This window comes from Nitrosomonas europaea (assembly GCF_900167395.1).
In the GTDB taxonomy this organism is placed as follows: Bacteria; Pseudomonadota; Gammaproteobacteria; order Burkholderiales; family Nitrosomonadaceae; genus Nitrosomonas; species Nitrosomonas europaea.
Map to the genome: position 1 here is coordinate 1 of NZ_FUWK01000019.1, position 46,796 is coordinate 46,796.

Genomic DNA, 46,796 nt, shown 5'->3' on the forward strand with positions numbered 1-46,796 from the left:
CATCACCTTACAGGCACGGGATACATTGCCAAGCTCAGCTGCCAGATTAAGCAAGCCAATCTTGTGTTTAATGATTTTATGATGAACACTGCTCATGGGATTACTCCTTTACGCTTTCGCGTTTGGTTGATAAAGATTCGCACCTCTATCAAACCGGGTAATCCCACCTCTTGGCAAGACCTGCTGTCAGATCAAATCTGAACTACTACACTTCAGGTACACAGAAGATTGCACTGAAAATACTCTCCTCCTGATGAAGGATATTGCGGGCGGTAGGGTGATCCTGATTAAGGTTGTAATGCTTCTGCCACATTTTCCTGTTGGACACTGCGTGCAGGGAGTTTCTCTCGAATTCTTGCAGCCTTACCGGATCTGTCTCTCAGATAATAAAGTTTTGCTCTGCGTACTGCACCGCGCCGTTTGACTTCCATACTTGCGATGAGGGGTGAATAAGTCTGGAACGTACGCTCGACTGCCTCGCCGCTGGATATTTTTCTTACGATAAATGAAGAATTGAGTCCGCGATTGCGTTTGGCGATAACGACTCCTTCAAAAGCCTGGACACGTTTACGGTCACCTTCTACTACATTTACGTTAACCACGAGTGTATCGCCTGGTGAAAAATCAGGGATGGTTTTTCCCAGTCTTTCAATTTCTTCCCGTTCTAGTTGTTCGATCAAGTTCATTTCATTGCTCCTGTTCTTTAGTGTTATCCATCAATTGGTTGGCAACCACTCTATATCGTAATTGCTTGAATTCTTCCAGTAATTCCTTTTCCCTGTCAGGGAGCCCTTCCGGGTATTTTTCTGCTAACAAATCCGGCCTTTTCAACCAGGTTCTGCCAATGGATTGTTGCAGGCGCCAGCGTTCTATTTTTGCGTGATCACCGGATAGCAGTATCCGGGGGACCGGTTTTTCCTTATGCACTTCGGGCCGGGTATAGTGTGGATACTCCAGCAAATGATCCGTGTGAGAGTCCTGTCCGGCTGATCGTGTATCGCCCAACGCTCCCGGTAATTGCCTTACCACCGCATCGATTAAAACCATTGCTGCCAGTTCCCCACCGGAAATGACATAATCTCCGATTGAAATTTCTTCGTCTACCTGATCCTCTATCAGTCTTTCGTCAATTCCTTCGTAGCGACCACAGAGCAGCACAACCCCATCCAACTGAGAAATCTGCAAAACTTTTTTATGGTCCAGTCGCTTACCTTGTGGTGAAAGGTAAATGACACGGGTTTTGCTGACTCCGTCTTCACCCTGTCTGGCTTTTGCATCCGTAATCGCCTTATCCAGTGGTTCGGCCATCATGACCATACCCGGACCCCCGCCATAGGGCGAATCATCTACCGTCCGGTAATGGTTCATAGCATAATTACGAGGGTTCCAGGTATGCAGACGATATAAATTACTTTTGTGCGCTCTGCCTGTTACACCGTGTTGCGTGACGGCATCAAACATATCAGGCAACAGTGTGATGACGTCAAACTCGAACGGCATGATATGAAATTCAATAACCCAGTTCCCAGTCTACTGTGATTTGTCGTGATTCCAGATCCACCTGTCTGATAACCTGATCGACAAAAGGAATCAATTCATCTTTACTGCTTCCGGACAGCCGGACTCGTAATACATCATTTGCCCCGGTTTCAAACAAGCCGGCTACTGTGCCGAGTGGTTCGCCCTGCATATTGACCACACTGATCCCGATCAGATCCGTCCAGTAGTAACCGTCCTCTCCATCTTTTGACAGCGGGGGCAACTGACTGCGCGGCACTGCAACCAGCAATCCCTTCAGTTCAGATGCACTCGTCCGGTCGCTATACCCGGTGAGAGTGACGATCAGCAGATTATCGTGAATGAAAAAGGTAGCTGGACGCACGATTTGCCAGTTTTTCTCATCTCTGCTGAGACACCACACAGGGTACTCCATCAACCCATCAACATACTCGGTGAAGGGAATGACTTTAATCTGACCTCGAATGCCGTGTGGCCCGGCGATCCGACCCAGCACAACCATAGGCTCCTCTGGTAGAGGGAGCCCTGTTTCACTCCTGTGGTTGTGCAGCCTTTTGCTGTCTGCCAAACTGCTTGACGAGTCGTGAAACGGTATCGGACAGCTGGGCTCCCTTGGATTGCCAGTAGGTCAGGCGATCCATCTGGATACGCAAACTTTCTTCGCCGCCAGTAGCACGCGGATTATAAAACCCGACACGTTCTATGAACTTGCCATCCCGCCGGTTACGGGAATCAGCCACTACCATGCTGTAAAAAGGACGCTTCTTGGCACCACCGCGTGCCAGTCTCACTACTACCATGTTGCCCCTTGTAAAAGTGGTTGTTTGTTAACTAAAACCGCCAATTTTATGGCAGTTTCTGCCCGCATGGCAAGCAGTAAATTAAATGGGGATTGACTATGTATTCAAAAAAGATCGTGGCAGAATCAGAATGATCGACCGTAATTATTCGACCCGGAATATATCCAAATCATACAATGATTCGATTTTGCTGGAACAGCTGGCTTGAAGACTATGAAAAATACTGATCGAAATGATTCGTCAGTCGAAAAGCTGTTGACTGAAGCCAATCGCTGCGTGGCGTGCGGACTGTGTCTGCCCCATTGCCCGACTTATCATCTGACGCATTCTGAAGCAGACTCACCACGCGGGAGGATTGCGTTGATGAGTGGAGTCGCCAGCGGGCGTATTCCTTTGAATGAGAGATTTATTCAGCACATGGATCGGTGTCTGACTTGCCGTGCCTGCGAACAGGTTTGTCCGAATAATGTTGCTTATGGGCAGTTGATCGATGGTGCACGTGTCATGATTCATGAGTATTCATCCGTGCAGAGAGAAAGTCAGCATAAAAAGGGCCGGTTAAGAGACTTTCTGGAACGGGAATTGATTGCCAAACCTGGTCGATTCGACAGGTTGCGGCCAGTGTTGCGTTTGCTGGCCGGTAGTGGCTTGTTGTCGTTATTGCTGCGGCTGGAGACTCTGAAAAGAAGCGATTTGATCCAGTCTCTACTATTTCTGGCAACTCGCAATTTGCCAGGCCAGCTGTGGCGTCGTTCATATCCGGCCAGGGGGGTGCTGCGCGGTGAAGTGGGGTTGTTTTTGGGATGTGTGGCAAGGTTGATCGATACTGAAACACTGCTTTCATCCATATTTGTGCTGAACCGGATGGGCTATACGGTGCGTGTGCCAGATACGCAAACCTGTTGCGGAGCACTGCATCAGCACAGCGGCCGGATCGATGCGGCCAGATCGCTGGCACAACAAAATCTCCATGCTTTTGAAGGCTTGAATATTCAGGCCATCATCAATACCGCTTCCGGCTGTGGTGTCCAACTGACGGAATACTCATCGCGATTGGATACCGGATTTTCTGTGCCAGTAATGGATATCAGCCAGTTTCTCGATGAACAGGAGTGGGACGAGGTCGGTTTTGCACCTTTGTCACGTAGAGTTGCTGTGCATGAGCCGTGTACGCTGCGTAACACTTTACGTACTTCAAAGCACATGTACCCTTTGCTCCGGCGTATTCCGGGAATTGAAGTAGTGGAGCTTCCTGGTAACGAACAGTGTTGTGGTGCGGCTGGCACTTATTTTCTCGATCAACCCGAATTTGCAAAATCCTTGCTCGATGCGAAATTACAGGCCTTTGAGAGCACCGGTGCGGATTGTCTGGTGACGGGGAATATTGGTTGTGCCTTGCATATTGCCAACGGATTGGCGAAGAAAGGAACAAATATAGAGGTTTTGCATCCGGTAACATTGCTCGCACGGCAAATGCGTATAAAATGAAAGCTTGGGTTGGTTTGGCGTAAAACACAAAATCAACCAAAGCAGGCAATGGAGAGTTTTATGTTGAATATCGATAAATTGATCATAGGTTTTGATAGCGCCTTACGGACATTACTGGCTCCTGCCAATACCCTGCGCCCGGTACCGGGGAAGGATCTGCCTGAAAATGAGCTGAGCGAGATCGAGAAACGTGAATCTGCAGCACTGATGCGCATCAATCATGTTGGTGAAGTTTGTGCTCAGGCACTTTATCAGGGGCAGGCACTGACAGCGCGTAATGACCGGGTGCGACAGGCGCTGGATCAGGCGGCACGTGAAGAAACCGAGCATCTTGCGTGGACAGAGCGCCGCATTGCGGAGCTGGGCGGGCGTAAAAGTTTTCTGAATCCGCTGTGGTATGGCGGATCGTTTACTCTGGGGCTGGTGGCCGGTGTGCTCGGCGATAAATGGAATCTTGGTTTCCTGGCCGAAACCGAGCGCCAGGTTGAGGCACATCTGGCAGATCATCTGCAGCGATTGCCTCATCAGGATGTTCGCAGCAGAGCCATCGTGACACAAATGAAAGTGGATGAAGCGTGTCACGCTACCATGGCGGTTTCACATGGGGGAGGGCAGTTGCCTGCTCCAGTCAAAGTTGCCATGAAGTTCAGCTCCAGGATCATGACGCGCACCGCCTATTGGGTGTGAAACCGGAAGCAAATTCTTATCTGTTCCAGGATGGTGTAATCGTTATGCAAAGCATCAACCTTACCGATCATTTTCTGATTGCCATGCCGGGGCTGGAAGATTCTTTCTTCGCAAGGACACTGACCTATATCTGTGAGCATAGCGAACGTGGTGCACTGGGTCTCGTGGTCAATCGCCCGACGGATTTATCCGTGGAAAACTTGTTGCTGCAACTGGGGATGTTTCCCAAAGGTACAGCTTCTTCCAATCTGCCGGTATTGCTGGGTGGTCCGGTGCAGATCGATAGTGGATTCGTATTGCACGAACCGGTCGGATCGTGGAAATTTACGCTGTCTTCCAATGAGTCGATCGGTTTGACTTCATCCGCCGACATTCTGCAGGCAGTTGCCGATTGCGAGGGCCCGAAGAGAATGCTGATAGCGCTGGGTTATTCAGGATGGGCAGCAGGGCAGCTCGAGCAGGAGCTGGCACAAAATGCCTGGCTGACGGTACCCGCCGAATCGCAGATACTGTTTGAGTTGTCTTCTGAAGAACGGCTGCCTGCCGCCATGAAGTTGCTGGGAATCGATTTTTGTAATTTGTCCAGTGAAGTCGGTCATGCCTGATATGACCAGTGCTTCGTCTGGCACGGTACTGGCTTTTGATTTCGGTAAACGGCGCATCGGTGTGGCGATTGGTGAACATGAATTGCGAATGGCTCATCCTCTGACGACGATCGATCAGTCGATGACGAGGCCCCGTTTTGAAAAGATTGCGGAGCTGATCGAGGCATGGCAGCCGGTTCTGCTGGTGGTGGGGCTGTCAGTTCATGCTGATGGTACTGAGCATGAAATAACCCGGTTGTGTCGTCGTTTTGCCAGGCGGCTGGAAGGGCGATTCAGGATTCCAGTGGCACTGGCGGATGAGCGCTACACGACTGTGATTGCCCGTTCAGTGCTGGAAGAAGTAGGTGTGACTGGCAAAAAACAGCGGCCGATGCTCGATCAGATCGCAGCACAACATATTCTTCAGACTTATTTTGATTTATCTCATGCAGCTTCCTGACGCCGAGCAATTACTGACACAACTCATTGAAAAAATACGGCCGGATATAGCCGGAAATACCGCTATCGTGGGCATTCATACCGGAGGTGCCTGGTTGGCCAGGCGTATTCACCAAGCATTGGAGATTGCGTTGCCGGTGGGGGTGCTGGATATTTCCTTTTATCGTGATGACTACAGTAAAATCGGCCTGCATCCACAAGTCAGACCTTCTCAGCTTCCTTTCGATGCCGAGAACAGTCACATCATTCTGGTGGATGATGTGCTTTATACCGGCAGAACAGTCCGTGCAGCAGTGAACGAACTGTTCGACTATGGTCGTCCGGCCAGTATCGATCTGGCTGTGCTGGTGGATCGCGGAGGACGGGAATTGCCGATTGCCGCCCGGTATACGGGGGAGGTGCTCACATTGCCGGAAAACAGCATGCTGGAACTGAGACAGTCGGATGACGGTAAATTGAGTCTGGATTTACGCAGCCTGACGACAGGTTGATGGCTATCCGGAATTTGATTGCTGCCTTCCTGTTTGGCTGGTGTTATCCAGCCGGCTTTGGTTGTTATGTATGGGTTCTCTTCACTGATATTTAAAACCTATGTGTTGTCGTAATTCCTGCGGGATCTCTGCGTAATGGGCGTACACCCCCAGCTGAACAAAAATGGTGAGCTGCAGCATCTGTTGACGACGGAAGGGCTGCCTGCTGTGATTTTGCGCCATATTCTCGATACTGCAGAATCATTCACCGGTGTAACAGAGCGTGATGTCAAGAAAATTCCCCTGCTCCGGGGTAAATCGGTATTCAATCTGTTTTTTGAGCCGAGTACCCGCACCCGCACAACTTTCGAAATTGCAGCAAAACGCCTTTCGGCGGATGTGATCAATCTCAATATGGCAGTTTCATCTCAGACCAAGGGAGAAACGTTGCTGGATACGGTGGATAATTTGTCTGCCATGCATGCGGATATGTTTATCGTGCGTCATAACCAAAGTGGGGCAGCGCATCTGATTGCCCGTCATGTCAGGCCGGAAATTCATGTCATCAATGCGGGTGACGGATGGCATGCACACCCCACACAAGCATTGCTGGATATGTTTACCATTCGCCGCTATAAGCAGGATTTCCATGCGTTGCGTGTAGCGATTATCGGGGATATTCTGCATTCCCGCGTGGCGCGTTCGCAGATTCACGCACTGACGACGTTGGGTGTGCCTGAGATTCGTGTCATTGCTCCCAAGACACTGTTGCCGGCCAAAGTCGAGCGACTTGGCGTGCATGTCTATCATAATATGGTACAGGGTCTGCAAGATGTGGATGTACTGATGATGTTGCGATTGCAGCATGAGCGTATGGAGTCAGCACATTTGCCCAGCACCGAAGAGTATTTCAAATATTATGGACTGACACCGGAGAAGCTTGCGCTTGCCCGGTCCGATGCAATCGTGATGCATCCCGGCCCGATGAATCGGGGGGTGGAAATTGATTCAGAGGTGGCGGATGGTACCCAATCCGTCATTCTTCCCCAGGTAAATTTTGGTATTGCCGTCCGCATGGCGGTGATGTCGATCCTTGCCGGAAATTGATATGCACATTCATATCCGAAATGGTCGTCTGATCGATCCCGGCAGTGGAATGGATCGTACTGATGATCTGTATCTGGCTGAAGGCAAAATCGTGTCGATCGGTTCCCGGCCGGATGGTTTTCATGATGATCGTGAGATCGAGGCCGGTGGAATGATCGTATGTCCCGGTCTGGTTGATTTGTCAGCACGCTTGCGTGAGCCGGGACTTGAATATATGGCTACGCTGGAATCAGAGCTGGAAGCTGCGGTAGCAGGAGGGGTGACCAGCCTGGCCTGTCCTCCTGATACAGATCCGCCATTGGATGAGCCGGGCCTGGTGGAGATGTTGAAGCATCGTGCCCGTAATCTCGATCAGGCGCGAGTGTATCCGGTGGGCGCGCTAACCCAGGGACTCAAGGGAGCGCGTTTGACTGAAATGGTCGAACTGCACGATGCCGGTTGTGTCGCATTTAGTCAGGTCGATGCGCCCATTGCCAATCTGCATGTGCTGATGCGAGCCATGCAGTACGCCGCCACGTTTGGTTTCAAGGTTTGGCTGCGTCCTCAGGATATACATCTGGCCAATCACGGTGTGGCCCATGAAGGTGAGATTGCCACCCGTCTTGGCTTACCGGCAATTCCGGTGTGTGCAGAGACGATTGCACTGGCCAGTATTCTGTCACTGATGAAGGAAACGGGTGCCAGCGTACATCTCTGCCGTATTTCCAGTGCAGAGGGAACCGCGCTGGTGCGGGCAGCCAAACGACAGGGACTGCCGCTGACCTGTGATGTTTCCATCAACCATGTGCATCTGACCGATATGGATATTGGTTTCTTTGATGCAAATTGCCATCTCATGCCGCCACTCAGAAGCCTGGCAGACCGGGATGCGTTGTGCGTCGGATTGATGGACGGAACGATCGACGCAATCTGTTCGGATCATGCGCCTGTAGATGAAGATGCCAAGTCGTTGCCATTTGCTCAGGCTGAAAGCGGTGCCACCGGGCTGGAGTTGCTGCTGCCTCTCACGCTGAAATGGGCGGTGGAAAACAGGTTGTCATTACCTGAAGCGCTGGCGAGAATTACATTCCATCCTGCACGGATTCTGGGAATCGAGACCGGGCAGCTGGCAATAGGTGCTGTGGCTGATTTATGTATCTTTGATCCTGATGCAAACTGGGTCGTCAGTCACACCGAATTGAGAAGCCAGGGTAAAAATACGCCATTTCTCGGAATGGAATTATACGGGCGTACCCGATTCACCCTGATTGGTGGACGTATCGTGTATGGTTGATAACAATTCCCGGGAAGCACTGGTTTCGTCAAGACCATATTAAAATCCCGGGTTATTCGGCAGACCGGGTATTCTGAATATTCATCGATAACAAAAACTTTTTTTGAATTATTACTGATATGAAAAACCCGCTGTTAGATTTTTCCACGCTTCCTCGCTATGAGGAAATTCGGAACGAACACATCACGCCTGCTATGGACGAGTTGTTGCGCGACTGCCGTGCGGTAGTGAATAGAGTTAAAAATGCGACAGAATCTCCTGACTGGCAGGATTTTGTGCAACCGGTGGTGGATGCGAATGAGCGTTTGTCGCGTGCGTGGGGGCAGATAGCGCATTTGAATGCGGTCATGAATAACCCGGAGCTGCGCGAAATCTATAACGCCAATCTGCCGCGTATTACGCAGTACTATGCCGAGTTGTCGCAGGATCCAGTATTGTTTGAGAAATTCCGGCAGTTGCGGGCAGATCCGGCATTCAATGATTTAAGTCAGGCACGCAGGAAAATTGTGGACAATCAGTTACGTGATTTTCACTTGGGAGGTGCCGAACTGCCGCTGGAAGATAAAGCCCGGTTCATGCAGATTCAGGAAGAACTGTCGGCGTTGAGCTCAAAATTCAACGATAACCTGTTGGATGCAACCAACGCGTTTTCTTTGTTTATAGAAAACCGGGATGAACTTGCCGGAATTCCGGAGGATGTATTGCAGGCGGCGCGTGAAGCGGCAACCAAAGATACTTCGATTACTGTGCCGGGCTGGAAATTTACTCTGCATGCACCTTCCTATCTGCCGGTCATGCAGTATGCGGATAACCGCAGTTTACGTGAACGGATGTATCGGGCATATGTGACACGGGCGAGTGAGCTTGAAGCTGTTCCGGAGCAGACTGTGAATCGTGACAACATGCCTTTGATCGAAAAGATGCTACGTTTGCGCCAGGAGGAAGCAAGGCTGCTGAGTTACGATTGTTACGCACAGGTGTCACTGACTCCCAAGATGGCGGAAACGCCGCAGCAGGTGCTGGATTTTCTGAATGAGCTGGCAGCCAAAGCGAGACCTTACGCAGAAAGAGATCTGGCAGAGCTGCAGCAGTTTGCCGCTGATAAGCTGAAACTGGATCGACTCGAAATGTGGGATATTGCCTACGCCAGCGAAAAGCTGCGTATCGAGCGTTATGCTTTTTCTGAGCAGGAGGTCAAGCAATATTTCCCGGAGAACAAGGTATTGCCTGGCATGTTCCGACTGGTGGAGACTCTGTACGGCATACGTATCAGCGAAGCAGAGCCGGCACGTAACATTCAGTGCTGGCATCCGGATGTGAAATTTTTCGATATTGCTGACGCGAATGGTAATTTGCTGGGGCAGTTTTATCTGGATCTTTATGCCCGCCCCGGTAAGCGTGGCGGGGCTTGGATGGATGACGCGATCACCCGGCGGAAGATTGAGGTACCTGAAATCGGCCGTTCCGAAATCCAGGCGCCAGTTGCCTACCTTACTTGCAATTTTTCGGCACCCGTGACGATCGACGGCCAGTTGCGCCCGGCATTGTTCACGCATGATGAGGTAATTACGCTGTTTCATGAATTTGGTCATGGATTGCATCATTTGCTGACCCGGATGGATGAGCTGGGTGTTTCCGGTATCAACGGGGTCGAGTGGGATGCGGTTGAACTGCCCAGCCAGTTCATGGAAAACTTCTGCTGGGAGTGGGAAGTATTGCGTGGTATGACTGCGCATGTGGAAACCGGCAATCCGCTACCGCGCGCGTTATTCGATAAGATGCTCGCAGCCAAGAACTTCCAGAGTGGCCTTCAGACTTTGCGTCAGATTGAGTTTGCCTTGTTTGATATGCATTTGCACACGGATTTTGACCCGCAGGGCAGTGAAACCGTGTTACAGCGTCTGGATAAAATCCGCCAGCGGGTTGCCGTCATCATTCCACCCGCGTTCAACCGGTTTCCGGACAGCTTCGGACATATATTTGCTGGAGGTTATGCTGCCGGTTATTACAGTTATAAATGGGCGGAAGTATTGTCTGCCGATGCTTACAGCCTGTTCGAAGAGAATGGTGCCGGCCAGGTGGTCAGTGCAAAAACTGGAGAGCGTTTCTGGCATGAAATTCTTGCCGTAGGTGGTAGCCGCCCGGCACTTGAATCATTCATTGCATTTCGCGGACGCGAGCCAAAAATTGATGCGTTGCTGCGGCATCATGGTATGGCAGCCTGAGCAATGTATTTCTTGTCATCATCTGTTGAAGATCGTTAGTCTGCGGGATAGAGGATTGTTTACAGGCGATGAAAAAATATTCTGTCCTGATGATGGAAAATGGCACTTTCTCCACACGAACAGCGAGTGGTAATGAGGCGGTTCAGAGGAGTATTTTACCTTTACCGGGCGCAGAAGCCGGAACCGTTTCTGGAAAAGCTTTTGTATCTCGCGTATAATTGATTTTAGCGGTGCAGGGTCAATCTTGAGCCGCTTTTTTCTGTCCGTCTGCATCGTATTAAAAATTATTGGGGAGTTCTGTGTCTAACCGTCCGCGTGCTGTACTTGTTCTGGCTGATGGTACTGTTTTTCACGGAGATTCGATTGGTGCAGAAGGTATTACTATCGGTGAAGTGGCTTTCAATACGGCCATGACCGGTTACCAGGAAATTCTCACTGACCCTTCTTATTGCCGCCAGATCGTTACGCTGACTTATCCGCATATCGGTAATACCGGTGTGAATGACGAGGACATTGAATCAACTACGGCTTCCAGGATCATTCATGCGGCAGGGCTGGTGGTTCGTGATCTGTCACTCGTCACCAGCAGCTGGCGCAGTCGTCATACGTTACCGGATTTTCTCAAACAGCATGGTGTGCCGGCGATTGCCGGGGTCGATACACGCAAACTTACGCGTATTCTGAGAACGAAGGGCGCACAGGCAGGCTGTATCATGACCGGTCATATCGATGAAACCGAAGCATTGCGACAGGCGCAGGCATTTCCCGGTCTGACGGGAATGGATCTGGCGCGAGTGGTCAGTTGCAGTCAGCCATGGGAATTCAGTGAAGGCGCATGGTCACCAGAAACAGGCTATCAAGCTGCGGGCGAGAGCCGCTGCCGGGTTGCTGTGCTGGATTTTGGTGTCAAGCGTGCGATTCTGCGCAAGTTGGTCGAGCATGGTTGTCATGTTACCGTTTATCCCGCGCAGACACGGATTGATGAAATTCTTGCCGCCCGGCCTGATGGTGTGCTGCTTTCCAATGGTCCTGGAGATCCGGAAGCCTGTGATTATGCAATCGATATGGCACGTGCATTACTGGCAAGCAAAATCCCTGTGTTCGGTATCTGCCTGGGTCATCAGATAATTGCACTGGCGATTGGTGCCAGGACGATCAAGATGAAATTCGGGCACCATGGTGCCAATCATCCGGTATTGGATGTCGATAGTGGCCGGGTGATGATCACCAGCCAGAATCATGGATTTGCAGTGGATGTCGATACACTGCCTGCCAATGTGCGCGTCACCCATCATTCATTGTTTGATGGAAGTCTTCAGGGATTTGAATTGACGGATCATCCTGTTCTATGTTTTCAAGGACATCCTGAAGCCAGCCCGGGCCCGCAAGACGTTAATTATTTATTCAGTCGTTTCATCAGTCGGATAGTGAAAAACAAGCAGTCAGCCTGAGTCATCAGAACAACCTTCGTCATCATGCCAAAGCGTACCGACCTGAAATCTATCCTCATCATTGGCGCCGGGCCGATTGTCATCGGCCAGGCATGTGAATTCGATTATTCTGGTGTGCAGGCTTGCCGGGCACTGCGGGAGGAAGGTTATCGCGTCATTCTGATCAATTCCAATCCGGCGACGATCATGACCGACCCGGAGCTGACGGATGCCACCTATATAGAACCGATTACCTGGCAGGCAGTTGAAAAAATAATCGAGATCGAACGGCCGGATGCATTGCTGCCGACCATGGGTGGACAAACTGCACTCAATTGTGCCCTGGATCTGGTTCGGCATGGCGTACTGGAGAAATACGGTGTAGTGCTGATCGGCGCTTCCCGTGAGGCTATCGACAAGGCTGAGGACCGCGAGAAGTTCAAGCAGGCAATGACACGTATCGGCCTGCAATCAGCGCGTTCCGCCATGGCACACAGTATGGAAGAAGCAATGCAGGCTCAGGCAATGATCGGCTACCCGGCCATTATCCGGCCTTCTTTCACGCTCGGAGGCAGCGGAGGCGGGATTGCCTATAACCGGGAAGAGTTCATCGAGATCTGTGAGCGAGGCCTGGAAGCCTCACCTACCCGGGAGTTGTTGATCGAGGAATCGGTCATTGGCTGGAAAGAGTATGAGATGGAGGTTATCCGCGACAAACAGGATAATTGCATCATTGTCTGTGCCATCGAAAACGTCGACCCCATGGGAGTTCATACGGGAGATTCGATTACGGTTGCGCCTGCCCAGACGCTGACGGACAAGGAGTACCAGCGTATGCGTGATGCGTCGATCGCGGTACTGCGGGAAATCGGGGTGGAAACAGGCGGCTCCAACGTACAGTTTGCTATTAATCCCGAGAACGGGAACATGCTCGTGATCGAAATGAATCCACGGGTGTCACGTTCTTCTGCACTGGCTTCGAAAGCAACAGGCTTCCCGATTGCCAAGGTTGCTGCCAAACTGGCAATCGGTTATACGCTCAATGAACTGGGCAACGATATTGCGGGTGGTATCATCCCGGCTTCGTTTGAGCCGACTATCGACTACGTCGTAACCAAAGTACCTCGCTTCGCATTCGAGAAATTCCCTCAGGCAAACGATCGTTTGACTACACAGATGAAATCAGTAGGCGAGGTCATGGCGATTGGACGCACCTTCCAGGAATCGCTGCAAAAGGCATTGCGCGGGCTGGAAAGCGGCGTGGATGGTCTGGACGAAAAGACCACGGATATCGAAATCATCAAGGCCGAGTTGGGTCATCCCGGGCCTGAGCGTTTGTGGTATATCGCTGATGCATTCCGTTGCAATATCCCTTTTGATGAAATTCACGCGCTTACTCGGATTGATTCATGGTTTCTGGTTCAGATTGAAGATCTGATCAGGCAGGAGCAAGCTCTTTCAGAGAGACGGCTGGAAATACTGGATCGGCGTGAGTTATACCATTTGAAACGTTGTGGTTTTTCAGATCAGCGTTTGGCTGCACTGCTTGGTACCAGTCAGGATAAGGTGCGCGCCAGACGGCATGAGCAGGGGGTGCGCCCGGTTTATAAGCGGGTGGATACCTGTGCAGCTGAATTTGATACGCATACGGCGTATATGTACTCGACTTATGAGGAAGAATGCGAGTCGCGTCCGACTGATAACAAGAAGATCATGGTGCTGGGAGGCGGGCCTAATCGCATCGGCCAGGGGATCGAATTCGATTACTGTTGTGTACATGCTGCTCTGGCGCTGCGTGAAGACGGGTATGAGACGATCATGGTCAACTGTAATCCTGAAACAGTCTCGACTGATTACGATGTTTCTGATCGATTGTACTTTGAGCCCCTTACGCTCGAAGATGTTCTGGAAATTGCAGCCGTAGAGAAACCGGCTGGTGTTATCGTACAATACGGCGGGCAGACTCCGCTAAAGCTGGCGCGTGCGCTGGAGACCAATGGTGTGCCCATCATTGGCACCAGTCCGGATATGATCGATTGTGCCGAGGATCGTGAACGTTTTCAGGCCATGCTGCAGGGGTTGGGCCTTAAACAACCTTCCAATTTTACGGCACGTACTGCAGAAACAGCGTTGGCTGCAGCCGATAAAATCGGTTACCCGCTTGTCGTCAGACCAAGTTATGTGCTGGGTGGCCGTGCCATGGAAATTGTACATGAGGCGCGTGATCTGGAGCGCTATATCCAGGAAGCCGTGAAGGTGTCCAATGATTCTCCCGTGCTGCTGGATCATTACCTGAATAATGCGATCGAAGTGGACGTTGATGCCATTTCTGACGGGAAAGCCGTACTGATCGGTGGAATCATGGAGCATATCGAGCAGGCCGGGGTTCACTCCGGTGATTCCGCTTGTTCATTGCCTCCTTTTAGTCTTTCCGCTTCCTTGCAGGAGGAATTGCGTCGGCAGACCGAGGCCATGGCGTATGCGCTGAATGTTAACGGTTTGATGAATATTCAGTTCGCCATTCAGGATGACACTGTCTATGTACTGGAGGTTAATCCCAGAGCATCGCGTACTGCCCCTTTCGTTTCCAAAGCAACCGGTTTGCAACTGGCTAAAATCGCAGCTCGCTGCATGGTAGGCCGGACACTGGCTGATCAAGGTGTCACCAAAGAAGTTTATCCTTCTCATTTTTCGGTAAAAGAGGCTGTTTTCCCGTTTGCTAAGTTCTCCGGTGTGGATACCATCCTTGGGCCGGAGATGAAATCAACCGGTGAGGTGATGGGAGTGGGTAAAAATTTCGCTGAAGCATTTGTCAAATCACAGCTTGCAGCAGGCGTTCAATTGCCGGTATCGGGTAATGTACTGATCAGTGTAAGAGACAGTGATAAACTGGAAGCCGTTTCAATCGCTATCAAGCTGGTTGAACTGGGGTTTTCACTTTATGCTACGCGTGGTACGGCTCGAACTCTGCAGCAGGCTGGATTGCCGGTTATTGCTGTAAATAAGGTGGCTGAAGGCCGGCCGCATATCGTGGATATGATCAAGAATGGAGAGATTGTCTTGATCATCAATACAGTTGCCAATAAACGTAGTGCTGTGCGTGATTCTTATTCGATCCGGCGTGTGGCTTTGCAGGCCAGGATAACTTATTACACAACAATTGCCGGTGCGCGTGCTGCCTGTGCCGGTATGGCCAGTCGCCAGGAATTGCAGGTTTACCGTTTGCAAAATCTTGCCATCTAGGCAACAATAATCTTCCCTCCCAAGCTTGATGAACTTCCAATCTGGAGAGATTGGTATTTGTTTACGAGCTCTTTTTAGCCAGACAGTCAACTATCGTGCATCATTCGAATGATGCGTTGAGTGTCTGTTGTTTGATGAATATTGTTTTATTGTTTTTCCATGGAAAGAGAAATCAAGTTATGAATGCCATTCCCATTACCCAAGCTGGTGCAGAGAAATTGCGCGCAGAGTTGCATGAGATGAAAACGGTCCATCGCCCTGCTGTCATTGCCGCCATTGCGGAAGCACGTTCCCACGGTGACCTGTCTGAGAATGCCGAATATGATGCTGCAAAAGAAAGGCAAGGGTTCATAGAGGGACGTATTGCAGAATTGGAGAGTAAACTGTCCAACGCACAGATTATCAATCCCGCAACGCTGAATGCAGATGGTGCGTGCGTATTCGGTGCCACTATCGATCTGATGGATCTGGGCAATAATACAACCGTGACTTATCAGATCGTAGGGGATGATGAAGCCGACATCAAACAGGGTAAAATTTCTATCAGTTCACCCATTGCCCGGGCATTGATTGGCAAATATGCGGGGGATATAGCTGAAGTTCAGGCACCTGGTGGTGTTCGAGAATACGAAATTCTGGATGTTAAATATATCTGAGAGCTAATTTTCCAGATTCTCCGAAATCAGGGTCGGAATGCCATTTCTGGCCCGAATTGCCGATTCCAGTGCTTCAGGGCTGATTCTGGTATTCCTTGTCATTCTTCCATCAGGATCTTTGGCTGTTTTTTCAAGGAATTCTGCAATTGCACTATGAACTTTTTGCTCATAGTCATAGGGTGTGGTGTCATCTTCTTCCAGTGGCGGGTGAAGTTCGATGAATAAAAGGTTTTCCTGCCACCCCAGCTTGACAGGCTGGTTGACGATTTGTACTGGTGTACCTGTAGGTACAAGATTGAACAGTTCTTCGATATCTTCAGGGTACAGACGCATGCAGCCGTGCGTGACACGCATGCCTACACCAAATGGCTTATTGGTACTGTGGATGAGATAGCCAGGCAGACCGAGATACAGCGCATATCGTCCAAGAGGGTTATCCGGGCCAGGCGGAACGACATCCGACAGTGGAGGTTTACCCTCTGCTATTGCCTCAGCTTTGAGAGATTGGGGCGGTGTCCACGTCGGGTCTTTTTGTTTTCTGACAATGGTAGTTCTGCCTAGTGGTGTATTCCAATCCATTCTGCCGATACTGACAGGATGAGTAATGATCTCCGGCTTTTGTCCCTTTGCTGGTTTGGGAAAATAATAGAGCCGCATTTCCGGCAGATTGATGACAAGGCCGATTCGTTCAGCCTGCGGGATTATAAAACGCAGTGGCAATACAACCTCGGCTCCATCTTCAGGCAGCCAGCGGTTTGTATTGGGGTTGGCCAGCACCATTTCATCCTGGCCGATACCATAGTGGCGTGCCACATCAAGTAGCGTTTCTTCGCGGCTGGCGGTTACTGTTTGCATCTGGCCGAAGATATCAATGTCATCGGGCGGACGTACCCAACTCCCGGCATAAACATGGACCACTGCTGGTAATGTCGTAAACAGCAGTAATAAACTGATTCCAAGCTTTTGCTTATCTTTATGCCTCATTTCATATCGTGTTGTGAACAATTTATAATGCCGATGATTTTATCCGGCATGAAATTCAAAAGCTAATGATTTTAGCTTTTTACAGACGAAGTAGCGGTATTGTTGCGAGCAAGAATCATTATCGAAGGCTAATTGTGTTTGGTGTTTTTTTATGATTGTTGCTATAAAACAACAGAAAGTAATGTTTTCTTGACAGTTAAGGGGCCCTCCTATAAGCTCGCAGCCCATATATACCATGGAATAGAGACTACGCATTTGTCGGAAGCGTAAGGTTCTCAGACTGTGAATTATTGGTTGATTGGTTGCTGCTTATAAACAGGTTGAGTGATCACAGTATCCGTTCAGTCCATTCAGTAAATTGGCCAGAAAATATTTCTAGGGGAAGATTTTGAGTTCGACAATAGCCAAGTTGGGCGTTCCGCCAGTACAAAAAAGTAATTCCCTGTCTTCCAGAATAGATGTCGTTGTGCCAACGCCTACAGTTAATTCATCGCCTCAGAAAAGAGCGGATTTTACAACTTTGGTGGAGTCGCTCGAGTATGCTGCACAAGGGGAAACTGGGTACAATTTCTACGATTCGAGAGGTAATCTAAAATCTGTACTTGCATACAAAGACTTGTGTGCCAACTCGAAAATAATCGCAAGACGGTTATCCGGTCTTGGATTGGCGCGTAACAGTCGGGTTGCTCTGATTGCCGATACTACTCCGGAGTTCATCGAGCTGTTTTTTGCATGCCGGTTTGCAGGCCTTGTTCCATTTGCGATGCCGGTACCTGTAAATCTTGGCAGTCGTGCAATCTATGTACAGCAACTGAGAGGTATGCTTGAGAGCAGTAAGGCAAGCGTTGCAGTCGCCAATCTTGATTTCGTTGAATTTCTCAATGAGGCGGTTGGCAGTCTGGTAAGTAGCGAACTTAAATGGAGCGGTACACCTGAACAGCTTGATTTGCTGCCGGAAGCTGACGTAGTGTTTTCCCCCAATACACCAGATGAAACCGCCTATCTGCAATTTACTTCCGGCAGCACTCGTTTGCCAAGAGGGGTGGTCATTACCGAGCGAGCTTTGATGACCAACTTGCGCGGTATCGTTTGCAATGGTCTTGATGTTCGGCTGGGTGACCGATGCGCTTCATGGCTTCCTTTTTATCATGATATGGGCTTGGTTGGTCTGGTATTGGCCCCTTTGGCGGCCCAATTATCTGTAGATTATCTGGCAACCCGGGATTTTGCAGTCCGCCCCCTGCAGTGGCTTAAGTTAATCAGTCGTAATCGCTGCACTATTGCTTTCAGCCAACCATTTGGTCTCAAGTTATGTACGCTGCGTGCCCGTGAATCAGATTTGGCTGATCTGGATTTGAGCTGCTGGCGAGCGGCCGGTGTCGGTGCTGAGATGATCCGAATGGATACATTGAAAAGCTTTGCAGCTAAATTTGCTGCTGCGGGTTTCGATGAGCGTGCTTTTCTACCATGCTACGGGTTGGCTGAATCGACCCTTGCCGTCTCTTTCCCTGATATCAGCCGGGGAGCAAGGAGTTTGCGTGTGGATGCCAGAACCCTGATCGAGAAAAAGATTGCGGTGAGAGTCCAGGCAGAGGGTAGAAAATATAATGAATTCGTGAATTGTGGTCGCCCATTACCAGGCCATGAGGTCAGAATAGTCGATGACACGGATCATGAGGTCCCTCACATGACGGTGGGAAGTATTCTAGTCAGGGGGGGGAGTGTAATGAACGGGTATTTCAACAACGCAGAAGAGACCGCGAGAGCGATCAGACCGGATGGTTGGTTGGATACGGGTGATATTGGCTTTCTGTTCGAGGATGATTTATATATTACAGGCCGGCGAACGGATGTCATTATCGTCAATGGTAGAAATATACGAGCTCAGGATGTGGAAGAGCTGGCTGAACAACAGCCGGAAGTAAGGGCACGTGAAGCTTCTGCATTTGGAATCAGTAATGAGGATGGTTCGACATCGGTTGTGCTGGTTGTTGAATGCAGACTCGCATCGGCAGTAGACCGGCAATCGCTTATCAATAGACTTCAGCAGATGGTATATATGGCATTCGGGGTAAGCTGTCTGGTTGAGTTAGTACCGCCGCATACATTGCCCCGGACATCTTCAGGAAAGTTGTCACGCTTTGCAGCACGTCAGGGATTCCTGCGGCGCGCAAATCTGGAACAGCCCACTGCAGCAACGACTATTCATACCGCTGGCTGATAACATAGTTTCCATCGGTAAGGCCAGATCTTCGCACGAGAAGGAGATGGAAGTTCCTTCTCATGTTCAGTACGCTTCATGTTTAGAACTGTCGCATTAACGGGCGCCACAGGGTTTATCGGCCGAGTTCTTATCGCCAAGCTGGCAGCGTCCGGATGGAAGGTTCGTGCGTTGGCCAGGCGAGTACCTTTCAGACAGGATCTTCCACTCGTAGAATGGATTTGTGGAGATATGAATTGTGACAGTGTATTGTGTGACCTCGTTTCTGGTACCGAAGCGGTTATACACTGTGCAGGAGCAATCAGAGGAAAATCCTGGGATGATTTTTCCCGAACCAACGTGACTGGAACAAGAAATATATTAAGAGCTGCTTCCGGAGCACCTTCCTGTTCAAGATTCCTATTTATTTCTTCACTGGCTGCGCGTGAACCCCATCTCTCCTGGTATGCACGGAGTAAATTCGAGGCTGAGCAGCTGATCCCGGGATTCTCCGGACTGGCATCGACTGTATTCAGGCCGGCAGCGGTTTACGGTCTGGGTGACAAAGCGATGCAGCCATTTTTTCAGGCGATGCGCTATGGTATTCTCCTCGTGCCGGGAGATCCTGGTAACCGTTTCGGCCTGATACATGTGGACGATATGGTTGCTGCCATTCATAACTGGCTCGAGGCCGGGCAGCCTGTGAAGGGTACTTATGAAATAGATGATGGAACATCAGGCGGATATGACTATACGTCCATCGCTGCGCTTGCTGAACAAGTTCTGAGCAGGCCGGTGCATTGTCTCCAGATACCTTTGGGCGGTATACGTATGCTAGCCCGTTTTAATTTATGGCTGGCGCATCTCCTGAATTATGCTCCGATACTGACACCGGGCAAAGTGATGGAATTTCAGCATCCAGACTGGACGTGCGATATTTCTTCTCTGAAGAGAGAACTGGCTGGCTGGTCTCCGGTAACTAAACTGGAAACGGTGTTGCCCCTGCTTGTCAGAATGTAACGGATATTTATTCTTGAAGCATTCCAAATGTTCGTCGACAATATATTGCTTTCGCGGGTATCACTTCTGTTTTGATACCGGGTATTTTCATATTCCCTGATCCGGGAATGATTTGTCGATATGAACTGTTCAGGGATTGATCTCATGTCTGAAGTAACTCAAGAGCAAATTACAGCACTGCTTTGCCAGCGCCTGGCAAATTTTACGGAGATTGAAACGGAAGTATCTCCGGAAACGAACCTCATCACGCATTTAGCGATTGATTCGGTCAAACTGTTGAATCTAGTGATGGAAATCGAGGATCAGTTTGATATATCCGTTCCACTGAACACACTCGTAGATGTTCTGACGGTACAGGACCTCGCCAATCTGATCTACAAAATAAAATCATTATCACAATGAGTCTGCTGGAAAAACTTGATGCAGCCGCAGCGGCAAGGAAAGCACAATTACCCGAAGGTATTGGGGCTTTTGGCATTCCTATAGAAGAATCCTACTCGGCAACCGAAGCAAGAATCGGCAAACGTCGTGTATTGATGCTGGGAACCAACAATTACCTCGGGCTCAGTTTCGCACCAGAATGCAGAGAAGCCGCTCATCAGGCCATTGATCAGGAAGGTACCGGTACCACCGGTTCGCGCATGGCCAATGGCAATTACTATGGTCATCGAGCACTGGAGCGTGAGTTTGCAGAATTTTATAAATATCGTGAATGTATTGTTTTTACAACAGGTTATCAGGCTAATTTAGGAACGATTTCTGGATTGGTAGGGGCGGGTGATATCGTGCTGATCGACGGGGATGCCCATGCCAGTATTTATGATGGCTGTATTTTGAGTGGGGCGGATATCATTCGCTTCCGGCATAACGATCCGGCTGATCTTGAAAAACGGCTTCGTCGGTTGGGTGATCGCAGTCGAAATACACTGATCATTATCGAGGGTATTTACAGCATGCTAGGAGATCAGGCTCCTTTGGCTGAGATTGTGCAAATAAAAAATACCTATCAGAGCACTTTACTGCTTGATGAAGCTCATTCACTCGGTGTTCTGGGAGAAACCGGTCAGGGGTTAGTGGAGAAAACCGGGATGAATGATGAGATCGACTTCATAACTGGAACTTTCAGTAAGAGTTTATGTGGTATCGGTGGTTTTTGTGTCAGCAATCACCCTCAGCTTGACCAGCTCCGGTATGTAAGCCATCCCTATATATTCACTGCTTCTCCTTCACCGGCAACTATTGCTTCCACACGTGCTGCTTTGAAACTGTTGCAAGAGGGGCGTTTATTACGTGAACGTTTGTGGCAGAATGCTCATCGGCTTTATTCCAGCCTTGAAAAGAGCGGATATCGTCTCGGTCCGCAACCCGGCCCCATCGTGGCCATCTTGCTTGATAATCCCAGGCAGGCACTTACACTGTGGAATGGACTGATGGAGCATGATATTTATGTGAATCTGGTATTGCCCCCTGCTGCACCGGAAGGAAAGTCACTGGTGCGTTGTAGCATCAATGCAGCCCATACGACTGAACAGATTGATCAGGTGTGTGATGTTTTTTCTAAACTGCATCCTATCGTAGCGTAAGTGAGCAGATGTGGTTACCACTAGGCTTACGCTCATAAGAGTCGCTGGATGATAAAGGTTCTTACCTGTGATTGACTGGATTGTGCCAGATTGGCCTGCTCCTGCGAATGTTGACGCCATATTTACTACCCGGAATATTGGGGCTGCTGAGAACAGGGGAATTTATGCCGGTCTGAATTTGGCAAGCCATGTCGATGATGATCCGCTGATTGTTCAACAAAACCGTAACCAACTGCGTCAATATCTGCCTGACCATCCTCGCTGGCTGACACAGGTCCATGGTTCACAGCCAGTCTGGGTGGATTCCAGTAATGAAACACTTGAACTTGAAGCCGATGCCGCGATGAGCCGTCGCCCTGGTGTGGTGTGTGCGGTTCTGGTGGCAGATTGTTTGCCGGTTTTATTGTGTGATATGGCTGGCAGTGTCGTGGGTGTTGCCCACGCGGGCTGGCGCGGACTGGCCGGAGGTGTTATCGAAAATACGGTCAGAGAGTTACGCAGGTTCAGTAGTAGCGATCGGATAATTGCATGGCTGGGCCCGGCAATCAGCTCACGGCACTTTGAAGTCGGAGACGAAGTGCGAGAGGTGTTTACTCAGTACGATCACCGGGCAGCATGTGCGTTCTTGCCTGGCAAGGAGGCTGGAAAATGGTATGCAAATCTCTTTGATCTGGCGCGTCAGAGGCTATCTCATGCCGGGGTAAATCAGGTTTATGGTGGTGATTTATGTACGTTCAGCAATCCTGAACAATTTTATTCCTATCGCCGTGATGGAAAAACAGGAAGAATGGCTGGTTTGTTATGGATGACGCAGCCTGCGGGTATGCAGTGACTGCGCCGTTAATGTCTGCCGGCTGAGTACGATAAATAATACTCCCTTCCCCATTGCCTTCCTTGATGTAATTCAGTTCAGCTGGAAATCGTTATTAACCTCTTATCTTATCCTTTCCTGTTTGTACTGCGATCCGTAAGTAATCATGTGTGTAATTTCTGTCTGTTTCTGATTATCCTGGGTACGTAACTTATGCCAGTATTAGCCTGGATCATTTTTGCCAGCCTAGCCAGTGGTTTACTGAGTATTGGACTGGCAGCACTATTTGCCCTGAATGTCCACAGTAATAAGTGGATTTCTGTATTAATTTCCTACGCGATCGGCGCACTTCTTGGTGCAGCATTTCTGAATGCATTGCCTGAGGCACTTGAGCTCACAGAGTCTCCCAAGCAACTGACGTTGATCCTGCTGCTTGGTATTCTTATTTTCTTTATTCTGGAAAAGCTTTTGTTATGGCGCCATTGTCATTTATCGGAATGTGAGGCGCATGAACCCGCTATACAGATAAAGTCATCAGATGTCCACGATCATGGTCGCAGTGGCATGATGATCGTGTTGGGTGACACCTTTCATAATTTTGTAGATGGTATCCTGATTGCAACGGCTTTTATGGCGGATATTCAACTCGGAATCGTTACGGCCATTGCCATTACTGCACACGAAATTCCGCAGGAGGCAGGAGATTTCATCATTTTGCTCAATTCGGGTTTTACCCGGGCGCGTGCCCTCTGGCTCAATCTGTTATCAGGTGCGGCGACACTGTTTGGCGGGTTGCTGGGTTATTTCATGCTATACCAGCTGGATCACATGATAGCGCCCATACTCGCTATTGCTGCGGCAAGCATGATATACGTAGCGATGTCCGATCTGATCCCCAGTCTGCATAAACGGCCGGAAATCAGAGCGACCATTCAGCAGGTCACACTCATCATCTTGGGAATCAGTACGATATGGCTGATAGGGTTGTTCTTTGGTCATAACCATTGAACCTGACAATCTCAGGTGAATATTGCCTGGTTCTTGCATCGGCTGGCGCTGGTTGTGGGTTGAAGTTGCCACGATATCCTGCAGCCACCCTGTAATAAAGTGTCCGCAATAAAACGCCATCGTGTCGATAGATGGAGCGAGAATGTATCTTTCCCAGATTGATTAACCCGTTCTCAAAATTTCCCGTTGCATTACTGGATTCCAATGCCTGCTGTTTCATCCCGATCAGTAGTATCGGTTGATCAGAAGGAGGTTCGACACGATTCCAGAAGCTGTACATGGCGGCGTGTTGACCAAACAGGTTGCGTGACCGGATATCCAGGGCAGGCGTGTCCTTATAAAATGCAAGTGCACTGGCGGTCGACCACTTACTCATTCCGATCACGATTGGCATTTCTCCCGTTGTTTGCCTGATTTCATCAGCAATTTTCTCGACTTCTGCTGTAGCTTCTTTCCAGAAATAATGCTCGCTCAGGAACTGGTAAGGTAATCCTGGTATTCCCAGTGTGACGTAATGCAGGATGAAGGCATAAGTCAGTAATGACAGGACGATCATCGGTTGCCAGGCAGCACGAAGTCGCGCAGAGAGGCCCATGGGCACATCATTCTGGCCGATCATCCAGGCCATGGTAGGTATCAGTGCCAGCCAGAGGGGGCTGGTCCAGTGAAAACGCAGAGGATCGAAAGTGCTGATTGCCAGAAAAACCAGTAAGGGAACCCCGGTGAATATGCCGATGAAGAGATATTTTCGGGGAGCCTGACAGTAACTCAGGGAAATGGATCGTAACGCAAATACAGCAGCAATCAGTCCAACCGGGGTAAGTACGGTTGCAATCTGGAGTATCAATAGATGTGTGGCAAACGTATGTTGTGTATTCCCGACTCTGCCAGTCTGGAACAGGAAGGAAGCCCAGTCATTTTCCATGTTCCAGATAATTACCGGACTGAACAGGATCAGTGCAATCAATATAGCGAGATAAGGGTGAGGACGGAGCAACCAACGGCGCGCAACAGGATCCAGGACAGCATAAATCAATGCGGCGATGCCAAGCAGACCAAGCGTATATTTGGATAAAATCCCCAGCCCGAAAGCAATGCCGACTCCAAGCCATGCCTGGCTCTGATTGGCAAGCAAGGCGCGTTCCATGTAATAGAGTGTGGCAGCCCAGGCTGCAATCAGTGGAGCATCCGGTGTCATTGCCAGCCCTGTTGCAAAACCGAATGGTACGATGGCAAACAGCAGTACCGAACGCATGGCAGTGGGTTTGTCGTAAAGGTTACGCGCAAGCGCGAATACATAAGCCATTGCAATCAATCCACACAGGAAAGCACCGATTCTGACTCCGAACTCATTATGGCCAGCCAGCGTGGTTCCCAGCCAGATCAACCAGGCAACCATCGGGGGGTGATCGAAAAAGCTCAGATCTATGTGTTGTGCATACTGCCAGTAATAGGCTTCATCAGGTATCAGTTGCGCTACATCCATGTAGGCCAGGCGTAACAGGATGACAAAACAGACGATCCCCACAGAGGCAACGCGCCACCGTGTGTCAGTGGAAACGGGGGGCTCTGTCCGAGGGAATACATAAAAAGCAGAGCCGAGGTAGTTCACCATTGCTGTTGTCAGGATGGCAGGGAAAATTGCCCATTCAGCAGATATACCCCAGGTATAGACCAGCCAGGCCAGGATAGCGCCTCTCAGAAGCAGTGCAAATACACCAACTGTCAGGAAACGGATGAATTGCTGCCAATGCAGATGACCCGCGTGATGCAGCCGGAACGACCATTTTGAATTTATGGTGTAGTTGAAGCTGGCGGCAGCAATGAAACTGGAAATATGTGCCGAAGCCAGGCTGGCTCCGTGCCCGGTCATCCACTGAAAAATCAGGACGTCGACGAAGACTCCCAGAAATCCGACAATGGCAAAGCGGCTGGCTGTGTGGAATGAGACGGTTCCTCCCGCCAGGGTGATGAGTTGCAGTAAATAAACAAGATGGTGGGTGAGGGAAAGTTTGGAATTGCCATGCAGCCGATCGCGGAAACTGATGGGTATTTCCTTTACACGCAACCGGCCTTGTCCGGTCATCAGCAATTCCAGCAGGATCTTGTAGCCGCGAGCATTTTTTGTGATGTTTCCGATCAATTCCCGCCGGAAAGCAAAAAAACCGGAAGTTGCATCATTTACATCGCAAATGATGCGTGCGAGCCAGCCACCGGCTCGTGACAGCCAGAGCCGGTAAAAGGGCCAGCCAACAGTATTGCCGCCAGCGATATACCGACTGCCGATGGTGATGTCATGGGTACCATCCAGTATCGGCTGGATCAGTGCGGCCAGTTTGTCCGGCGGGTGGCTCAGATCAGCATCCATGACGGCAATGACTTCATACCTGGCGACCGCTGTTCCATCGAGAATGGAAGCGGTCAGATCAGGTTGTGCGCGCCTCTCGATCAGACGCACGTTATGCGTGTTTTGCCATTGTCTGACTTTGTCAGGCGTGCCGTCAGTAGAACCATCGTCCACGATAATGACTTCGAACTGGCTTCCCAGAGTATCAAGAGAAAAAATGCCTGATAACAGCGGATCGATATTTTCAGCTTCGTTCAGGGTGGGAATAATGAGTGAAAATGACATGTTAAGCTCAGGTTGCTCCCCGAAGCCCTGGTGATCAGGAATTGGGGCGTTTTCTCCAGGATGAACAGTGTATTGGCAGGAGGTTCGCTGTTAATGGACAGAATGCTTTATGGATGATTTCTGATATTTCAGGACGGCACGATTATGCTCTTCAAGTGTGGATGAGAAGTGGGAAGTTCCGTCACCTCTGGCAACAAAATAAAGTTCATCAGTAATTGCAGGATTAAAGGCTGCCCGGATGGAAGCCAGGCCTGGCATGGCAATGGGAGTGGGCGGCAGGCCGAAGCGAGTATAAGTATTATATTCATGGTCGGTTTGAAGATCGATCTTGCGCAGGTTTCCATCAAATTTGTTACCCATCCCGTAGATTACAGTCGGGTCAGTCTGGAGTTTCATATTGTGACGCAGACGGTTGATGAATACACCGGCAATCTGGGTGCGCTCATTATCTGCTCCGGTTTCTTTTTCTATGATCGAAGCCAGAATCAGGCCATCATACTGATCTTTTAACGGGAGAAATTCCTGTCGTGCAAGCCACACTGTTTCGAGGTGCTGCTGCATGGCCTGGTAGGCACGTTTCAGAATGGTCAGATCACTGCTGTTTCGGGTAAAGAAGTAAGTATCCGGGAAGAAAAGACCTTCAGCATGAGATTCTTTTGCTCCGATTGCGCGCAGTAATTCTGAGTCGTTGAGTTTGTCGGAGTCATGCCGGAGAGCAGGATGTTCGTCCAGAGCTTTTCTGAATTGAGAAAAGGTCCATCCTTCAAGAAAGGTGATCGCATATTGCCTGACCTTTCCCCGGGTGAGATATTTCAGCAGGTCTAACGGTGACAGCTTCTCGGTAAGCTGATAATCCCCAGCCTTGAGTGATGCGTTGTATCCGGTGATATGGGCAAGCAATATGAAAGACCATTCATTGGAAAGGATACCTGCTTCGGCCAATTGTCCGGCAATACGGTGTAACCCACTTCCGGGCTCAATTGAAAATTCACTGGGTACTGCAGGGAGATTCAACGGAGTTGTAGCCAGTCGATAGAACCATACTGAAAACAGCGTACTGCCAACCAGAATGACAATAAGAACGAAACTGGTGAGTTTCAGAAAACGTGTTGATTTAGGCATGTCAGCACACTCGGATGTTCGCTCAACTGGTTATGCCTTTACACCCCGGAGAAAGCATAACCAGTCATCCCAATCTGGAATTCGATTATTTCCAAATAACATATTCCGAAAATTCCGGAAATGATATTCAGATTTTTCTGAAGACTAGTGTGCCATTAGTTCCGCCAAACCCGAACGAGTTCGACAGAGCTGCATCAATTTTCATTTCTCTGGCATTGTTGGGCACATAATCCAGATCGCATGCAGGATCCGGGTCATCGAGATTGATAGTGGGAGGGGCAATCTGGTGATAAACAGCCAAAGCAGAAAAAATTGCCTCTACACCTCCTGCAGCACCCAATAAATGCCCGGTCATCGATTTGGTGGAGCTGACTGCCAGATCTTTTGCATGTTCACCAAAGCAGCGCTTGACTGCAATCGTTTCTGCAATATCTCCCAATGGAGTCGATGTTCCGTGTGCATTGATGTAATGAAGCTCATCAGCGTGCATTTGCGCATCAGACAATGCATTTGTCATGCAACGGGCTGCGCCTTCTCCATCTTCACAGGGTGCAGTCATGTGATGAGCATCTGCACTCATACCGAATCCGGCCAGTTCCGCATAAATCTTTGCACCACGTTTTCTGGCATGCTCCATCTCTTCCAGAACGAGAATACCTGCTCCTTCTCCCAGAACGAATCCATCTCTTTTGAGATCCCATGGTCGACTTGCTGCCGCCGGGTCATCATTGTTCGATGACAAGGCACGTGCTGAAGCAAATCCACCGACAGCAAGTGGTGTAACACATGATTCCGTACCCCCGCAGACCATGATATCAGCATCGCCATATTCGATCATTCTGGCAGAACTGCCTATACAGTGCGTGGCAGTTGTACAGGCAGTAACGATGGCAAGATTGGGCCCTTTGTACCCGAACATGATAGACAGATTACCGGCTACCATGTTGATGATGGTACTAGGGATGAAGAAGGGGGAGATTTTCCGGGGGCCGCCAGCATGATAGGCAGCATCGGTATTTTCAATCATGGGCAGGCCGCCGATCCCGGAGCCGATGTTCACACCAATACGATCTGCGTTGAACCCGCTTACATCACTGATGCCGGCATCTCTGATAGCTTGGATGGCAGCCGCCATTCCGTACTGGATAAATATATCCATACGGCGCGCTTCTTTGGCGGAGAGGTACTCTGTTATGTCGAATCCGTTGACTTCTCCTGCAATTTTCGAGGAAAAGTCTGATGCATCGAAGCGCGTGATTCGTGTAATACCGGATTTTCCGGCAATGACGTTTTCCCATGCTTCAGAAACCGTATTGCCGACGGGTGAAATTATGCCTAACCCGGTAATGGCTACTTTACGTTTGGACAAAACGACTCCAATGAATCATTGAAAAAACTGTTTTTACTGAGCTGCGTTGGCTGCTACGAAATCGATCGCTTCCTGAACCGTATTGATTTTTTCAGCTTGCTCATCAGGAATTTCGCATTCGAACTCTTCTTCGAGCGCCATGACCAGCTCAACAGTATCCAGTGAATCTGCACCCAGATCGCTGACAAAGGAAGATTCATTTTTGACATCTGATTCGTTGACGCCCAATTGCTCGGCTACGATTTTTTTGATGCGCTGCTCTATTTCAGTAATTTCCATTGATACACCCATCCTTTTCAGGTAAAGAAACTCTCACAAGTTTAACAAATTTCAAACTACCGGCAATACCTGCCCAGTTCTGCAAGTAAAGCACTTTGTGTTGCTGCAAAAAATATTGAACCTTTCCCGGTTTTGAGAGGGCCTGGATAAAAATGTCCATAACCCGCTCACTCCATATACATTCCGCCATTGACGTGAAGTGTGGCTCCAGTGATATAGTCTGCTGCCGGAGAAGCCAGAAAAACGACAGCCGCAGCGACATCTTCAGGGCGCCCGAATCTTCCGAGAGGGATATGCTGAATCAGTGATTGTTGTTGATCTGGCGAAAGAGAACGGGTCATATCGGTATCGATAAAGCCTGGAGCTACACAGTTCACAGTGATGTTTCTGCTGCCAATTTCTTTTGCGAGTGACTTGCTGAAACCGATCATCCCAGCCTTGGCCGCTGCATAGTTGGTTTGTCCAGGATTTCCGGTTGCGCCCACTACTGATGAGATATTGATGATCCGACCGCTGCGTGCTTTCATCATGGTGCGCAGTACGGCACGACTGAGACAGAACACGGATTTCAAATCGGTCTGGATAACGTTATCCCATTCATCGTCCTTCATGCGGGCCAGCAGGTTGTCTCGTGTGATACCGGCGTTGTTGATCAGTATTGCAACATCTCCCAGTGATTGTTGTATGGTCTCAATACCACTCTTGATATGCTCGATGTTGCTGACATCCATGATCAGCCCCATCCCCGAAATGCGAGCTTCGCTGAGATACTGACTGATATGGCCGGCTCCAGTTTCGGAAGTGGCGGTTCCGATGACGGTAGCGCCATGCTTTCCCAGCTCAAGTGCGATAGCTTTGCCGATTCCACGGCTTGCGCCCGTTACCAGTGCGATTTTATGTTCCAGTAGCATCCGAGAATTTGTGAGTAATTGGAATGACTATTTCTGATGGTATATTGCCGACGTATTATTTCAACGTTTCTACCGTTTTGAGAAGTGAGCCGGAATCGGTCAGCGCGATATTTTCCAGATTCTTATCGATGCGCCGGTTCAGTCCGGACAGCACCTTACCCGGACCGCATTCCACGACATATTTTACATTCTGTGCCGCGATGGCCTGAATGGTCTCTGTCCAGCGAACCGGACGATAGAGCTGGCGCACAAGTATCTCACGAATGGAAGCGGTTTCAGAATGTTGCTGGACGTCAGCATTATGCAAAATAGGAATGCGGGGAGGTTGCAGCGCAATTTCTTCCAGTAGAAGAGCAAACTTTTCTGCTGCCGATTGCATGAGCGAGCAGTGTGAAGGAATACTCATTGGCAGTATGACCGCCAGCTTTGCTCCTTTTGATTTTGCGAGCACTACTGCTCGGGCAACTGCCTGGGAATGGCCGGCAATCACCACCTGGCCGGGCGCATTGAAATTTGCCGGTTCAAGCGATGTATCTGGCATCGCATTTATTACTTCGGTGCATACTGAAGAGACGATATCATCATCTAGTCCGACAATAGCTGCCATGCCTCCGGTTCCTTCGGGAACGGTTTCCTGCATGACTTTTGCACGATAACGAACCAGTTTCAGGGCATCAGTAAAAGTGAGTACTTCAGCTGCAACCAGCGCAGCGTATTCACCAAGACTGTGGCCGGCCAGATAATGCGGCTCAATTCCCCCTGCCTGTTGCCACGCCCGGTAAATGGATACATCTGCAGCCAGCATGACAGGCTGGGTATTGGTAGTGAGATTCAGACTGTCTTCAGGTCCGTTACTGACCAGCGACCATAGATCCTGTTGCAGGATATCCGATGCCTCATTGAAAGTTCCACGTACCGATGGCAGCTCGGAATAGCTATTCATCATACCAACTGACTGAGATCCCTGTCCGGGAAAAACGAAAGCGGCTTTCATATTTTACCAGCGTACCAGAACTGATCCCCAGGTGAATCCTCCTCCTACACCTTCCAGCACGATATGCTGGTCCGGTTGGATACGACCGTCACGTACTGCCTGGTCGAGTGCCAGTGGAACGGAAGCAGCCGAGGTGTTGCCGTGTTGTGAAACCGTTGCTACCACTTTTTCTTCAGGGATACCCAGTTTCTTTGCTGTCGAGGTAATGATGCGAATATTGGCCTGATGTGGAATCAGCCAGTCGATATCGGAAGGTTGCAGCTGATTCGCTTGCAGTGCTTCCAGTGCGGCTTCTTCCAGGACTTTGACCGCGAATTTGAAGACTGTACCGCCTTCCATGGTAATGAAAGGGGTCCCTTGTATTTTACCGGAATGGATCGACGCAGGTGCTGTGAGAACCTGGCTGTAACTCCCATCTGCATGCAGATGGGATGAAAGGATCCCCGGTTTCTGATCACGAGTGAGAATCACTGCTCCTGCACCGTCACCAAACAGGACACAGGTACTGCGGTCGTTCCAGTCCATGATACGAGAGTAGACTTCAGCACCAACAACCAGCGCATTACGCGCTTTCCCGGAGCTGACAAACATGTCTGCCGTGGCCAGTGCATAAATGAATCCGCTGCAGACAGCCTGCACATCAAAGGCCGGCCCGTTGGACATACCAAGCTTGTTCTGCAGAATACAGGCTGTGCTTGGAAAGATCATGTCCGGTGTCGTCGTTGCGACGATGATCAGATCGATGTCCTTTGCCTGGATATCTGCAGCCTCAATGGCATTCCGGCTCGCTTCCAGCGCAAGATCACTTGCCATCTGGCCTTCTGCAGCAATATGCCGTCGTTCGATACCGGTACGCGTCCGTATCCATTCATCGCTGGTATCAACCATCGATTCGAGGTCCTGATTGGTCAGAACTTTCTCCGGCAGGTAACTGCCGGTGCCAATGATCCGTGAATACATGGTCATGTTCACTCTATCGATACCGGTTGTGCGATGTTTTGTTCAATATTGTTTCGCAATGTCTCAATATGCTCGACGATGTTCCGTAACGTGCCACCACGTACTTCTTCTACCGCACGCCTGATGGCACAGCGGAAGGCGTAGCTGTCGGCTGATCCGTGACTTTTGATGACAACACCCCGTAACCCCAGCAGACTCGCTCCATTATACTGGCGGTGATCAACCCGCCGCCTGAAGGCATTGATCACCGGTAAGGCCACCAGTCCTGCCAGCCTGCTGAATAAGGAACGCCTGAACTCTTCACGCAGGTAACTTGCCAGCATTTGAGCCAGCCCTTCCGAAGTTTTGAGTGCGACATTGCCGACAAAGCCGTCGCATACTACTACATTGGTCGTCCCGCGGTAAATGTCATCCCCCTCGATGTTGCCATAAAAGTTCAAACCGCTGGAACGAAACAACTCTGCTGCCCGCTTGACTACATCATTACCTTTGATGTCTTCCTCACCAACGTTCAGCAGGCCGATACTTGGATTGGGTTTGTTCTCGACTGACGAAACCAGTGTTGCTCCCATTATGCCAAACTGAAGCAAATGTTCAGCTGTACAGTTTACGTTTGCTCCCAGATCCAGCACGTAGGTATGCCCTGAAATGGTTGGAAGGATAACTGCCAGTGCGGGTCGGTCTATTCCCGGGATGGTTTTGAGCACAAATCGGGAAGTGGCCAGTAATGCGCCTGTATTTCCTGCACTGATGCATGCCTGTGCTTCACCACTTTTAATCAGGTTGAGTGCTACACGCATCGAAGAATCTTTCTTGTTGCGCAAGGCAACAGCCGGGTGTTCATCCATGCCGACGACTTCGTTCGCCGGGTGTAATCTGAGCCGCGAGCCGGGCGATACCTTAAGCGCATCCAATTCTCTAGAAATGACCTCGGGTTTACCAACCAGAATAATGTTGGTTTCGCAGTCGTGATGCATGTATTCAACAGCTGATGGAACTGTGATATGCGGACCGTGATCGCCACCCATGCAATCAATTGCTACCGTTATATTCACTTGTCAAGAAGGATCTGACAGCAGGGCTAATGCAGTATGGGCAGGTACCATCAATCGTCGTTTTTGGTTTTGATTACTTTTTTGCCGCGATAATACCCGTTCGGGCTGATGTGATGCCGTAAATGGATTTCCCCGGTAGTGGGTTCGATCGCGAGCGGAGGATTGGTCAGCGCATCGTGAGAGCGATGCATCCCGCGCTTGGAGGGGGATTTTTTGTTTTGTTGTACAGCCATGTTTAACTCCAGAGTAAAAACGACTTATAAAAGTACCGGTTCAATGTGATTGCTTCAGTGACGCCAACACGGTAAAAGGATGTTCTTTTACGGCGGCTTCATGTATTCCGGTTCCAGTTGACGGGTGACACCCGGCGGTATCTTCATGACGAGGGGAAACCGGCAGGCTCAGAATCACTTCATCCTCTATCAAAGCCAGAATATCGAGTTCATTCGAAGCATAAATCGCATCCACAAACATATCTTCGTCATAACGTGACAACTCATCCTCGTTTCGGGCCAGAAGCAGTGCTGTCTTCACATCGAGTGTGTATTCGATCTTTTCCAGACAGCGTTGGCAACTCAAGTCGATGATTCCGTTGACTGACATTTTCAGCAGCGGCCTGTCACGTTCATCCAGTAATCCGGTGACCAGATAAGCCAATTCTCCCGCTGAGTTTGTCAGATAATCTCTTAGACGCTCAAGATTGAGCAGGGGGACATTTCCCTGAAGTGATTTGCCACTGCGGACAAAATCCAGTGCATCTATGACAAGTTGGTCGAACATAAGGCGCGCATGTTATATTTTTTATAATAAAGTGTCAAAATCACAAATCGGCATATTACTATAATATTTTGAAAAATCGCACGAATTACCCTCCGCTTATACTGGGTTCCAGCTCGGTTTACCGGTGTGAACTGCTGCAGCGTCTGCAGATACCTTTTGAAACCGCAAGTCCGGCCGTCGACGAGTTTGCTTTGCCTGGGGAAGCGCCTGGGACAACTGCGTTGCGTTTGGCAAAAGAAAAGGCACATGCGGTAGCAAAGCTGTTTCCTGATGCACTTATCATCACAGCAGATCAGGTTGCAGCCCTGGGGGAAATACAACTGGGCAAACCATTGAGTCATGAAAATGCTGTCCAACAACTCCGTTTGATGCGTGGCAGGGAAGTCATCTTTCATTCGGCACTATGCCTGTTCAACAGTCGTACAACCCGTCTGCAGGCGCGTGTCATACCGTGTTCGGTAAAGTATCGCGAGTTGAGCGACAGTCAGATCGAGCACTATCTTGCAAAGGAACAACCTTACCATTGTGCCGGCAGTGCAAAAGCGGAAGGTCTGGGGATCGCTCTGATTGAACGCATTACCGGGGAAGATCCTAACGCGCTGATCGGACTGCCGCTGATAGCATTGGTGGAGATGTTGATGGAGGAGGAGGTGGAACTGTTTTAGCGTTGCCAATCCTCTGTCCAAATGCTGAACCATTTTCCCTATTTTTCCATCTGGCTGTGGAATGGCCGGAATCCGTATTTTCATGTTACATTGCAGCAGCCCAATGTAGATACCTGTCGCTGTTTTCCAGATGAATAAACTTTCCGTTGGTGATAATGAATAAACCTTCCTCTGCCAGGCTGATCATTCTGGCATTTCTTGTCAGCATGCTGACAAATACGTTCGGATGGTCATTCAATGGTAAGGTGTTCACGCATGAACTGGCGCATCATCATTACAGGGAGTTGTTTCTGATGTATCCCGATGCGCATCTTGAGCTGCACCACGCGCTTGATGACAGTGTTGATCTGGATGCCGCTACTCACTTGTGTCTGCACGCTGCCGGCCAGTTTCAACCGTTTTACCTGCCCGCATCATTGCAGATAAATACTGCTGACGTGAGGGAGATGACACCGGAAATTGCTGACAGCTCTTTTCCGGAAACGATTCCCGACCGTCTTTACCACCCTCCCCGATTACTTTCCTGATCCAGTCCTGGCTGGCTGAAACTGCAGCAGAGCCGGGTAGCCACCGGGTTGGCCGTTCGGCAATCCGGTTTATTCGCTGTGTCACGTTCGACGTGTTTTCACAGCATGACTTCGTTATCAATCATCATGATGGAATATCAGGTAGAAAGAAGACCCGGGTCATTTCACCAGGGGGGGGCGATATTTTTCCTGGCGTTCGTACTGACAGGAATGATGTCTATCCAGAATTATGGCGTGGCGCTCGCAAATGCTGCAGCGCCGACCGCGGATGTACAGGCAGGTGGTATCAGTGAAAAAGGGGATCTTACCTTGCGACAGGTGCTGCAACTGGTTTTGCAGAATAACCCTGAGTTATCCGCTTTTTCCAGAGAAATAGCCGCTCATGAAGGTACGAAATTACAGGCCGGTCTGTTCAATAATCCGGAGTTCAGTATCGAAGCGGAAGACATCAACTCTTCCAATAGTGCCATTCAGAAATTTGCGACTTTCCGTATCAGTCAGTTGATTGAACTTGGCGGTAAGCGGCCGGCCCGGGTGAATGTAGCAACGCTTGGGCAGGAACTGGCCGATCAGGCTCATGCCGCCAAACGGTTGGAAATCATTGCACGTACCGCCAGTGCCTTTGTCGATGTGCTGGAAAATCAGGCGCAGGTGAGTGTAATGGACGATACCTTGCATCTGGTCCAGGTTGCGATGGAGACGGTGGTTAAACGGGTCGAAGCCGGGAAAGCACCGCCCATGGAGGCAATTCGTTCGAAAGTTGCGCTATCCACTGCAAGCATCGAGCTGGAACAGGCCCGGCGCAGCCTGTCAGCCGCCAGAACGAAGCTCGCCTTACTTTGGGGTGAAGCAGAACCTCGATTCGACCGGGTGCTGGGAGAACTGGAATCATTCGTCGAGATACCGGAGTTTGATCAGCTGGTAAAGCGCCTCGAAGAAAACCCGGTCGTGCGGCAAAGTCTCAAGAATGTTGCACAACGCGAGGCGATGGTCGAGCTGGAAAAAGCGAGGAAAATTCCTGATATAACGGTCGATGCGGGTATTCGGCGTTATCTGGGAACGGATGATACTACTGCCGTGGTGGGGATGTCGATTCCCATTCCGATTTTTAACCGTAATCAGGGGAATGAGCTGGAAGCTCGCCAGCGCCTGAACAAGGCAATGGATGAACGGATGTCGGTCGAATTGCAGCTCAGGACTGAGTTTGTACGTAACTACGAGAGTCTGCTGGCAGCCCGGAATGAAATCAGGGTGTTACATGATGCAGTGCTGCCGGGTGCACAGAATGCCTTCGAGATCACCAACCGGGGGTATCAACTGGGCAAATTCAGTTTTCTGGAAATGCTGGATGCTCAGCGTACTTTTTTTCAGAATCGCATTCTTTATGTGCGGGCGCTGGCCAATTATCAGCGCCTGGTCAACACGATCGAGCAGTTGATTGCAGCACCGCTTGCTGATTCAGCTACGGATTCAACGAGACTCAACAATCAAGGGAAGGAGCATAATCAATGAACGTTACCGGACGGTTACCCATCGTAGCGGTTATTCTGGCCGGTATCCTGCTGGGAACATGGCTGCTGATCGGCGGATCCGGATTGCCGGATATCGTAGAGCGATTTTCTTCTGCGGAGCCGGAAACTGAATCCGGATCAGCAACCGGATCCAGGGGCGGGGAATTATTTACGAAAGACGATTTGAGCCTGGAACTGATCATCCATGAAGAGGGTGTGTTTCCACACTTCAGAATCTATCCATACTGGCAGAAGCAATCCTTGTCACCCGCAGAGATGAAGGTAACGGTGGCATTGTCACGCCTTGGCAGGCCGGCGCAACTGTTTCATTTCCGGCCGGAAAGCGACTATCTGATCAGTGACCAGGAAGTGGAAGAGCCGCATTCTTTCGAATTGGTCGTCGCTGCTGAGTATCAGGGCAAGGCCTATCGCTGGAATCACAGCCAGGTCGAGGCACGAGTGGAAATGTCCGATACGATGATGCAAAGCAGCGATATCGAGCTGGCCACGGCCGGTCCTGCTGTCATCCGCTCGGAGATTACCCTGCCGGGTGAAATCATCTTCAATGAACATAATATTGTGCATGTAGTTCCTCGTCTGCCCGGTATGGTGGTGTCTATCAAACGCCACCACGGGCAGCGGGTGAAAAAAGGTGAGGTGCTTGCTGTCATGGAAAGCGCCATGCTGGCTGATCTGCACAGCCAGTACCTGCTTGCCCGCAGGCGACAAACATTGGCGCAAACGATTTATGATCGGGAAGAACAGTTATGGCGGGAGAAGATTACTGCCAGACAGGATTACCTCACTGCCCGGCAGCAGCGGGAAGAAGCCAGTATTACCACCCAGCTGGCGGCTGAACGTTTGCTGGCACTGGGTGTGCAGCCGAAATCCGATTTATCCGGGAAAAATCTTGCCCGTTATGAAATCCGCTCTCCCATTTCCGGAATTGTCATCGATGAAGCGATCGTTACCGGAGAAGTCGTCAAGGAGGATAAAACGGCATTTATCATCGCCGACATTTCCACGATCTGGGCGGCTGTCAGGGTTTTTCCCGGCAATCTGCACCAGGTTCATGTGGGCCAGCGTGCCGTCATCCGGGCAAATGCCTATGATCTGACGCGGGAGGGAGAAGTCACCTATGTGACGACGCTGCTCGACGAACAGACTCGTACAGCGGTTGCACGGGTGCAGCTCGATAATCAGGATGAACGATGGCGGCCTGGCATGTTCGTCAAAGCTGATTTGCAGACCGAAGCAGCCGAAGTTCCGGTGGCAGTATCGCTGGAAGCGATTCAGACAATCGGTGACCAGTCAGTCGTATTTGGCCGTTATGGCGATTATTTCGAAATGCGTCCGCTCAAACTGGGGCGCAGTGATAACCGGATGGCCGAGGTGATCGAAGGTTTGTTCGCAGGCGAGCGTTATGCCGTAAGTAACAGTTTCATCATCAAGTCAGAGCTGGGTAAAGCAGGAGCCGCGCATGATCACTGAGGAAATACCGGTTGATCTTCCGTGCTGCCCGATTATTGTGTTTACCAGTCTGATTTCTTTTTGTTCTGCTGGCTGCTACCGTGATCTGGTCGGGGAGGTCACTCATGTTTGAACGTATGCTTGCAGCAGTGATCCGGCATCGTGGACTGGTCATGCTGGCAGTGCTGGCGATGGCGGCACTGGGTTTGTACAGCTACCAGAAACTGCCGATTGATGCCGTGCCCGATATTACCAATGTGCAGGTGCAGATCAACACCGCAGCGCCAGGTTATTCACCCATGGAAGTCGAGCAGCGCATCACTTTCCCGGTTGAAACCATCATGGCAGGGTTGCCCGGGCTGGATTACACGCGCTCATTATCGCGGTATGGATTATCCCAGGTGACGGTAGTATTCCGGGAAGGAACAGATATTTATTTTGCCCGACAACTGGTTAGTCAGCGTATTCAGGAAGCGAGGGGGCAATTGCCTGCCGGTATCGAACCTGAAATGGGGCCGATTTCCACCGGACTGGGCGAGATATTCATGTGGATAGTCGAAAGTATTCCGGACGCACGCAAACCAGATGGAACTGCCTACACGTCTACTGATCTGCGCGAAATCCAGGACTGGATCATTCGGCCGCAATTACGCATGGTGGAAGGCGTGACCGAAGTCAACACCATCGGCGGGTTCGTCAAACAGTACCACGTTACTCCCTACCCGGAAAAACTCGTCGCTTACGGATTGACGCTGCAGGAAATCGTGGCGGCGCTCGAGCGTAACAATCTTAATCTGGGGGCAGGTTACATCGAAAAACGGGGCGAGCAGTATCTGGTACGTTTGCCCGGCCAGGTCAGCAATCTGGATGAAATCGGTGAGATTACGCTGGGCAGCAGGCAGGGAACTCCGTTACGCATCAAGGATGTGGCCGATATACTGATTGGCAAGGAATTACGTACAGGTGCTGCCACCCGTAATGGTGAAGAGACGGTATTGGGAACCGCCCTTATGCTGATCGGGGAAAACAGTCGTACCGTGGCCCATGCGGTTGCCGGGAAACTGACGGAAATCGGCCGCTCACTGCCGGCTGGGGTGGTGGTCGTTCCTGTTTATGATCGAACCACACTGATCGACGGCACGATTCATACCGTTTCCAGCAATCTGATCGAAGGCGCCGCGCTCGTCATCGTCGTACTGTTCCTGTTTCTCGGTAATTTTCGTGCGGCGGTGATCGCGGCACTCGTCATCCCGCTGTCGATGCTGTTTACATTCAGCGGCATGGTCGTCAATCATGTCAGTGCCAACCTGATGAGTCTGGGGGCGCTGGATTTTGGCATCATCGTCGATGGTGTCATCGTCATCATCGAGAACAGCATCCGCTGTTTTGCGCAGGAACAGGCAAGGCTGGGGCGGGCATTGAGCCGGGAAGAACGGCTGAAGCTGGTGTTTACAGCCACGCAACAGGTACGGCGCGCGCTGATTTACGGACAGATGATCATCATGATTGTCTATCTGCCGATTTTTGCGCTGTCTGGCGTGGAAGGCAAAATGTTTCATCCCATGGCATTTACCGTGGTGGTAGCATTACTGGGTGCGCTGATTCTGTCAGTCACTTTCGTGCCGGCAGCCGTTGCCCTGTTTCTGACCGGCGAAGTGGCAGATGAAGAAAGCCGGATCGTCGTATGGTGTAAACGTTTCTACCAGCCGATGCTGGTGGTGGTGATGCGTAATCAGGGCCTGACTATCACCGTTGCCGCAGTGGTAATGGGGTTATCAGTGTTGCTCGCTACACGTCTGGGCAGTGAATTTGTACCCAGCCTGAATGAGGGTGATATTGCACTGCACGCAATTCGTATTCCCGGTACCAGCCTTTCCACTGCCATTGCCATGCAGGGGGAACTGGAAAAAGTGATTCAGTCGTTTCCGGAAGTGGAGCAGGTATTCAGCAAAATTGGAACGGCCGAGGTTGCGACCGACCCAATGCCACCCAGCGTAGCGGATATCTTTGTCACGCTCAGGCCGCAATCGGAGTGGTCTGAACAGTACCGGACCAAAGATGAACTGATTGTTGCAATGGAGAAAGCGGTGTTGCAAGTTCCGGGTAACAACTATGAATTTACTCAGCCGATCGAAATGCGCTTCAATGAGCTGATTTCAGGAGTACGTGCCGATGTCGCCATCAAGGTATTCGGTGATGATCTGGATAAGCTGCTTGCCCTGGGGGAGGATATCGAAGCACTGGTTGCAACCGTGCCAGGCGCTGCGGATGTGAAAGTGGAACAGGTGACCGGATTACCAGTGTTATCCATCCGGGCCGATCGTGCCAATATTTCGCGTTATGGGCTGAATGTTGCCGATGTGCAGGATGCAGTGGCTATCGCAGTGGGGGGTAAAAGTGCCGGGTTGATTTTCGAAGGGGATCGCCGTTTTGAATTGCAGGTGCGTCTGCCTGAATCGTTGCGGGCCGATATTGAAGCGTTGCGTTATTTACCCCTTGGTTTGCCGGTTCAACCTGGCACACAGGGAGGATTGCTGGCCGGACAATTGCCGCTGGCTGGCTCAACCGCTTTTGTGACGCTGGGTGAGGTGGCTGATTTCAGAATCATGCAGGGGCCGAACCAGATCAGCCGCGAGAATGGCAAGCGTCGAGTGGTGGTGACGGCTAATGTGCGAGGGCGTGATCTGGGCTCCTTCGTCAGAGAAGTACAAACGCTGGTCAATGAAAAAATTCGGATTCCACCGGGTTACTGGCTGGTGTGGGGCGGTCAGTTCGAACAAATGATTTCAGCGGCGGAACGTTTGCAGATCGTGATACCGGTTGCGCTGGTATTGATTTTTATGATGCTTTATACCGTATTCGGCAATTTCCGGGATGGGTTGCTGGTATTCACCGGTGTGCCGTTCGCGCTGACGGGAGGGGTGTTGGCGCTATGGCTGCGTGACATTCCGCTGTCCATTTCAGCCGGGGTTGGATTCATTGCGCTGTCAGGAATCGCAGTGCTCAACGGGCTGGTCATGCTGACTTTCATCCGCGAATTACGCCAGGAAGGCCGCGCCCTGGTGGATGCCGTACAAATTGGTGCGCTCACAAGATTGCGCCCGGTGCTGATGACAGCGCTCACCGATGCTGTCGGGTTCATTCCCATGGCACTGGCAACTGGTCTTGGCGCTGAGGTACAGCGTCCGCTGGCCACGGTCGTGATTGGTGGTATCCTTTCTTCAACGATTCTGACATTGCTGGTATTGCCCGTGTTGTATTACGTGTTTTACAAACGCCAGGAAGAGGATGGAAAGAGTTATCAGGAAAAAACGGAGATGCTGCCGGATGCGAACATTCCATGAGGATTTCGGCCGCGTCGGAATTTTTTCCACTTTCTGCCGTTGTGCAATGGCCGAATGAGCTGAGTCAGGGATAATCGGGAATTGTAGTGGTACAGAGCGTTCTTTTCCCGGCGAGCGGGCAGATGCTATGAGACAATGAATGTCGAATAATTTTACACTTTTGTGGATTACTGATCAGCCATGGCCGGGAGTGGTTTTTATCTTCATGTTTTTTATGGTATTAAATTATTCTTTACGGTATGGTACGAAATATGCATGTTAAAAGTACAACAGCAGACTTTATTGGCTTCCTGTTGTTATACTGGCGATATTTTATTTCCCTAAGTTTTGTATGTTTTTTACATGAAAGGTGATTAACGTGACAGAAGAAAAAATTCAGGGACAAACAGCTGCTGCTCCTCAGCCGGCGCGCAGGCGATTGCTCAAGAGCACGGTCGCCATTCCGGTCATCATGACGCTGCATAGTGGCGCTGCGCTGGCGCGGACGAGTAATCTCGCTGGGCCAGTTGAAGTTGGTGACGCAGTCAAATTTAATACTGGTGAACGAGAACAGCTTGTGTGTGTTAATTCGGGAGATGGGCCATTGGATGGTGGTCCAACTTATGACTTGGGGAAAACTCCTACTGCCGATTTTGCTCCACTTTATGATTTAGATGGTAATCCAATGGATTTAGAGGGGCAGGCAGCAGCGTGCCGCGAGGGGGGGGCAGGTATTTTAATTTCGGCTGCAGCTTACACTTCTCTCCAAGGTAATGGGTTTCTTGGTAATCTTCCTCCTCTTTGATATGGGTGAATAATTTAATCTCTGGATTTGATGGTATTTATTGGTATCCAAACAGCTCGTTACTACGTATAGAAGAATGGGATGGAGAGTTTACCGTTTTCCAGCCAGAATCCGGTAAGACCCATTTCCTGAATGAGATGGGGTTGCGAATCCTCACGGTACTTGATCGATCTCCCGCTACGTTGGAAGCAATCTGCCAAGAATTATCAGCGTATTTTTCATTGCAGCTTGATGCGCAATTTCCCGGACAAATCATCAGGACCTTGCAGCGCTACGAAGCACTTGGTTTGATCACACGGGTAAAAGAAAACGAGTGAAGGTTGAGCAACTTTCGCTGGATATATTCCATACATTGATTACCGGGTCGGGTCTGCGTGTAAAAGCGGGGCCATTCAATTTATCTATCCAGACCTGCTTACCCTCACTCATCGACCAGCTCTACCGGATGTATTCCCACTATTCGCTGGTGGATGAAACAGAAATTGCTGAATTTCATGTTCGAATAATTCCTAAACATTCGATCAGACGCCCGCTTGCCCAGTTCATTCAGTTCCAAATCGATGGCCGATCTCCGTTTCCGCCTGTGCCGGCAAAGCAGGCGTTGGCAACACTGGAATGGGGCATCAATCTGGCGATTGCCATGCGTATCAATCATCTGTTGCTGTTTCATTCTGCTGCCGTGGAGCGCAATGGCCATGTACTGTTGCTGCCAGCCTGGCCAGGCAGCGGCAAGACAACCTTGTGCACGGCACTGATTCACCGTGGCTATCGGCTGTTTTCCGATGAATTTGGGTTGATGGATCCGCAGTCGGGTGAATTTTTTCCGCTACCCCGGTTGATGCCGCTCAAAAATCAATCGATCGGGGTGATTCGTGATTATCTGCCGGAAGCAGTGCTGGGGCCGGAAATACCGGGTACATTGAAAGGAACGGTTGCCCATGTGCGCCCGCCGCAGGAAAGTATCGAACGGGCGGATGAAACTGCGAAACCACGCTGGATCGTTTTTCCGAAATGGTCAGCGGGTGCTGCTTTGCGGTTGGAATCTTTGCCGCAATCCGAGGCGTTTCTGTTGCTGGCAACCAATGCATTCAATTACGAAGTGCTGGGAGAAACCGCATTTGATGCGGTAACCAGTCTGGTTCGTAACTGTGAGTGCCGCAAACTGGTTTATTCCGATTTCGATAGCGCTTTGGCCGCGCTGGATGAACTGACCGATGGCTAAGGTTGATACCAGGCCAGATCATCACCGGTTGCTGCTGGAAACGATCGTTCAGCCTGCTTCCCTGACCGGATACGACAATCGGCAATGGGAATTACTACTGCGGCTGGCGAGACGGGCGCAGCTATCCGGCTACCTTGCAGCCAAACTGGAAAAAGACGGGTTGCTGGATAGTATTCCGGCCCGTGCTTCCAATCTGTTGCGCTCTAGCTTAATTCAGGCAAGAAAACAGCAGCAATCGGTCAGCTGGGAGCTGAACCGGGTGATGTGGGCGCTGGATGGCCAGGAGATCCCGGTTATCGTCCTCAAAGGAATGGCATATCTGTTGCAGGATCTGCCGAATGCTCCGGGGCGCATGTTTGCTGACCTGGATTTGCTGGTGTCGAAAGAGAATCTGGGTCAGATCGAATCCAGCCTGCTGAAGAAAGGCTGGCAGCATCATGCACTGACCGATTACGATGAGCGTTACTATCGTGAGTGGAGTCATGAAATTCCCGCATTGGTGCATCCTGAACGCAGTGTTGAAGTGGATGTTCACCATACACTTTCTTCACCGTTGGGCAAGCTGAAGATCGATCCACTGCCATTCCGGGAAGCAGCAGTCAAAGTGAAAGATGCAGGTATTTATGTGTTGAGCCCGGAAGATATGGTGCTGCATTGTGCAGTCAACCTGTTTCAGAACAACGAGCTGGCCGACGATCTGCGGCATCTGCTCGATTTTCACGAGATGATGCTGTTTTTCAGCAGTCAGCAGCCGTTTTTTCAACAAAAGCTGATCGAGCGCGCTAATCAGCTCGGATTAGGAAATCCGCTGTTTTACAGTTTGTATTTCAGTCGCTTATTGCTGCGATCAGCGATTCCGGATGATCTGGAAAAACAGCTCGATCGGCAACCCGGTTGGCTGGCGCGGCGTGTCATGCATCATTGCGTACCGCTGGCATTACTGCCGCAGCATCCTGATCACCCTTCCAGGATGGCGGGATACGCGCGTATGTGGCTTTACTGGCGCAGCCACTGGCTGCGCATGCCGCTTTACCGTCTGGTACCGCACCTGGCCTATAAGTTTTATCTGTCCGTGTTTCCGGCCAGGGCTGAAACATCAAAGTAGGAATAACGTAGCTAGGCCCAGGAAAATAAAGAAACCGCCACTATCAGTGACGGCAGTGATCAGGACACTGGAGCCGAGGGCAGGATCACGCCCGAACTTCTTGCGTGTCAGCGGGATAAGTACGCCGACGAATGCAGCCAGCAGCAGATTCAGCAGCATGGCGAGTGCCATGACTAGACCCAGTTGCATGTTACGGTAGATGGCGTAGGTGAATAGCCCTACTACACTTCCCCATACGATGCCATTGACGATACCGACACCGATTTCCTTGCTGATCAGTTTCAAGGTGCTGTCCTGATTCACCTGTCCCAGCGCAATGGCCCGAACGATCATGGTGATGGTCTGATTACCGGAATTTCCACCTACCCCCGCTACAATGGGCATCAGCGCAGCAAGTGCAACCAGTTTCTCGATCGAGTTCTCGAATAATCCGATCACGCGAGAAGCAATGAATGCCGTGACCAGGTTGATCGCTAGCCAGGCCCAGCGGTTGCGTACACTTTTCCAGATGGGAGCAAACAGATCTTCTTCTTCGCTCAGACCGGCTTGGCTGCGTGCTTCGAGATCTGCCTTCTCACGCATGAAGTCAATGACTGCGTTGACCGTTACTCGGCCCAGCAGCTTCCCTTCTGAAGAAATGACGGGGGCGGTTACCAGATCGTACCGTTCAAATGCATGAGTGGCTTGTTCAGCCTTATCGTCTGGAAGAAATTTGACCGTGTCGCGCGCCATGACTTCCATCACAGTGGCTTCAGGGTCACTTACCAGCAACTGGTTCAACAGCAAGACTCCCTGCAGTTGTTCAGTACGGTCGACCACGAACAGCTGATCAGTATGATCCGGCAATTCGCCAAGCCGGCGTAAGTAACGCAGCACGACTTCAATGCGCACATCCCCGCGTACGGTAATGACATCGAAATCCATCAGTGCGCCTACCGCATCCTCGGAGTAGGACATAGCGGCACGCAGCTGCTCACGTTCTTCCATAGGCAATGCCTGGAAGACGTCTTCCATGACATCGCTGGGTAAATCAGGGGCCAGATCGGCAATTTCATCCGCGTCCAGTTGTTCTGCCGCAGCAACCAGCTCCTCGCTGTCCATGTCCTCGATCAGCGTTTGGCGAACGGCATCGGAGACTTCGAGCAGTACCTCACCATCCTGCTCGGCCTTGACCAGCCCCCAGATGATCAGCCGATCTTCGAGAGGCAAAGCTTCAAGGATATGGGCGATATCCGCCGGGTGAAGCTTGTCCAGTGCCTGTCGCAGATTGGAGAGATTCTGTTTTTGTATGATCGATTCGATCAGTTCCGGCTCGGGCGTATCCTGCAGACGGACGAAACCTTCGACCAGTTTGTATTTTTGCAGCAGATAGGTGACTTTCTGCAGCTTGTCTTCCAGGTTTTCGTGATTTTCTTCAGTCATGACTGATCGGTAATCGAAGTTGTCGGTCGAGGGTGGTTATACAATCGAACTGGCGAGGCACACACCTGCCACGTGGTTGTCTGATGTCAGAAATACCGTTTAGAAGATGAAAAGAAAAAGATGATTCCGTGAAATTTTTCCGAATGATCGGAATACCGATCGGGGGTATAGCGTTTTTTTCACGGATCCAATCATCGTTGCAGCAGTAAAAAATGCATCTACTGGCTGTAAACGGTATATAAAAGACAGGGAAATCCGGATCAGTCGGAATCGGACCAGCACATTCAGCCTGTATCCGTTTTTCATTTTAGCATGGAATTTTTTACAGAAAAAAGACAGGGCGACGACATGGATGCTTGCGGAGGCGTGGTATTTTCGTTTTTGCAGCTGCGAAGTATAGGGCTATCAACCAGGTCACCACATCACGAAAGAGTCAGGAAAAAGGGGATATGTACGAGGTGACACAGTTACCGCCATTGCGCAAGTAACCCGGGATTCGATTGTGAATATCGTACCTGCACCGGTTGATTCACGTGCTGTATTGTCTGGATACGTGCGTGCCCGGGTCGTTACACCGGAATTGCTGCTTTCACTGGCTGCTGTGGCCGGCAGCATCGGTCAGCAGGTCAGGGAACATGGTTCATTCGCCTGCCTGCCAGCGACTGTGATGGCCAACGTGTGTAACGGTATGTATCTTGCCTCGGAGACGATCCGTCATATCGAGAAAGAACCTTCACTGCATTTCGATGCGGACACTCGGGAAAATCTTAGGGCCTGTTAACACTAATTAGGTGATCTACGATCAGAGCGAAATGGATGAAGAATCGGAAAACTGAATCCAACTTGTCAAAGCGAGAGAAGATTCTTCTGAAACCCTTCAGGCGACGAAACAGCCGTTCCACCTCATTACGCTTTTTGTACATTTCAACATCGTACTCCCAGGGCGACACACGATTTGCTTTTGGTGGCACCACTGGAATCATCCCCAGATCAAGTACCAACTGTCGGGTTTCATCCCCTTCGTACGCTTTATCCATGATCACGTGAGTGTCAGAGAATCCCTTATTCTCCAGGGTTTTCAGCAACTTTCGTCCTTCT

Annotated in this window: 45 protein-coding genes; 27 read left to right on the forward strand and 18 right to left on the reverse strand. The window is 50.4% G+C overall.

The genetic code is table 11. The annotated features are described in order from the left end of the window. Positions 1-287: 287 nt before the first annotated feature. From rplS to rpsP, 4 genes are read right to left on the reverse strand one after another with little or no spacing between them, the layout of a single operon-like run. A complete protein-coding gene (rplS, locus tag B5D58_RS07105; RefSeq protein ID WP_011112231.1) occupies positions 288-686 on the reverse strand; it encodes a 50S ribosomal protein L19 in 399 nt (132 codons plus the stop codon). Position 687: 1 nt separating this feature from the next. Then, positions 688-1,500, reverse strand: a complete 813-nt coding sequence (trmD, locus tag B5D58_RS07110) for a tRNA (guanosine(37)-N1)-methyltransferase TrmD (protein WP_011112230.1) — start codon at positions 1,498-1,500, stop codon at positions 688-690. Between the two features lie 10 nt (positions 1,501-1,510). Beyond that, entirely contained in the window at positions 1,511-2,020 is a 510-nt protein-coding gene (gene rimM / locus B5D58_RS07115) for a ribosome maturation factor RimM (protein WP_011112229.1), read from the reverse strand. A 28-nt stretch (positions 2,021-2,048) separates the two neighbouring features. Then, positions 2,049-2,318 (reverse strand): 30S ribosomal protein S16, encoded by a 270-nt coding sequence (rpsP, locus tag B5D58_RS07120; protein WP_011112228.1) that lies wholly within the window; start codon positions 2,316-2,318, stop codon positions 2,049-2,051. Positions 2,319-2,531: 213 nt separating this feature from the next. Here rpsP and B5D58_RS07125 point away from each other — a divergent pair, with 213 nt between their 5' ends. The 11 genes from B5D58_RS07125 to greA all read left to right on the forward strand — a co-directional run bounded on the left by B5D58_RS07125 (position 2,532) and on the right by greA (position 15,940). Continuing rightward, positions 2,532-3,806, forward strand: a complete 1,275-nt coding sequence (locus B5D58_RS07125; RefSeq protein ID WP_011112227.1) for a (Fe-S)-binding protein — start codon at positions 2,532-2,534, stop codon at positions 3,804-3,806. Between the two features lie 60 nt (positions 3,807-3,866). After that, complete coding sequence (coq7, locus tag B5D58_RS07130; RefSeq protein ID WP_011112226.1) at positions 3,867-4,493, forward strand: 2-polyprenyl-3-methyl-6-methoxy-1,4-benzoquinone monooxygenase; 627 nt, start codon at positions 3,867-3,869, stop codon at positions 4,491-4,493. 44 nt (positions 4,494-4,537) lie between these two features. Beyond that, a complete protein-coding gene (locus B5D58_RS07135; protein ID WP_041357212.1) occupies positions 4,538-5,098 on the forward strand; it encodes a YqgE/AlgH family protein in 561 nt (186 codons plus the stop codon). Then, positions 5,091-5,537 carry a Holliday junction resolvase RuvX gene (gene ruvX / locus B5D58_RS07140; RefSeq protein WP_011112224.1) on the forward strand — a complete coding sequence of 149 codons (447 nt, stop codon included), beginning with the start codon at positions 5,091-5,093 and terminating at the stop codon, positions 5,535-5,537. The genes B5D58_RS07135 and ruvX overlap by 8 nt, the downstream gene beginning before the upstream one ends. Further along, a complete protein-coding gene (gene pyrR / locus B5D58_RS07145; RefSeq protein ID WP_011112223.1) occupies positions 5,524-6,027 on the forward strand; it encodes a bifunctional pyr operon transcriptional regulator/uracil phosphoribosyltransferase PyrR in 504 nt (167 codons plus the stop codon). The genes ruvX and pyrR overlap by 14 nt, the downstream gene beginning before the upstream one ends. Before the next feature lie 135 nt (positions 6,028-6,162). Continuing rightward, a complete protein-coding gene (locus B5D58_RS07150) occupies positions 6,163-7,113 on the forward strand; it encodes an aspartate carbamoyltransferase catalytic subunit (RefSeq protein ID WP_011112222.1) in 951 nt (316 codons plus the stop codon). A 1-nt stretch (position 7,114) separates the two neighbouring features. Continuing rightward, a complete protein-coding gene (locus B5D58_RS07155) occupies positions 7,115-8,386 on the forward strand; it encodes a dihydroorotase (protein ID WP_011112221.1) in 1,272 nt (423 codons plus the stop codon). 119 nt (positions 8,387-8,505) lie between these two features. Then, positions 8,506-10,611, forward strand: a complete 2,106-nt coding sequence (locus tag B5D58_RS07160; RefSeq protein WP_011112220.1) for a M3 family metallopeptidase — start codon at positions 8,506-8,508, stop codon at positions 10,609-10,611. A gap of 299 nt (positions 10,612-10,910) precedes the next feature. Beyond that, entirely contained in the window at positions 10,911-12,062 is a 1,152-nt protein-coding gene (carA, locus tag B5D58_RS07165; RefSeq protein ID WP_011112219.1) for a glutamine-hydrolyzing carbamoyl-phosphate synthase small subunit, read from the forward strand. A 24-nt stretch (positions 12,063-12,086) separates the two neighbouring features. Continuing rightward, a complete protein-coding gene (gene carB, locus B5D58_RS07170; protein ID WP_011112218.1) occupies positions 12,087-15,284 on the forward strand; it encodes a carbamoyl-phosphate synthase large subunit in 3,198 nt (1,065 codons plus the stop codon). Positions 15,285-15,463: 179 nt separating this feature from the next. Continuing rightward, positions 15,464-15,940 carry a transcription elongation factor GreA gene (greA, locus tag B5D58_RS07175; RefSeq protein WP_041356798.1) on the forward strand — a complete coding sequence of 159 codons (477 nt, stop codon included), beginning with the start codon at positions 15,464-15,466 and terminating at the stop codon, positions 15,938-15,940. A 3-nt stretch (positions 15,941-15,943) separates the two neighbouring features. Here greA and B5D58_RS07180 read toward each other — a convergent pair whose 3' ends face one another. Beyond that, positions 15,944-16,924 (reverse strand): L,D-transpeptidase family protein, encoded by a 981-nt coding sequence (locus B5D58_RS07180; RefSeq protein WP_011112216.1) that lies wholly within the window; start codon positions 16,922-16,924, stop codon positions 15,944-15,946. A 409-nt stretch (positions 16,925-17,333) separates the two neighbouring features. Between B5D58_RS07180 and B5D58_RS07185 the strand changes: the two genes are divergently transcribed. From B5D58_RS07185 to B5D58_RS07210, 6 genes are all read left to right on the forward strand, one after another. Continuing rightward, positions 17,334-19,145 (forward strand): fatty acyl-AMP ligase, encoded by a 1,812-nt coding sequence (locus B5D58_RS07185; protein ID WP_234989031.1) that lies wholly within the window; start codon positions 17,334-17,336, stop codon positions 19,143-19,145. Positions 19,146-19,223: 78 nt separating this feature from the next. Beyond that, positions 19,224-20,144 (forward strand): NAD-dependent epimerase/dehydratase family protein, encoded by a 921-nt coding sequence (locus B5D58_RS07190; RefSeq protein WP_011112214.1) that lies wholly within the window; start codon positions 19,224-19,226, stop codon positions 20,142-20,144. A gap of 144 nt (positions 20,145-20,288) precedes the next feature. Further along, the gene (locus B5D58_RS07195; RefSeq protein ID WP_041356797.1) at positions 20,289-20,546 is read left to right on the forward strand and encodes an acyl carrier protein; all 258 of its coding nucleotides are present in this window, start codon (positions 20,289-20,291) and stop codon (positions 20,544-20,546) included. Continuing rightward, positions 20,543-21,727: a serine palmitoyltransferase gene (spt, locus tag B5D58_RS07200; RefSeq protein WP_011112212.1), complete on the forward strand. Its 1,185-nt coding sequence runs from the start codon at positions 20,543-20,545 to the stop codon at positions 21,725-21,727. Before B5D58_RS07195 ends, spt begins: the two co-directional genes overlap by 4 nt. 67 nt (positions 21,728-21,794) lie before the next feature. Continuing rightward, positions 21,795-22,559 carry a peptidoglycan editing factor PgeF gene (pgeF, locus tag B5D58_RS07205; RefSeq protein ID WP_011112211.1) on the forward strand — a complete coding sequence of 255 codons (765 nt, stop codon included), beginning with the start codon at positions 21,795-21,797 and terminating at the stop codon, positions 22,557-22,559. A gap of 192 nt (positions 22,560-22,751) precedes the next feature. Beyond that, positions 22,752-23,546 (forward strand): ZIP family metal transporter, encoded by a 795-nt coding sequence (locus B5D58_RS07210; protein ID WP_011112210.1) that lies wholly within the window; start codon positions 22,752-22,754, stop codon positions 23,544-23,546. Here B5D58_RS07210 and B5D58_RS07215 read toward each other — a convergent pair. From B5D58_RS07215 to B5D58_RS07265, 11 genes are all read right to left on the reverse strand, one after another. Then, the gene (locus B5D58_RS07215) at positions 23,500-26,178 is read right to left on the reverse strand and encodes a glycosyltransferase family 39 protein (RefSeq protein WP_011112209.1); all 2,679 of its coding nucleotides are present in this window, start codon (positions 26,176-26,178) and stop codon (positions 23,500-23,502) included. The two genes, B5D58_RS07210 and B5D58_RS07215, sit on opposite strands and share 47 nt — an antisense overlap. Positions 26,179-26,268: 90 nt before the next feature. After that, positions 26,269-27,300, reverse strand: coding sequence for an endolytic transglycosylase MltG (mltG, locus tag B5D58_RS07220; RefSeq protein WP_011112208.1), 1,032 nt, complete (start codon positions 27,298-27,300; stop codon positions 26,269-26,271). A 127-nt stretch (positions 27,301-27,427) separates the two neighbouring features. Beyond that, entirely contained in the window at positions 27,428-28,669 is a 1,242-nt protein-coding gene (gene fabF / locus B5D58_RS07225) for a beta-ketoacyl-ACP synthase II (protein ID WP_011112207.1), read from the reverse strand. Positions 28,670-28,702: 33 nt separating this feature from the next. Next, on the reverse strand, positions 28,703-28,942 hold the full coding sequence (gene acpP, locus B5D58_RS07230; protein WP_086935149.1) for an acyl carrier protein: 240 nt from the start codon (positions 28,940-28,942) through the stop codon (positions 28,703-28,705). Beyond that, entirely contained in the window at positions 28,935-29,108 is a 174-nt protein-coding gene (locus B5D58_RS13880; protein WP_158297467.1) for a hypothetical protein, read from the reverse strand. Before B5D58_RS13880 ends, acpP begins: the two co-directional genes overlap by 8 nt. Positions 29,109-29,115: 7 nt before the next feature. Next, entirely contained in the window at positions 29,116-29,859 is a 744-nt protein-coding gene (gene fabG / locus B5D58_RS07240; protein WP_011112205.1) for a 3-oxoacyl-ACP reductase FabG, read from the reverse strand. 55 nt (positions 29,860-29,914) lie between these two features. Continuing rightward, complete coding sequence (gene fabD / locus B5D58_RS07245) at positions 29,915-30,853, reverse strand: ACP S-malonyltransferase (RefSeq protein ID WP_011112204.1); 939 nt, start codon at positions 30,851-30,853, stop codon at positions 29,915-29,917. 3 nt (positions 30,854-30,856) lie between these two features. Beyond that, entirely contained in the window at positions 30,857-31,813 is a 957-nt protein-coding gene (locus B5D58_RS07250) for a beta-ketoacyl-ACP synthase III (RefSeq protein ID WP_011112203.1), read from the reverse strand. An 8-nt stretch (positions 31,814-31,821) separates the two neighbouring features. Continuing rightward, the gene (gene plsX / locus B5D58_RS07255; protein ID WP_011112202.1) at positions 31,822-32,868 is read right to left on the reverse strand and encodes a phosphate acyltransferase PlsX; all 1,047 of its coding nucleotides are present in this window, start codon (positions 32,866-32,868) and stop codon (positions 31,822-31,824) included. A 50-nt stretch (positions 32,869-32,918) separates the two neighbouring features. After that, positions 32,919-33,101 carry a 50S ribosomal protein L32 gene (gene rpmF, locus B5D58_RS07260; RefSeq protein WP_011112201.1) on the reverse strand — a complete coding sequence of 61 codons (183 nt, stop codon included), beginning with the start codon at positions 33,099-33,101 and terminating at the stop codon, positions 32,919-32,921. Between the two features lie 40 nt (positions 33,102-33,141). Beyond that, a complete protein-coding gene (locus B5D58_RS07265) occupies positions 33,142-33,648 on the reverse strand; it encodes a YceD family protein (RefSeq protein WP_011112200.1) in 507 nt (168 codons plus the stop codon). Positions 33,649-33,716: 68 nt separating this feature from the next. Here B5D58_RS07265 and B5D58_RS07270 point away from each other — a divergent pair, with 68 nt between their 5' ends. The 9 genes from B5D58_RS07270 to B5D58_RS07310 all read left to right on the forward strand — a co-directional run bounded on the left by B5D58_RS07270 (position 33,717) and on the right by B5D58_RS07310 (position 44,276). Further along, positions 33,717-34,313 carry a Maf family protein gene (locus B5D58_RS07270; protein ID WP_011112199.1) on the forward strand — a complete coding sequence of 199 codons (597 nt, stop codon included), beginning with the start codon at positions 33,717-33,719 and terminating at the stop codon, positions 34,311-34,313. A gap of 155 nt (positions 34,314-34,468) precedes the next feature. Further along, a complete protein-coding gene (locus tag B5D58_RS07275) occupies positions 34,469-34,840 on the forward strand; it encodes a hypothetical protein (RefSeq protein ID WP_011112198.1) in 372 nt (123 codons plus the stop codon). A 105-nt stretch (positions 34,841-34,945) separates the two neighbouring features. Continuing rightward, on the forward strand, positions 34,946-36,352 hold the full coding sequence (locus B5D58_RS07280) for a TolC family protein (protein WP_011112197.1): 1,407 nt from the start codon (positions 34,946-34,948) through the stop codon (positions 36,350-36,352). Continuing rightward, positions 36,349-37,842, forward strand: coding sequence for an efflux RND transporter periplasmic adaptor subunit (locus B5D58_RS07285; RefSeq protein WP_011112196.1), 1,494 nt, complete (start codon positions 36,349-36,351; stop codon positions 37,840-37,842). The genes B5D58_RS07280 and B5D58_RS07285 overlap by 4 nt, the downstream gene beginning before the upstream one ends. A 104-nt stretch (positions 37,843-37,946) precedes the next feature. Then, positions 37,947-41,165: an efflux RND transporter permease subunit gene (locus B5D58_RS07290; protein WP_011112195.1), complete on the forward strand. Its 3,219-nt coding sequence runs from the start codon at positions 37,947-37,949 to the stop codon at positions 41,163-41,165. Between the two features lie 358 nt (positions 41,166-41,523). Continuing rightward, the gene (locus tag B5D58_RS07295; protein WP_041356795.1) at positions 41,524-41,949 is read left to right on the forward strand and encodes a hypothetical protein; all 426 of its coding nucleotides are present in this window, start codon (positions 41,524-41,526) and stop codon (positions 41,947-41,949) included. A 5-nt stretch (positions 41,950-41,954) separates the two neighbouring features. Then, on the forward strand, positions 41,955-42,266 hold the full coding sequence (locus B5D58_RS07300; protein ID WP_234989030.1) for an HPr-rel-A system PqqD family peptide chaperone: 312 nt from the start codon (positions 41,955-41,957) through the stop codon (positions 42,264-42,266). Continuing rightward, positions 42,263-43,171 carry an HprK-related kinase A gene (locus B5D58_RS07305; RefSeq protein WP_011112192.1) on the forward strand — a complete coding sequence of 303 codons (909 nt, stop codon included), beginning with the start codon at positions 42,263-42,265 and terminating at the stop codon, positions 43,169-43,171. The genes B5D58_RS07300 and B5D58_RS07305 overlap by 4 nt, the downstream gene beginning before the upstream one ends. Beyond that, positions 43,164-44,276, forward strand: a complete 1,113-nt coding sequence (locus B5D58_RS07310) for a nucleotidyltransferase domain-containing protein (protein ID WP_011112191.1) — start codon at positions 43,164-43,166, stop codon at positions 44,274-44,276. The genes B5D58_RS07305 and B5D58_RS07310 overlap by 8 nt, the downstream gene beginning before the upstream one ends. Here the strand turns inward: B5D58_RS07310 and mgtE are convergent. Continuing rightward, positions 44,268-45,698: a magnesium transporter gene (mgtE, locus tag B5D58_RS07315; RefSeq protein ID WP_011112190.1), complete on the reverse strand. Its 1,431-nt coding sequence runs from the start codon at positions 45,696-45,698 to the stop codon at positions 44,268-44,270. The genes B5D58_RS07310 and mgtE overlap by 9 nt on opposite strands. A 502-nt stretch (positions 45,699-46,200) precedes the next feature. On the opposite strand from mgtE, the gene B5D58_RS07325 reads away from it, so the two are divergent. Further along, a complete protein-coding gene (locus tag B5D58_RS07325; protein WP_041356794.1) occupies positions 46,201-46,479 on the forward strand; it encodes a hypothetical protein in 279 nt (92 codons plus the stop codon). On the opposite strand, the gene B5D58_RS07330 is transcribed toward B5D58_RS07325, so the two are convergent. Beyond that, the coding region (locus B5D58_RS07330) for a transposase (protein ID WP_143779556.1) at positions 46,466-46,796 on the reverse strand (331 nt) is incomplete at its 5' end. The genes B5D58_RS07325 and B5D58_RS07330 overlap by 14 nt on opposite strands.

Bases quoted from the DNA above. Each gene is read 5' to 3' on its own strand.
- B5D58_RS07180 (WP_011112216.1), bottom strand. From the start codon at position 16,924: ATGAGGCATAAAGATAAGCAAAAGCTTGGAATCAGTTTATTACTGCTG.
- rpmF (WP_011112201.1), bottom strand. From the start codon at position 33,101: ATGGCTGTACAACAAAACAAAAAATCCCCCTCCAAGCGCGGGATGCAT.
- B5D58_RS07190 (WP_011112214.1), top strand. From the start codon at position 19,224: ATGTTTAGAACTGTCGCATTAACGGGCGCCACAGGGTTTATCGGCCGA.
- B5D58_RS07125 (WP_011112227.1), top strand. From the start codon at position 2,532: ATGAAAAATACTGATCGAAATGATTCGTCAGTCGAAAAGCTGTTGACT.
- B5D58_RS07250 (WP_011112203.1), bottom strand. From the start codon at position 31,813: ATGTATTCACGGATCATTGGCACCGGCAGTTACCTGCCGGAGAAAGTT.
- fabD (WP_011112204.1), bottom strand. From the start codon at position 30,853: ATGAAAGCCGCTTTCGTTTTTCCCGGACAGGGATCTCAGTCAGTTGGT.
- B5D58_RS07160 (WP_011112220.1), top strand. From the start codon at position 8,506: ATGAAAAACCCGCTGTTAGATTTTTCCACGCTTCCTCGCTATGAGGAA.
- B5D58_RS07290 (WP_011112195.1), top strand. From the start codon at position 37,947: ATGTTTGAACGTATGCTTGCAGCAGTGATCCGGCATCGTGGACTGGTC.
- spt (WP_011112212.1), top strand. From the start codon at position 20,543: ATGAGTCTGCTGGAAAAACTTGATGCAGCCGCAGCGGCAAGGAAAGCA.
- pyrR (WP_011112223.1), top strand. From the start codon at position 5,524: ATGCAGCTTCCTGACGCCGAGCAATTACTGACACAACTCATTGAAAAA.
- B5D58_RS07280 (WP_011112197.1), top strand. From the start codon at position 34,946: ATGACTTCGTTATCAATCATCATGATGGAATATCAGGTAGAAAGAAGA.
- carB (WP_011112218.1), top strand. From the start codon at position 12,087: ATGCCAAAGCGTACCGACCTGAAATCTATCCTCATCATTGGCGCCGGG.
- B5D58_RS07275 (WP_011112198.1), top strand. From the start codon at position 34,469: ATGAATAAACCTTCCTCTGCCAGGCTGATCATTCTGGCATTTCTTGTC.
- ruvX (WP_011112224.1), top strand. From the start codon at position 5,091: ATGCCTGATATGACCAGTGCTTCGTCTGGCACGGTACTGGCTTTTGAT.
- B5D58_RS07155 (WP_011112221.1), top strand. From the start codon at position 7,115: ATGCACATTCATATCCGAAATGGTCGTCTGATCGATCCCGGCAGTGGA.
- trmD (WP_011112230.1), bottom strand. From the start codon at position 1,500: ATGCCGTTCGAGTTTGACGTCATCACACTGTTGCCTGATATGTTTGAT.
- B5D58_RS13880 (WP_158297467.1), bottom strand. From the start codon at position 29,108: ATGGACATTTTTATCCAGGCCCTCTCAAAACCGGGAAAGGTTCAATAT.
- rimM (WP_011112229.1), bottom strand. From the start codon at position 2,020: ATGGTTGTGCTGGGTCGGATCGCCGGGCCACACGGCATTCGAGGTCAG.
- greA (WP_041356798.1), top strand. From the start codon at position 15,464: ATGAATGCCATTCCCATTACCCAAGCTGGTGCAGAGAAATTGCGCGCA.
- B5D58_RS07215 (WP_011112209.1), bottom strand. From the start codon at position 26,178: ATGTCATTTTCACTCATTATTCCCACCCTGAACGAAGCTGAAAATATC.
- mltG (WP_011112208.1), bottom strand. From the start codon at position 27,300: ATGCCTAAATCAACACGTTTTCTGAAACTCACCAGTTTCGTTCTTATT.
- B5D58_RS07150 (WP_011112222.1), top strand. From the start codon at position 6,163: ATGGGCGTACACCCCCAGCTGAACAAAAATGGTGAGCTGCAGCATCTG.
- B5D58_RS07265 (WP_011112200.1), bottom strand. From the start codon at position 33,648: ATGTTCGACCAACTTGTCATAGATGCACTGGATTTTGTCCGCAGTGGC.
- coq7 (WP_011112226.1), top strand. From the start codon at position 3,867: ATGTTGAATATCGATAAATTGATCATAGGTTTTGATAGCGCCTTACGG.
- fabG (WP_011112205.1), bottom strand. From the start codon at position 29,859: ATGCTACTGGAACATAAAATCGCACTGGTAACGGGCGCAAGCCGTGGA.
- rpsP (WP_011112228.1), bottom strand. From the start codon at position 2,318: ATGGTAGTAGTGAGACTGGCACGCGGTGGTGCCAAGAAGCGTCCTTTT.
- B5D58_RS07135 (WP_041357212.1), top strand. From the start codon at position 4,538: ATGCAAAGCATCAACCTTACCGATCATTTTCTGATTGCCATGCCGGGG.
- mgtE (WP_011112190.1), bottom strand. From the start codon at position 45,698: ATGACTGAAGAAAATCACGAAAACCTGGAAGACAAGCTGCAGAAAGTC.
- B5D58_RS07310 (WP_011112191.1), top strand. From the start codon at position 43,164: ATGGCTAAGGTTGATACCAGGCCAGATCATCACCGGTTGCTGCTGGAA.
- B5D58_RS07285 (WP_011112196.1), top strand. From the start codon at position 36,349: ATGAACGTTACCGGACGGTTACCCATCGTAGCGGTTATTCTGGCCGGT.
- rplS (WP_011112231.1), bottom strand. From the start codon at position 686: ATGAACTTGATCGAACAACTAGAACGGGAAGAAATTGAAAGACTGGGA.
- B5D58_RS07210 (WP_011112210.1), top strand. From the start codon at position 22,752: ATGCCAGTATTAGCCTGGATCATTTTTGCCAGCCTAGCCAGTGGTTTA.
- B5D58_RS07195 (WP_041356797.1), top strand. From the start codon at position 20,289: ATGTCTGAAGTAACTCAAGAGCAAATTACAGCACTGCTTTGCCAGCGC.